Raw genomic sequence first — 55,132 nt, forward strand, 5'->3', positions numbered from 1 at the left:
CAGGTCGGCGAGGACTATGTGCGCGATGTCATCCACGCTTTCAACGAGCGGGGGTTCGATGCGCTGAACCCAAAATGGAGCGGGGGCCGTCCACCGGCGATCAGCCTGAGGTGCGTGAGCACATCTGCCTGATCGCCAAGACGGTCCCCGCCGAATGGGGCATCACCGGTCACTCCACCTGGAGTCTGCGTACCCTGGCCGAACATCTGGTCCAGCGTGGCGTGGTGGCCGCGATCAGCCGCCAGCACCTGTCGCGGATCCTGCGGGCCGGGAAGGTGACCTGGCAGACGACCACCACCTGGAAGACCTCCAACGACCCGCAGTTCATCGCCAAGATGCAGCGCGTGCTGGAGTTATACGACCAGCGGCCCGCCGATGGGCGGGTGATCTGCGCCGATGAGTTCGGGCCGCTGAATCTGATGCCCCGCAAAGGCAAACGCCGGCGGCCGGCCGGAAGCCCGGCCCGGCTGCGAGCGACCTACCACCGCTATCAAGGGGTCATGCACATGATCTCCGCGCTGGATCTGGCCACCGGCAAGCTCTACTACCGCATCCGTAAGCGCAAGCGTTGGCGGGAGTTTCTGTCCTTCCTGAAGACCCTTCGCACCCGCTGGCCCGGCGAGAAGCTGTATGTGATCATGGACAACTATTCGCCGCACAAGCATCCCCAGGTCCGCTCCTGGGCCGCTGAGCACGACGTCGAGCTGGTGTTCCTGCCCACATACGGCTCGTGGCCGAACTGGATCGAGTCCGAGTTCGCCGCCCTGCGCTACTACGCCCTCAACGGCACCGACCACCGCACCCATGACGAGCAGAACACGGCGATCGGCGGCTACGTCCGCTGGCTCAACACTCGCGCCCAGCCGAAGACCAGCTTCGCCGCCAGCTCACCCATCCGAAGCTGGACCAGTTACCCGGCCAAGGTTGCGTGACGGACCACTAGCCCCGTTTCGGCGGCGCTTGCTTCTGGTTGCGCTTCCCATCGTCCGCGCGCTCGCGCCGGTAGCTCCGCAGCGCGATCCGCGCGGCCTTTGTCAGGGGGCCCTTGTGCCCGGCGTCCGATACGGCCTTACCGTGTGCCGTTCCTGTCGCGCAGCCAGCGCTCGAATTCGACGGCCACGATGCGCTCGTCATGCACGCCGGCCGCGGCGTCGGACGCCAGCCAGACGATGGGCGGGCCCATCACCGCAGGCTCCAAGAACCCTTGTCCTTCGCGCGCGGCGTCGAGGGGCACCATCCCCGTGACGGTCGCGCCGCCGGGCAGCAGCAGGTTGACGGTGACGCCCGTGTCCCGCAGGTCGGCGGCCATGATCCGAGACAGCGCCTCGCTGCCGGCACGCGACGGCCCGTAGGGGACGAACCCGGCTCGGTGCATGGTCGAATGGTTCACCGAGATGTTGACGATGCGGCCGCCGCCGGCGGCCAGCATCCGTGGCGTGACCTCGCGCGCCACCAGGAAGTAGCCGGTCAGATTGGTCTCGATCACCGCACGGAAGCCGCCGACTGGCACCTCCCAGAAGCTCTGCGGGTGCGTCATGAAGCGCGGGTTGACCGTGCGCATGCCGATCCCGGCGTTGTTCACCAGCATGTCGATGCCGTCGAGTTGCGACCATGCCTGGTCGACCGCCCTGGCCACCGACGACTCGTCTCGCACGTCCAGCTCGATGCCGACCGCTCCTGGCAGTTCGGCGGCGACCGAGCTCGCCCGCCGACCGGATCGACCGGTCAGCGCGACCGTCGCTCCCGCCGTGGCCAGGGCGAAGGCCATGGCGAGTCCTAGTCCGCTCGTCCCGCCGGTCACCAGCACCTTCATCGGGATACCCCCATCTCTTGAACGGCCCGCCCGCGCATGCCGGCGGTGGTCTTTGTCAGCTTTGGAGCACTCATGACTGTGACGTTAGGATTTAGAGCATGCTCGAAGTCAATCGGCGCCCCGAATCCGGGCCCGCTCACTCCGATCCCCAGATGGGCCTGAGCATCGCCGAGGCCGCCCGCCGTACCGGGGTCAGCGCGCACACCCTGCGCTACTACGAACGCGCCGGCCTGGTCGTCACCACCGTCGACCGCACCGTCGGCGGCTGGCGGCGCTACCACCAGTTCGACCTCGACTGGATCGTCGTCTGCACCAAGTTGCGGGCCACCGGCATGCCGATCAAGACCATCCGACGCTATGCCCAGCTCGTATCCGCCGGGTACGGCAACGAGCAGGAACGGCTTGCCCTCATGGAGGCCCACCGCGCCGACGTGACCGCCAAGCTCGCTGAGATACAGGAAAACCTCAAGCTCATCGACCACAAGATCAACGTCTATCGAGGCCGGCTCGCCGCCGGCGACGCCGACCAGCTATGGGCACCCAACCGCCGAGCGGGTGCCCGCTGAGCAATCTCCAAGGTAGGGACGGGACCTGGTCGTGGCGACTTATCGGCAAGGCGATGGGCGTGACCGGTCAGGCGATCGGCAAGTGGGCGCGCCGACACAGCTGCCGGTCGAGGGGATCTAACTCGCCGAGGCCGAGGCCGAGGCCGTCCATCGGCAATCAGTGAGCAGGCGCGTGCGCGCATCTGCCTGATCTCCCGGACGGTCCCTGCCGAGTGGGGCATCACCGGCCACTCCACTTGGAGCCTGCGCACTCTGGCCGAGCACCTCATCGCCCGGGGCGTGGTCACCTCGATCAGCCGCCGGCACCTGTCGCGGATCCTGCGCGCAGGCAAGGTGACCTGGCAGAGCACCACCACCTCGAAGGCCTCCAACGACCCGCAGTTCATTCGCCAAGATGCAGCAGAACGCGGCAATCGGTGCCTACATCCGGTGGCGCAACGCCCGCGCGCAACCGAAGACCAGCTTCGCCGCCAGCTCAACCATCCGAAGCTGGACCAACCAATTACCCGGCCAAGGTTGCGTGACAGGCCACTCGCCCGCCAGATCGCCCTCGACGCCGACGCCTGGACCTCTGAGCCGGCCGCCGTGATGACGACCCTGTTCGATCAGCTGGCACCGACCTGGGATGCCGAGCACGCCACCAACCGCCTGGACGCCCTGACTGATGCACTGGAGCGCGGCGGTACCCTGCCCACCGGGATCTGTCTGGAGGTCGGGTCCGGCACCGGCCGGCACACTGCTGCCCTGGCCGGTGCGTTCGAGAAGGTGATCGCCATTGATCTGGCCTGGCAAATGGCGTCGAAGCAAGCCGTCATGAGCTCCGTGTCCCTGCGGAACGTTCCGCGTATCGTCGCAGGGCGAGGTGGGTCGACTGTCGTCGGCGTGGTCGTCGGGCGGGTCGGCAACCGCGCTCCCGGCGGAACCTTCTGACGGTTCGCTCTGAGGCGAGCTTCGCGCCGGCGGTGCAGGGCGGCCCCCACGACCGCCAGGGAGTCACCGGGCAACGGAGTTGAGCAGATGGCGGCGTTGCTGCTCGGTCAACTCGCCGATGCGGCGGCCGGCGTCGATCCCGCCCGCCGCCAGCAGGTTGGCGATCTCAGCGGCGCCGTGGCCGGGCAGGGCGCGCAGCAGCCACCCGATTCGGGCGTTTTTCGTGGTGGCGTCGGTGCGGGCCAACACCTCGGCCACGCTCATCCGGCCGGCGGCCACCGCCGCGCGCAGCTGGGCCCGGGTCAGTGGGGCCTGCACCGAGGCCTGCGCTGAGATCCGCGCCTGCGGGGCCGCCGGCCGGAGAAGGGGTACGGCGGCGGGCGCGGCAGGTACCGCCCGGTCGGCGGCATGGTGCGTCCGTTCGGTTCGCGGGTGCTCTTCACCCAGCGCGCCGTGCGTGGTGACCAGGAGAACTCCCGCGACGGCGGCAACGCATGCGGCGACGGTCAGCTGGCGTTTGGACAGCCGACCACCGGGTTGACTGGCGGCGGCGAGCCTGAGACCGACGACCGCGGTGCGCAGCAGCACACCGGTGACCAGGCCGAGCAGGATCGGCACGATCTGATCAGGCAACGGAGCGATGGTGGCGATCAGAACGCCGGCGGCCGGACTCACGCAGGAGACCACCAGCCACGGAGCCAGACGTTGCTTGGCCATGTCCAGCAGCGCGGCCAGGGCCAGCCCTTCGCCGGCCGAGTGGACCATGAGGGCGATGACGACCACGACGGAGGCGGTCAGCGCCAGGGTCGCGCCCTCGATCGCCCGGTGCAGGGTGAGGGCGGCCGCGGTGCCCATGCCGCCGAACAGAGCGGCATCGACGACTTCCCTGACGCGGCGGTGCAGGCCGGGCGCATGCCGGCCGCCGGCCGGCTTGGATCCCTCCTGTCCATGTCCATGCCCGCAGCCTTTGCGGGTGAAGTAAGTGATCACAAGGAAGCCGAATGCGATGGCCAGCCCGACACCCCACAGGGGCACCCCTGTTTCGGCCGCGTCTCGCCAGGCGTCGGGCAGCAGGTCGGCCAGGGCGGTGATCAGCATCATCGCCGAGGCGATCGCCAGCCACATCGTCACCCTGGTGGAGTTGCGCCGGGCCAGCCACGCCCCGGCGAGCGTGGACAGCGACACCAGGAGCACCGCGACCCAGGCGCCGGCGCCTGGGGAGGCTCCCTCCAATGCCGGCCCCAGCATCTGCGTTCCAGTGGCTGGCAGCATGTTTCACCACCTTTTGTCGGGGTTCATCGCAGAAGAGTTTTGAAACGGCCCTCGGAGCGTTCAGTCGTCTTCGAGGTCGGGGCCGTCCGCAGGTGCGCACGCCTGCGGTCCGGCCGGTTGCTGGGTCGGTGGTGTCGGCGCCGGATGTCGGCCGGTGGCCGAGTGCGCGCCCGCCGGGTGGCCGGTGGCCATCGGCCGTGGTGGTGACGGCGGCCTCGGCACCGCGTCACCGAAGGCAACGGGTTCGCCGAGGGTGGTGAATTCATCGAGCAGTTTCTGCAGCTGGCTGACTTGTGCCTGCAGGCTGTGCTGGAGCCGGTGGTTGTGGTCGGCGATGAAGGCGTTGAACTCCTCAACTTGGCGTTCCAGCTCTTCTCGGCAGGCAGCGTGGCTGACCTGCGGCGAAACGGCGGCACGGTCGTGGGCTTGCGCCAGGATCGCCTGGGCTTGCTGATCGGCGGCGGCGAGCACTCGCTCGGCGCTGTCTTGGGCCATCGCCATGATCCGGGCCGCGCTTTCCTGTGCCGGCTGTGCATGTTCGCCGGCGATCGCCTGGGCGCGCAGCTCCGCGTTTTCCTGCATGAGCAGGGTGAAGGCGGCTTCGACCTGGTCCAGGAAGGTGTCCACTTCGGCCAGGTCGTAGCCTTCGCGCAGGCGGACCACGGTGAACACCTGGTTACGTATGGCGGCGGGACTCAACCGGCTTACGCCGGCGGAAAATCCTGCGCCGAGCGGGAGGGCGAGAGGGATGTCGATCGCATCGGCGCGGACGCCGTGTCCGTCGTGCATGACCTTTCACTGAACCTTTCACCATGATTTCCCGGGGCATGGCCGAGACTCGCAAAAACAGAAATCGGCGTCGCCTGACCGTCGCGTCCGGTGTGCTGAACGAAGGGAAAACACGGTCTTCGTGATTTTGGATTCGAATGTCGGCCGCTGCTTCCGAGTTCGTCACACCTGCGAAGCAGCGGCCTTTATCCTTTGTCGGACGCACGCTTTCCGTTGCCTGCTCGCTCGCCTTCCGCACTCGTTGATCAGGGGGCCGGCGATGCTTGAAAGCGTGGCGGGGGCGGTGGTTCTAGGCGGCGGTGGGCGGGTCTTCCTCGCTGGTCTCGCGGGTACTGTCCGGCTGGGTCTCCTCGTGCGCGTGATCTGCGCAGTGGTCGTCGGCAGGGGTGCTTTCCTCACGCGGAGAACGCTGGTGGCCGATGTGTTCCATGACAACCTCCGATTGATTCATATCCGGTGGTGGTACGGTTTTTGCATCCTGGTTGCCGGTCGGGAAACATGGCGACCCTCAAAGGGCGGTTAATCCGGCGGCTTATGCGAGGCCGATGGTTTTCACGTGGGATTTTTCAGCACAATTGACAGCTGGATGGACCTTCTCCGGGTGGATGGAAGTTTTGTTGAGCTGCCAGGCCATGCGGCACGCCATGCGACCGGCTCAGCGCAGGTGGTCCAGCCGTGCGATGTCAGGTGGATGCGGGATGGTGCGGGTGGTACGGGCGCCGTCACGACCGGCAGGTTCCTTGGGCTCCGCCCAGGTGGGTGGAGGTTCGGCCGGCGCGGACGACGGTCGGGTCCGGCGTGGCGTCGCGCATCGGCGCCGAACACCGTGCCACTGCCGCGACGGCGGGCAGGCGGATGATCTCGGCCAGTGTGAGAACCGTCAGCAACACGATCATCAGCGCCTCTCCTCGCAGGATGCGGGGCGCACCGTGCGTCCGGGACGTGCCGTCCCCAGCTGATGGGCGTCGCCGGGGGCGAAGGATGGAAGTCATGGCGTCTGCACCTGCTTCCGCTACTTGGTGATCTTGCGCAGGTAGTGCGCCGAGGCCCAGTCGTGTTTGTCGTCGGCGGCCTTGACCTTGATCCAGCCTTTAATCGGCGCGCGGGCGCGGGGGAGTCGGCCGTCGGCCACCCGCAGCCTGCCGATCTGGCGAAAACGCAGCCCGGCGCCGGATCGGACGTTGAGGAAGCCGGCGCGCCTCGCGTGAGTGAGCCGGTAGGCGCAGGTCGGTGCCGGCCGGCCGTCCAGGGTGACAGGACGAGTGGTCGCGTGGGCGGGCAGGGCGGTCAGGATGGGCCCGCTCGCGATGACACACGCGGTGACAGGGGTGGTGGTCTGCTTCGCGATCATCGCGATGTCTCCCTTCTGTCGGCATCGGGTTACCGGCGCGGGTCGGCGGCTCGGTCAAGCCAGGACGCCTGACCTGCGATGCTCACCAGCGGTAATGTCCTCATTACTGAATGATTAAACATCTGAACAACTGAACAGATATCCTTTGATGCGAGCAGCCCGTACCCCGCCGAGGAGAAGAGGTAGGCACCGTGACCCCCCGAGCCACGGAGTGTGCACCCGCACCCCTGAACGGTCACTTACCTACGGGGGTGGCTGCCCGTCCCGATGACTGCTTCCCCTCGGCCATGGACGCCGAACGGGTGCAGAGCGTCCGCCGGGCACTACCGACCAAACAAACGGTGCACGAGCTCGCGCAGGTCTTCGCGCTGCTGGCCGATCCCGGAAGGCTGCGGCTGACGGCCGCCCTGCTGCACGCGGAGGAGATGTGTGTACGCGACCTGGCCGCGGCCACCGGCCAAAGCACCTCGGCCACCTCACACGCGCTGCGACTGCTGCGCCTGCACCACGTGGTCCAGGTCCGCCGGACCGGGCGACTGGCGCACTACCGGCTGGCCGACTCCCACATGCGGATGCTGTTCGACCTGGCGATCACTCACATCGGGCATGTCACCGACCCTCGTCGAGGAGAGCGAAACGATGGCTGAGCACGGACACGGGCACGGGCACGGGGTGAGCGCCGAGGCCGACCGCCGCTACCTCACCGGAGCACTGGCGCTGATCGTCGGATTCATGGCCGTCGAGGTCGTCATCGGTTTCCTCGCCCAGTCTCTGGCGCTGATCTCCGACGCCGGGCACATGCTCACCGACGCCATCGCCATCGTCTTCGCGTTGATCGCCATGCGCATCGCCGCCCGGCCGCCACAGGGCGGTTTCACCTACGGGCTCAAACGTGCTGAGATCATCTCCGCGCAGATCAACGGCATCACCCTGCTGCTGCTCAGTGCTTACTTCATCGTCGAGGGCATCCGCCGCCTGATCGTGCCTTCCGAGGTGGAAGGCCTGTATGTGGTGGTGACCGGCCTGGCCGGAATCGTCGTCAACCTGGCCGCCACCTGGCTGCTGTCTCGGGCCAATCGCTCCAGCCTCAACGTCGAAGGCGCCTACCAGCACATCCTCAACGACCTGTTCGCCTTCATCGCCACCACGATCGCCGGAGCCGTCATCTGGCTCACCGGCTGGGGCAGGGCCGACGCGATCGCCGCCCTCGTCGTCGCCGCGTTGATGCTCAAGGCCGGCTGGGGACTGGTCCGCGACGCGGGCCGGGTCTTCATGGAGGCCGCTCCCGTGGGCATGAACCCCGCCGAGATCGGCGCCAGGACCGCCGCTCTGGAGCACGTCGTCGAGGTGCACGACCTGCACATCTGGGAGGTCACCTCCGGCTACGCCGCGCTGTCGGCGCACGTCCTGGTCACCCCCGGCGCCGACTGCCACGCGATACGCCTGGCCGCCGAGCGGATGTTCCACGACACCTACGGCATCGGGCACACCACCTTGCAGGTCGACCACACCTCCTCGGAGGCGCTCACCATCGACGGCGCGGACGCCCATTGCCGCGACCCGCACGGCCCCACCCACCACGGCGGCGCCACCACTTCCGCCGGCCCGTTGGCCGGCCACGCCGATCATGAGGAGCCGGGTGATACGGCCCATCCGCCACAAGATCCGGCGTAGGGCGGAGCGCGACCAGGGAGCCGTCCTAACGGCGATCATCGAGCTCGGGGTCCATCGCCTCACGACACAAGGAATCGTCGCGGCCGATCACCTTCGGGGCGGACCGGCACCGGCCGAGCGGTCGGTGCCGGTCCGGTGAGGTTCGCCGGTAGACCTGTGATCCGGCTCGAAAACCAAGGGCACTCCCTCGCAGGAAGAGAAAGCCGATTGCCGGAGCCGCGATCGTCACCCGGTGTTTGCGGTGACGCAGACCCGGACCCTGCGAGCGGAGAAGAGGGTCCAGGCTCGCGCTGCGGGATGCCTCGTTGAGCCGGCTCCCGCTCGTACGCAGCCGCGTCGAGGCGGCCGCAGTGCTGATCGGCCTCAGGGGCGGATGGCGCCGAGGAGGCGTCCCCACCAGTAGTCGTCGAGGTCGACCACCTTGATGATGTCGCCGGTCCGCGGGGCGTGCACCATCTTGCCGTTGCCCGCGTACATGCCCATGTGGCCCAGACCCTTGCTGAAAAGCAGATCACCGGGTTGCAACTGGTTCAGGTCCAGCGGCACTCGCCTGCCGGCCCCCCAGCTCCACTGTTCGTAGGTGGTGCGGGGGAGGCCGACTCCGGCTTTGGCCCAGGAGCTTTGGGTCAGTCCTGAGCAGTCGTACGATCCCGGTCCCTCACCGCCCCACTGGTACGGCTTGCCGATCTGCGCGTAGGCGAACTGCAGGGCGAGCCTCGCGTTGCCGGAGGCGGAGCCGGTGTAGACGACGCCGGGGCTGTTGGGGTCGCCGGCGCGGAAGGTCCCCAGCCGGCGCAGCAGTTTCGTCTGCTCGGCGACCAGGCGCCTGGCCTTGTCCCTTTCCGGAGCCAGGGTGTCGCGGGCCCGGTCGGCGTCGGCCAGGGCATCCTTGGCCTTGCCGTGCTGCAGCTTGAGAGCCCGGGTCGCGGCGTCGAAGCTACGTAGCGCCTGCGCGTGTCCGGCCGATATCTGGTTGCTCGCGGCCATGCCCCTCAGGAGGGATTGAGGATCACCGTTGGCCACGAACCCCTCCCCGAGGGACGAGCCGCCGTACTGGTAGGTGCTGACCGCCATCGTGACGAGGTCGCGGCGCAAGCCGTCGACCGTTTTGCGCTGCCGGTTGTAGACCTCGTTCAGCTCCTCATAGTTTTTCTTGGCTTTCTTCCACCGCTCGTTGGCCAGGTTGTAGCGGTCGACGACCTTGCCTGCCTGGTCGTTGAGCTTTTCCAGCTTCGCCCTGGCCTGAGCGATGGTGGGCTGCGGTTCGGCGATCGCTCCGTCGAGAGGTAACAGCAGGGCGGCGATCACGAGTCCCGCCGCCACAGGTATCCGTCCGACTCTCACCGGCATGCCTGCCACGGCCACTGTGTAACGCCTTCCCGTTGCCCGAATCTCGGGCGAAATGCTACAGAAGCGGCGAGGGCTATTCACACTTTGATCCGTATTGCCATGATCATACCGGGTGATCATGTAGCGGTGCTCTGCCAAGGCAGGAGGGACGCCCGCAGCGATCTCCATAAGAAAATGGCTGGTCAGAGTAACTTTTAAGCCACCTCAAGGCTTCCGTCGCGCTCCCGGGCGCGCGATGTCCTCGGTGGAACGGAATAACTATCGGTCATAGTAGAAAAACACCTCTCGCTGCCTCGGCTCCCCGGGAGGTTCGAGGCGAGAGCTCTTCGTGCCCCGGCATCTCAGGAGAGGTTCGGTGCGCGGAGGAGACGTCCTCGATACCTCGACGACTAGAAGATCGAAATGTTATGGCAGTGGTGAGCCAGGAACGAGCTCAGGCCCGGAATCGCAACCACGGCCACCGGGCCCGCGAGAAGGAAGACGACGGCGGCAAGCCCCGCAAGGCGTTCCCGGCGCCGCAGAGGGGCCGCCGGGCTGAGCATGCGCCTGACACGGGTGAGGGCGGTCGCGCCGCCCGCGCCCAACGTGAACGCGGGCGCTCGCCCTGTGGCGAGCCGTACCAGCGCGGCGGCGATGTGGATGCGGGGATGGCGGCGGGCCGCGACGTCGTCGGCGAGGAGCTCGATCAGGCGGACGACTTCGCCCCTGGTCCGGGCGAACAGCGGCAGATGAGGAAAGGCACGACAGAGGGCTTCGGCGGTGGCCAGGACGAGGTGGTGGCGTCCGCGCAGATGGGCCCGCTCGTGAGCGAGAACGGCGGCCACCTGTTCGGGAGCAAGGGATCGCAGAGCCGCGGTGGTGATGACCGCCCTGCCTTTGCGTCCCGGCAGGCAGTAGGCGGCGGCCTCGTCGTGGTCGAGCACGACCGCGTCCAACTCGCTGTCGTGGCGGCCGAGCAGGTTGAGCATGTCGGCATGCCGCCGGCGTTCCCCTCGTGCTCCGACCACGATGACCGCCCCGCAGTAGGTGATCCTGGCCGCGATCAGAGCGGCCCCGACCAGGGCGGCGCGGACGACGGGGGAGGTGAGGATCGCACCGTCAAAGAGCATGGTTGCGCATGCCTGGAAGACCTCGGCCAGCCCGTGGCCGATCACGTTGGCGGGGATCGCGACGGCGAGCACCGAAAAGACCGCAGAAGCGATCACCGAGACGCAGGCGGCCAGCCAGACGCAGATCGCCAGGCGGGGTGCGCGCTCCGTCCATTCGCCACGGTTCAGCAGCCCAGGCACCGCGACCACCGCGACCACGGCGTACAGAGCCAGGACGGCGGCCGTCATGCGCGGCCGCCGGGCGGATACACCTTGAGCGCGGCCTCCAGCGCGACCGACTCCTCCGGGGTCAGCCGCTCCAGGAAGTGCACCAGCGTGGCCGCCTGATTGCCGCTGGAGGCGAGACTGCTGCGCATCAGGTCGGCGGTGTAGGCCTCCCGGGTGGCCACCGTCTCATAGACGTAGGCCCGGCCGACCGCCTTCCTGCGCAGCAGGCCCTTCTTGTGCAGCTTGTCCATCACCGTCATCACGGTCGTGTAGGCGATCTCCCGCTCGCGGCGAAGATCTTCGAGCACGTCCCTGACCGAGGCGGGCCGGTGATACGACCACAGGCGCTCCATGACCGTGGACTCCAAATCTCCCAGGCCACGCATCACGTGAAACTCCCATCTACCAGCGAATCATCAATGCTATCGACCGTCGTAGATCACCGGCCATGGGTCACTTCGTCATCGGCCGAGAGATGCCGGGTTCGCAGCGCCCGGCATGGCGGCGGCCTCGCCCGCCAGGGGCACGGCCGGCGCGAGGGGGACGAAGGCCGGTCCCATCAGGGCCGGCCCCGGCCGATCGCCTCGGGCGGGTGCCACGTGCAGCGACCGACCGGCCGAAAGCCGGTAGCCTTCGGGAAGGACAGCCACGAAAGAGGGGGAGGGGCTGACGGGTGCGGCTCGGCAACCTGGAACGTTCGATCATGGAAGCGTTGTGGAACCACCCCGAGGGCATGCTCGCCCAGGACCTGGCCGATGTTCTGCCCTCGACGCCCGCGGTCACAACCGTGCTGACCGTGCTGGTGCGGCTGTCGCGTAAGGGTTTGGTCACGCGTGAACGCACCGGTCGCGCCCATCTGTATCGCGCCAATGACGGCAAGGACGTCTTCGTCGCCGAGGCCATGCGTGAGGTGCTCGACGGCGCCGGCGATGTGGAGGCCGCGGTCAGCCGTTTCGTCGGCAGCGTGTCGCCGCAGGTGGCCGCCGCGCTGCGAGACGCACTCAACAGCCGTGACCTGGGCTGAGGCGCCGTGATCGTCTGGCTGGTCGCGGCGGCTGCGGCGTTGGTGCCCCTGCTGCTCGGAGGCCAGGCCGCCGAACGGCTGGCGGGCGCCGACTGGACGCGCAGGTGTCCCCGCGCCGCGCTGGTCATGTGGCAGGCGATCGGCCTGGCCGGCGGAACCGGGGCGATCGGCGTCGGCCTGGTGGCCGCGGTGGCGCCGCTCGCGGCGGTCTTTCCGCACGGCGCGCACACCCTCATTCGCCAGATCCTCGACGGCCGGGGGCTGGACGGCCTGGGACCGGCGCACATCGCCGCGCTGGTATGGAGTGTCAGCTTGATCGGCTGGTTGTCGCTGCATACCGTACGGATCGCGGTGCGCACGGTTCGAGCGCAGAGCAGGCAGCGGCTGTTAGTGGACGTCACGGCCGACCTTGGCGTGATCCACGGCGCCTATGTGTTGCCCGGCGCCCGTCCGATGGCCTACTGCATCCCCGGCCGTCGCGCCCGCATCGTGCTCAGCGCCGGCACGCTGGAGCTTCTCGGCGCCGAGGAGCTTGAGGCGGTGCTCAGCCACGAGCGGGCACACGCCACGGGGCGTCACGACCTGCTGCTGCTTCCCTTCCTGGCGCTCGCGCACGCCTTCCCCTGGCTTCCCGCCGCGACCACGGCCCGTCAGGTCGTTCCCGTGCTGCTGGAGATGCTGGCCGATGACCAGGCCCGTCGCGCCCACGGAGATCTGCCGTTGGCCCGGGCGCTGGTGCGGATGGCCGCCCCGGTGACAGGTCCCACCGCGGTGGGGAGTCTGGCCCTGGCCGATACGGCGGTCGTGGATCGCGTGGAGCGGCTTTTGGGGCGACGGCAGCGGCCAGGCTGGGTGCCGGCCGTTGCCTACTGCGCCGCCGGCCTGCTCCTGAGCGGGCCGTTGGCCGTGCTGATCGCGCCTGTGCTGTGCATCACCGTCTGGCCGACCTGAGACACGGGACCATCGCGCACTGCGGCGAGGCGTGAAGAGCCCGTCGACGGCAGACGTCCCGGCATCGAAAAGAAGCGGGCCACGCCGGCGGCGTGGGCGCCCGGCACCACTGAGGCGGCGAGATGCATGTTCCTTATGTCTGCCATATTCGACGTGAAGTAGAACTTCTACGTAGTGTAGAAACAAGGAGTCCGATGGGTGACGACGCGCGTGCGACGATCAAGCAACGACTTCCGTGATGCAGGTCCGGCAGCGCGGGGCCGAGCGTGTGCGCACGGTCGCCGTCATCGGTGCCGCGGTGGTGGCGCGCGGCGGCCTGGTCGCGCCGGCGACCGTGCCGACCCTCAAGGAACGGAGCCGCTCGTCGCTGGACGCGGTGCGGACCGTCGCCGTCACCCGGCGCGAGCGCGGGCCCGGCGCTCGGCCGCCTCCATCGTGGCCGCCCGGAACCGCGAACTCGATCTGATGAAGCGTACGCTCACTACCCGAGGGGCTGCCGATGTACTCCCGGCTGGCTGAACGGGCGCTCGTCGGTGGCGCCTTGCGACGAAGGATGCAGGCCCTTCACACCTCTGCGGCGTTGATCAGGTTGCACGACACCGTTCGCGGCGGACACGGGCTGGCGGTCGGCTATGGCCGAGATCACGGGATCACCGTTTGCTTGGAGCACGCCGGGATGGCGACGGTCGACGTCATCGACCTGGGCGCCGAAAGTCGGCACGATCGCCTGGCCTCGCTGCGGGCCGGCTACGACATCGTGGGCGACTTCGCCGTCATCCAGTTTCTCAGCCACTGGCGTGCCGCCGTGTCACAGGTGGCGAGAATTCTCCGCCCCGGTGGTCTTTTTCATTTCGAGGTGTTCACTGCCCGAGCACTGGATCGGCCGGCGGTGGGTCTTCTCTTCGATCGCCGCGGGGTCGGGCGGTTCACCGCCGAAGACTTCCTGACCGAACTTGACGCCAACGGGTTGCCCATCGTGTGGCGCACGACGCGCGAGCACGGCCAGATTCTTCTGGGCGTCGCACAAAAGCCTCGAGACGGCTAAGGGCGGCGGCATGTCCCTCGCTGTCGCCGTGGCGTCGCGGGTGCCGCCATCACGGGTTCGGCGTCCGGTGGGATCCCCCGATGGTCGTGGCCGTCGCCGTGCGATGAGGGCTCGGTGATCACCACAAGGCCGGGCGTGAGGATCGTCGTGCCGATCAGTACGGTGAGGCCGCCTGGCCGCCTCCGATGGCCACCAGGCCCGGTTGGGCGAAACCGCCGACGATCGGTGGCGCGATCACGCAAGAGACGCCGTCCGCACCGATGCCCTGGTAAGGGCAACGATCTCTAAAGCATCGCCCAACACTCCCACCCCGCCGTTGGCACCCTCCTATCTTCTACATCTGGTAGAAGATAGGAGGGCTCCGTGCCTTGCAAACCACCCTTTAGGAGCGGAATATGACGACGAACTTGAAGATAACCTTCGGCATCGCCGCGGTTGTGGCGGCGATCGTCGCGATGATCGCTGTCTTCGGTGATTTCGGAGCGCGACCCATCGAGTCCGCCGCCGATACGACCGCAGGACGGAGCGCTCCCACTGATGTGCTGGTACGCCCCGACAGTCACACGCTGTCCACCGCGGCCGACGGCAAGGTCACCCTGGTGGAGTTCCTCGACTTCGAATGTGAGGCCTGTGGCGCGGTCTTCCCCCACATGGAGCGCATCCGCGCCGAGTACGACGGGCGGATCACCCTCGTGGTGCGCTACTTCCCGCTGCCGGGCCACCGCAACGGCGAGCTGGCCGCACGCGTCGCCGAGGCCGCCGGCAAGCAGGACAGGTTCGAGGCCATGTACGCCAAGCTGTTCGAGACCCAGAGGCAGTGGGGCGAGGCCTCCGAATCCAAGGAGGCGTTCTTCGTCGACCTGGCCAAGCAGGTGGGTCTGGACATGACCGCCTTCCAGGCCGATCTCGCCGCCCCGGCGACCGCGCAGCGGGTGAAGAAGGATCAGGACGACGGGCAGTCACTCGGCATCCAGGGCACACCCACGATCTTCTTCAACGGCGCCCAGCTGACCGAGGAGCCCAGCTACGACAACCTGAAGGCCAAGATCGACGCAGCCCTCGCCTCGTGACCACCGTGAAGACCGGCCACCCCGCAACCGCCGTCGAGATCTCGCCGTCGTCGTCGATCGTCACCCGATCGCTGCCGTTCGTGCTGACGATCGGCGGCGGCCTCGGCCTCCTGGCGGCGTTCCTGCTGACGATCGAGCGCCTGCGCCTGGCCGCCGACCCCGCCTACGTCCCCACCTGCAGCATCAACCCGATCCTCAGCTGCGGATCGGTCATGAAGACCGCGCAGGCCTCCGTCTTCGGCTTTCCCAACCCGTTGCTGGGCATCGCGGCGTTCTCCGTCGTGACGACGGTGGGTATGGCCCTGCTGGCGGGAGCCCGCTTCCGGACCTGGTTCTGGTACGGCCTGCAGGCGGGCGCCCTGGCCGGTGTCGTCTTCGTCCACTGGCTGATCTTCCAGAGCCTGTACACGATCGGCGCCCTGTGCCCGTACTGCATGCTCGTGTGGATCGCGACGATCCCCGTCTTCTGGTACGTCACGCTCGCCAACCTGCACACCGGCCGCATCCGGCTGCCGCGCGGCGCGCACCGGGCCGCCGCGGCGGCGACCCGGTATCACACGAGCGTGCTCATGGTGTGGATGCTCGCCATCGTCGGCCTCATCCTGCAGCGCTTCTGGTCCTACTGGATCACGCTGCTCTGAGGTCCGGTCATGCGCCCGAACGGCGACGCCGGCTGATGACGGCGCTGAACACCGCCATGACGGCGATAAGGCCGACGACCACCCAGAGGAACACCGAGGAGCCCCCGCCTGCCGACCCGCCGGTCTCGTTCGCCTGAGGGATCAGGGTCGGCTCGACGGGCTCGGCGCTCGGCACGGGAGAACCGGCCGTGGGCGTGCCGGACGCCTCCGAGACAGCCGCACTCGGGGTAGGCGTGGGGGACGCCGAGGCGATCACGGTGAAAGGGATCTCGCCGGTGCGGGGATGTCCGTCGGAGGAGATCACCCGAAAACCGATCGTGTACTTGCCCGCGGGAAGCATCCCGGACAACTTTTGGACGACCTTCTTGCCCCGCAGTTCAGCCTCACCGGCCTGAAACCGCTCGCCCGAGGTGTTCAGCACGGCCACCTTCGGGAACTTCACCGCCCGTTCGAACTCCAGCGTCACTTCGCTGACGTCGGTGACCTTGGCCCCCTTGGCCGGGTTGCTCGATTTCAACACGTCATGCGCTTGGGCCGCCGTCACCGGCCACAACGCCGCGGTGAGAACGACAAGCAAGATCGCTGACCTGTGCAAGAGCATGAAATGGACTCTCTTCCCGTACGTTGTGGCGCCTGCACCGCATCGGACGCAGGCATGAATCGATTTACTCGGGCGGCGAGCCGTCACCCGAGGACTTCCGTTCGGCATGCTCGGCAGCCTTGGCGCGCGCCTCACTGCGCACCAGCCAGACAATTCCGGCGACGAAAGCACCACCGACCACCAGCGGCGGAACAAGCGCGGACACGACCTCGAACATGAAGCGACCCCACTGTCATCCAGACTGACCGCATTGAACTTCTACATTATGTCGAAGATGGTTGTCTCACTGATACGTCCCACAGTGCGGTACGCGCCCGCGCTCCAACACGCTGCTCGATCTCTGAATCTTTGCGGCTTTTCGCGCCTGTCAACGTTGGGAGCGGATGCGGTCGGCGATCCCGGCCACCAGGGTCTCGTCGTCGCCGAGCCTGTCGCGGATGAACGCCTCGTACGGGTCGGCGCGCCGTGACCGCCACTCTCCGGCGGCGGTGGCGCAGGCGGGAGTGGTCCGGTCCCGTTCGGGATCACGGGTCTGCACCAGACGGTACGGCTCGCGGGCGTGCGCCTGCTCTTCGGCTGTTCGCCGTGCGCCTTGCTCTGAAGTACGACCGTGAACGTGCCGCGCGTGATTGACAGTATATATGCCTGTTTGGCTATATTGCTGAGACGGAAAATACGAGGATCGCATGTCCCGTCGGCACGGAACATCGGCGGCACCGCTCGACCGGACTGTGATCTTTCCGCGCCCACACGACGAAGGGATGGCACCATGCTCGGCACGTTGAAGCCAACCGATGACGGCCGGTTCGCCCTGAGATTCGAGCGCAGGTTCCGCCACCCGCAGGCAAAGGTCTGGCGCGCGATCACCGAGACCGATCAGCTACGCGCGTGGTTCGTGCAGATCCTCGATTACGACAGGCTCCGGTTCGATCTTGGGCCAGGCGCCCGGCTCGTCTTCGTCCCGAAGGCGGAGCACGAGGCGATGGGCATCGGCTACGGCCAGGTCACCCGGTTCGATCCGCCGAACCTCCTGGAGTACACCTGGGACTCCGAGAAGCTTCGATGGGAGCTGGAACCCGATGGCGACGCCGCCTGTCGCATGGTGTTCACGAACATCTTCGACGATCGCGATTCGGGGGTCTCACTGGGCGCCGGCTGGCATGCCGGGCTGGATCTCCTGGAGGCGTCGCTGGACGGCCGAGAAACGAACCAACCGGCATGGGAGTCTCCGCAGGCCGACTACGAGCGCACCCTCGGCTGATTTTGATGGAAACCGCGTTCGAGGTGCTGGCGGAGCCCAAGCGCCGCGAGATCCTCAACCTGCTCCGAGACGGTGAGCGCCTGGCCGGCGACCTGGTCGGCAGGCTCGCCCTGACGCAGCCGACGGTCTCGAAACATCTGAAGGTGCTCCGCGAAGCCGGCTTGGTCGAGGTACGCGTAGACGCACAGCGCCGGTGGTATCGGCTTCGACCCGAACCGTTGCTGGAAATCGACAATTGGCTCGCGCCGTACCGGCACCTCTGGAGCGACCGGCTCGACGCCCTCGAACATCACCTCGACGCGATGCCGGACGACGAGCCGGAGACTCCGGAGGGTTCGCCCTGACGATCCCGGAACCCTCGATTTGATGCCCGGCGCCATGCGCGGACGCGGCGTGAAGCTCCGGTACCTGCCGACGCCGACGCCGCGATCGAGGGCTTCCGTGTGTTCGGCGGGCGCCATCCAGCCGGGCACGCCTTCGCCGTCGGGCCCCGTCGTCCGCGTCCGCGCCCAGGGCATCTTCGGCGGGTCGAGGTCAGCCGCGCGTGACCGGCTCAGCGGGTCGGCGGTGTTCAGCGGCTGTGTTCCGGAGCCGGTCAGTGCCCGGGTCGCCGGTGGCCGGTCTCCCAGGCCCACGCGGCGATGCCGACCCGGTTGCGCGCGCCGAGCTTGCGCTGGATGTGGGCCAGATGGGTCTTGACGGTCCCGGCGGTGATGTACAGCTCGGCGCCGATCTCCGCGTTGGTCCGACCGTCGGCGACCAGGGAGACGATGTCCAGCTCCCGGTCGGTCAGCGGCTGCGCCCGGCCCGGCTCCTCGTGTCGGCCGGACAGCTCACGCAGCAGCCGTACGGTCACCGACGGGCTGATCAGGGCGTCGCCGGCCATCGCGGCACGCACCGCCTCGATCAGCAGCCCGGAACCCGAGTGCTTGAGCAGGAAGCCGCAGGCGCCGTGGCGCAGCGCGGTGTGCACGTAGGCGTCCAGGTCGTAGGTGGTGACCACGACGACGCGCGCGCTGACCGGCGCGCCGGGGGAGCAGAGGATCCGGGTCAGTTCCAGCCCGTCCATCCGCGGCATCCGGATGTCGGCGATCACCACGTCGGGCCGGAGCCGCCTGGTCGAATCCAGGGCTTCGACGCCGTCGGCGGCCTGGCCGACCACCTCGATGTCCGGCGCGGCGCCGAGAATGGTGCGGAACGCGAACCTGATCTGCTCCTGATCGTCGGCGATGAGTACCCGGATGGTCACGGCGCCGGTTCCACGAGAGCGCCGGGAAGCTCGGCGCGGACTCGCCAGCCCGCCGGAGGCATGGGCTGGGCGGTGAAGACTCCGCCGAGCGCCTCGATCCGCTCGGCCAGGCCGGCCAGTCCCACTCCGCCGCGACGCCGGCCCGCGAGGTCGCGCGGCGCCTGGCCGGCGTCGCCTGCCTGGTCGGTGACCGTGAGCACGACGCCGCCTCCCACGGAGCCGGCCAGCTCGACGGTGACCGCGGAGCCGGGGCGAGCGTGCCGGCGCACGTTCGTGAGCGCCTCGACCACCACGCGGTACACGGTCGTGCTCGCCTCCTGACGCAGCGCCCGGTCCAGTCCCGGGGCCATGTCCAGCTCGATCGGGCCCGCGCCTTCGCCCGCGTAGCGCGCGATCAGCTCGGGCAGCTCGCTCACGCCGGGCGACGTCGTGGGGCCGGCTTCCGCGCCGTACTCCAGCTCGCGGAGCATCCGGATCGTCCGGTCCATCGAGGCGAGCGCGCGGGTGCCGTCCGACTCGATCCGCCGCAGCACCCTCGCGGTCTCGTCGGGATCGCCGCGGAGCAGCACCTGGGCGGCCTGGGCCTGGACGACCATGGCGCTGACGTCATGGGCCACGAAGTCGTGCAGGTCGGTGGCGAGCTGGACGCGCTGCGTCCGGCGGGCCTGCCGTACCGCCTGGACCCTGCGGACGTCCAGCCAGCGCAGGTAACAGCCGGCCGCGGCGCCCACGAGCGCCGGCAGTGACCAGAACGCGCAGACCGCGAAGGGCTCCCACCAGATTTCCCGTGGCGGGCCGGTGACCGGGAGGCCGAGGGCCGCCGAGGCGAGCACGGTCAGCGTGCCCGCGGCGGCGGCCTGCCGGATCGGTGACCACCGGCACGCCAGCGTGACCATGGCCATCAGCGCCGCGGTGTGCAGCAGCGACCACGAGCCGCCGGGGCCCAGCGGCGGGCGGGTGAACCACACGGTGACGCAGACGAGCGAGATGAGGCAGACGGCGCCGACGGCCATGCCGAGGACCCGGCGGGTGCGGGGCCACCCCGCGACCAGTACTCCCAGCGTGCCGAGTGTCAGCGCGGCGGGCACCGCCAGGAGCGGGCTCGTGCCGGGGTGCAGCGCTCCGGCCAGGGCGAGGGCGGCGACCAGTGGGGCGGCGGTCAGGAGCACCCGTGCGGCGAGGCGTTCGACGCCCCCTCGCTCCGGATCGGCGGTGACCGCATCGCTCAGCACGAACCCACCATAGAGCGGGCCGGGCGCGTTCGGCGTCTGCCGATCGGCAGATACCGGGGCTGCCGGGGCGGCTGCGAGTCTCCAGACTGCGTGCCGCTCATCAGGGCGGCGCCAGACTCCAGGAGGAGAGATGACCCATTCGAATCCGCCCGCACCACGGAACGGGGCGTACCGTCCCGGCACTCGGTTCGGGGGACGTCGATGACCGCGACCGAGGCGGTGACCGCGCGGCACGACGCCGGCGTGGTGGAGCGGCTGTGGGGGCTGGTCCCCTACGCGGCCGCCCTGTGGTGCCTGGGCTACGGTGCCCTCGCCGTGTACTGGGCGTCCGGCGGTGCCGGGTTCCCCTTCGGCGCAGGCGACCCCAGGGGCGTGGAGACGGGGAACTGGCTGGCCACCGCCGAGCCGGGAACGGTCGGCGTGGTCATCGCCTGCGGCTGCGCGGCCGGTCTGGTCGCCGCGCTGGCCGGGCGGTCGCCGTGGGCGCGGTGGAGCTCGCCCCGGGTGGCGGCCGTGGTGCTCCTCGTGGTGGCGGTACCGCTGCTGCTGGTGATCCCCGACGTCCGGGTGCTCCAGAACATGGCCTACGGGCTGCACGGACACGCCCTGGTGGACTGGCCGTTGATGAACCAGCTGCTGTGCGCCTTCGGCGGCATGCTGCTCGCCGGTACGGCGGCGTCGTTGCTGCGCGGCCCGCGCTGCCCGCGGTGCGACCGGACACACGCCGCGCCGGGTTCGGCGGCGCGCTGGGCCCGAATCGGCCGCTGGGCGACCGCGGTGGCGGTGGTGGCGCCGCTGCCGTACGCGGTGCAGCGGGCGGTGTGGAACCTCGGCGTCCCGCTGGGCGTGGACCGGCGATTCGTCCAGGGCCTGGCGGCCGACATGGTCGCGAAGGGGATCGGGCCGCTGGTCGAGTACAGCCTGCCGCTGTCGGCCGTGGGCGGTGCGCTGCTCACGCTCGGGCTGTCCATGCGCTGGGGCACGGTGCTGCCGGGATGGGTGCCCTACCTGGGCGGCCGGCGAGTGCCCGTGGCGCTGGCCGTGGTCCCCGCCACGGTCGTGACCGTCGCCGTCGTCGCGGCCGGGCTGATGATGTACCGGTTGTTCATTCTTGACGGCCTGCCCGTCACGGGCAGCGGCGTGGTCGGCCTGCTGTGGCTACCGTGGGGGATCGGGCTGGGCCTGGCCACGCTGGCCTACCATCGGCGCAGGCGGGCGACCTGCTCCGGCTGCTGACCCCGCATCCCGCAGGACCGCGCCGAGGCCCGCCGCCGCCATGCCTTACCACGGTTCGACCAGGCCGGACCGTCTTCTCTCCGGGTTCGCGGTCCCGCGCGCCCACCGCACTTCAGTCCATGGAGTCCGAGGAAACCCTCTCACGTCGAGTGGCGGTGAGGTGAACGACGCGTCCGACAGGACGGTCAGCGGTTGAGTGGATTCTCAGCGTCCCTCAGCGAGGTCACAGGTCTGACGGAGCAGGCTTCACCGAGTCGTCGTGTCACGGGACCGAGGAGTCCGGATGAGAGCCGAGGCGTTGAGCGGGTGGCGCGGGTGGTCGGGGCCGGGCTGATCGTTTATTCGTACATGCTCGCCATCAGTCTTGCCACCATGCTGTTCGGCCAGGTCGACCACTGGGGGAGCCTGTTGACCCGCGCTGCCGGAGCGACGGCGGGCGCGCTGACGCTGGCGTGTGCCGTCGCCGAGCAGCGCAGGGTCCGGCGGGCCTGCTCCCACTGCGCCCGAGTCCACGGCCGTTCGCCGGAGCGGCGCACCGATCCCACACCACGGTGGGCCTACCTTGCCGCCTACGTCGCGATCGCTGGTTGCGCGGCTCGTGTGACCGTGCTGGTACTCGACTCCGTCACGGCGCACAAGCCGCTGCCGTTCGCGCTCGGTCCGCTCTTCGGGATCTTCGTCGTCCTGCTGATCCTGGCCGGCACCCTTCTGCCGCTGGCCTTGGTTCACCGGTTCGGCAGGATCTGGCCGCGCTGGGTGGCCCCGCTGGCAGGACGGAATGTGCCGCGATGGCTTGTGCTCGGACCCGCCTTGTTCGTCGGCGCGAGCTTGGCCGGCTACTTCGGCGTGGCCGGGATGACGGCGTGGCTCCTCGGCAAGGGCAACCTGGCCCAAGCCCCGCTCTGGAAGGTGTCGATGGAGATGTTCGGCTACACGTCGTGGGGCCTGGGCCTGCTCGCCGCCGCTATGTCCTACTCCGGTCTGACCAGGCCGGACTGTCCTTTCCCTGGGCTCGCCGTCCCGCGCACCCCACGAACGTCGTCATGATCGAAGCAATGGTTGATCACCAACACGGCACGGTCCCGGACCCTCGTCGAAGTCCGGCTTCCCTCCGGACCGGCGGCGTAGCCGTTCATGAAGAGCGTCGACCCCGAGTCGGCGCGTGTGCGCTGAGGCGGCGCAGGACTTGTCAGCGTGGGTGCGCACCCGCATGATCGGATGTCCGCTGCCTGAGGCGGCCTGGCGGCACGAAGGCGGTTGCGGGAAGTGGAGGCACGACGGTGAGTCAGACAGAAATGATCATGTCGTCTCGTTCCTTCGTTGAGTACCGGGCGATGTTCGCGATCGACGACCGCGACTTGGACGGCGTCATTCTCGACTGCGGCGGTGGGGCGTCCGGTTTCGTCGCGGAGGCCAGGGCGATGGGAGCCCGGGCCCTGGCGGCGGACCCGCTCTACGCGCATGGCGCCGCCGTGCTCGCCGACCGCCTGTCGGCCGGCCTGGACCAGGGCAATGCGATGATCAACGCGAACGCGGACCGGTTCGTGTGGGAGTGGTACGGCTCGCCGGAACGGCGTCAGAAGATGCGCCGCGACGCCAGGAGCGAGTTCCTGGCCGATATCCGCCGGCATCCGGATTCGTATCTCGCAGCCGGCCTGCCACATCTTCCGCTGGCTGACGAAAGTGTCGACCTGGTGCTGTGTTCACACCTGCTGTTCACCTGGGCCGGGCGCTTGGATCGGGAGTGGCACCGGACGGCGATCACGGAAATGAGCCGGGTCAGCCGGGGTGAGGTCAGAATCTTTCCCCTGGTCCGCCTGGGCGACGGTGAATCGGTCGACTTTTTTGACGCACTTCAGGCGGATCTGCGAGCTGAAGGGCTGGTGTGCGCGGTGCGCGAAGTCCCCTATGAGTTCCAGCGCGGCGCCGACCACATGCTGACCGTGGGTAAGGCGAAGGGCGGGCTCTTGTGAAGATCCCGGAGGATCCTGTCGATGAGGTATCGCGCCGCGGTGGCGAGTACCTCGAACAGTCGAGCCGCTTTCACGACCTCGTGCGACCGGTCGCATCCAGCGTGACCGGTCGCTTCTACGTCGTCTGCTGCGCCGTCCGGCCGTGAGTGCCGGCCGGACGGCTGGGGGAGGGCTTTCACGGTGCTGATGTCCGCGGGTGCTGGAGGAGTGCGCCAGGCCGTCACCGTGCTTGCCTTCCAGCGGGTACGGCTGATGACCGGGGCAGGGGAGTGGAAGGTGACCTGACGACGGGGGAGTCTTCGGTGAGGATGCACGTGACCGAGTCGGCGTCGCCTGCGATCCGCAGGCTCTTGTCTCGGAACGGGAGGGCGCCGTCGGGTTTCCTGTGGGTGCGGTGAACAAGACTCACTTATTGATCTACATTGTAAAGGCATCCGGTTGATTTCAAGATCATTTACAATGGACTAAAGACTCAAAACCGGCCTGCTTGGCCGTCCGTTGTCACGGTGGGTTTCACGGCCGGTCCCGGCCGTCGCGACGTGCCGGTCGGAGATCACCCTGTTTGCCCGGCGATCCATTCGATGAGCGGTGGTCTGACCGCGGCGCACAGTGGCTGTCCCTTGGCGTCGGTGAGGCGAAGTCGGGCGAGGAGCAGCCCGGAGCGTGTGGCGGCTTCGGCGGTGGCCGGGTCGATGGCGTCGATCATCAGCTTGGCTCGCCGGAACGGGGTGAAGGCGCCGGCCTCGTCCATGGTGCCCCATGAGAGGTAGATGAATCGGTCTTCGGGGCGGCCCTGAATGTAGGGGCCCTTGAGGTCGACGCCCGACGGGGTGGTGGTCGCGGCGCACTCCAGTGTCCAGGTCGCCGACGTGGCGCCGCCGGGCTGCGGGTCGAGTAGGTCCTTCGTGCGGTCTCGGTGTTGGACCGCGACGTGGATGCCGGTGTAGCCGGGGAAACCAGGGGCGGTGGCGCAGCTGTGCCCCGGCAGGTCGAAGGCCTCGATCTGGATCTGCATGGGGCCATCTTCCTCCCAAGGGGGCCTTTGGTCGTATCCGAGTCCCGGAGGCGACCCCTGAGGCGTGGAACTGTCGGATGGCCTCGGCGACGGTGTGCGCGGGGGCCGCCGGGCCGAGCACGGGAGGCCCGATCTTCGCGCCAGGTCCGGGGCGGTCGCGTCCGAGCGTCACGCCGGCCGGGCGAGTTTGGCGGCCACGGCGTCGAGGACCCAGTCCAGGCCGGTCGCGAAGGACGTCTCGGCGTCCACCTCCGTGCCGTCGTGCACGACCTTGGCCAGCATCGGGAAGCGGCCCGTGGCCAGGATCCTGCTCACATGCGGGCCGTGGGCGCGCTGCCAGTCGCGCTCGGACAGGCCCGTGGCACGCTCGGCCCGCAGGTTCGCGATCTCGCGCCTGATCGCGCCGATGAAGTAGGCGCTGACGGTCTCCACGGCGCGCAGGACGGTGTCGAGGTCGGCGAGGCCGTCGAGGGCGGCCAGCGTGGTCTCGGTCACGGCGAGGGCGTTCGGGCCCAGGGCCGGACGGCCGCCGAGCAGGTCGGCCAGCCATTCGTGGCGGAGGGTGGCCTGCCTGGTGCGGTGGGCGTGGATACGCAGTGCCTCCCGCCAGTCGCCGGGCCGCTCCTCGGGGAGGATCTCGGCGTGGACCTCGTCCACCATGAGGTCGAACAGTTCCTCCTTGGTGGAGATGTATCCGTACAGCCGCATAGGGCCGGCGTCCAGCCGGGCGGCGACTTTGCGCAACGACACCGCCTCCAGCCCGCCCTCGTCGGCCAGCGCGATGGCGGCGGCGACGATTCGCTCCCGGTCGAGCGGCACGGGGCGAGTCGGCGGCTCGGGCCGGTCCCACACAGTCATGGTTGCATCGTACTGTTGCGATACATCGTCATAGTAAAATACAGTGTATCGACATGAGACATCGTATCGCCGTAATCGGAGGCGGCCCCGCCGGCCTCACCTTCGCCCGCGTCCTGCACCGCCACGGTCACCCCGTCACCGTCCTCGAACGCGATCCCTCCCCCGACGCCCGTCCCCCGGGCGGCACGCTCGATCTGCACGAAGGGATGGGCCAGCTCGCGCTGGACAAGGCGGGGCTGCTGGCGGAGTTCCAGGCGCTGTCCCGCCCCGAGGGGCAGGCCATGCGCATCCTGGGCACGGACGGGACCGTCCTCCGCGACTGGCGACCCCGTCCGGGTGAACCGGCCCATCCCGAAGTCGACCGCGGGCAACTCCGTGACCTGCTGCTCGGCCCCCTCGACGTTCAGTGGGGGCGGGACGTGACGGAGGTGGTGCCGGGGACCCGGGACGGCGTGCTGGTCCGCTTCGCGGACGGGCGGCAGGAGACGTTCGACCTCGTGATCGGCGCGGACGGCGCCTGGTCCCGGGTCCGTCCGGCAGTCTCGTCGGTGACGCCGCATTACACCGGCGTCACCTCGGTCGAGACCTCCCTGGACGACGTCGACATCCGCCACCCCGACCTCGCCCGGCTGATCGGCGACGGTTCCATGGCCGTGTACGGCGTGAACCGCTCCCTCGTCGCCCAGCGCAACAGCGGCGGCCACGTCAAGGTGTACGCCAAGTTCCGCGCGCCGCTGGACTGGCACACGAACCTGGACCGGCATATGGACCTGAACCGGCGCGCGGGCCTGGACGCAGGCCTGGACGCGGGCCTGGACCTGGCCGACGTCGAGGCCGTGCGATCAAGCCTGCTGGCCCTGTTCGACGGCTGGGCCGCTCCCGTCCTCAACCTCCTCCGCCACGGCACCGCTTTCGTCCACCGCCCCTTCTACGTCCTGCCCGTGTCCCACACCTGGGCCCACGTCCCCGGGGTGACGCTCCTGGGCGACGCCGCCCACCTGATGCCCCCGTTGGGGGCGGGCGCGAACCTCGCGATGCTGGAGGGCGCCGAACTCGCCGAGTCCGTCGCCGCCGGCCCTGGCGATCTGGACGAGGTCGTCCGCGCCTTCGAGGAACGGATGTGGGCACGGGCCGGCAAGTGGGCGAAGATCACGACGGCCGGTCTGGAACGCCTCGTGAGCCCGGACCCCACCGAAGCCCTCGCCCTCTTCGACGAAGTTCAGCCATGACGAGGACGTCGCTCCCGTCTCTCCGCTCAAGCACGCCAACCTCAACCGCCTGGGCCGCTACAGCTTCACGGTGGGTGGGCGTCGTTGAGTTACTCGCGTACCTGGGCGTTCACCGGGGGATGCGCGTCATCGCTGTCCGCGCCCAGGCCTGCGAGCAGGCGCAGCCCGTCCTCGGCGGGGCTTCCGGGGGCCGCGGACAGAACCAGCAGCTCCATGCCTGTTTCATTCGGTAGTGCGAAGTTCTCCTGGTGCAGTTCCAGCAGTCCGACCAGCGGGTGCCGGTACGCCTTGCGTCCGTGTGCGCGGGCGCGCACGTCCGCGCGGGCCCAGAGGCGGCGGAAGCGCTCGCTGCCCATTGCCAGCTCACCGATGAGCGAGGCCAGACGGGGGTCCTCGGGGTATTTGCCGGCGGCCAGGCGCAGGTGCCCGACCACGTCGAGGGTGCATTTTTCCCAGTCCGCGTAAAGGCCGCGCTCGGCCTCCTCAAGGAAGATGTGCCGGGCGGTGTTCAGGCCCGGCATCGGCCGGCCGAAGAGGAGCCCGGCGAGGCGGTTCCCTGCGAGCACGTCCAGGCGGTGGTCCATGATCAGCGCGGGTGCGTCGGCGACCAGGTCGAGGACGCGCAGCAGCTCCGGCCGGACCCGCCCGCCCGGCGCCTTCGCGCGGCGGCGGCGCTGCCGGGCGAGCCGGTAGAGGTGCCCGCGTTCGGTCTCGTCGAGGCCGAGGACGCGGGCGAGCGCGTCGAGGACCTGCTCGGAGGGCTGGGTCGCGCGGCCTTGCTCCAGGCGTACGTAGTAGTCGACGCTGACTCCGGACAGGTGCGCGACCTCTTCGCGGCGCAGCCCTTCGACCCGGCGGCGGCTGTCGACGGGGATGCCGGCGGCCGCCGGGTCGACCCTGGAACGCCGGGTCCGCAGAAAGCCCGCAAGATCGTCCATGTTCCCAGTATGGCATCGGTGGTGCAGGTGAAGGTGGCCCTGCCATTACCAGGAAGTCCCGTCCGATGGAAGAGGCGTCCCTGAACGCCGGGCGCCGCGGCTCCCAGAATCGAAGGCATCCGATCCGAAGGAGTTCCCATGAAAACGCTGATCGTCTACGCCCACCCGGAGCCGAAGTCGCTCAACGGCTCACTGAAGGACCTCGCGGTGTCAACATTGGAGACCGCCGGGCACGAGGTACGGGTGAGCGATCTGTACGCGATGAACTGGAAGGCGGTCGTGGACGCCGCGGACTACGGCCCCGACGCCTCAAGTCCGCTGAAGGTCGCCCTGGACTCGGGCCGGGCCTTCGACGCCGGGACGCTCACCCCGGACGTCCTCGCCGAGCAGGAGAAGCTGCTGTGGGCCGACACGATCATCTTCCAGTTCCCGCTGTGGTGGTACACGATGCCCGCGATCCTCAAAGGCTGGGTTGACCGGGTGTTCACCTACCATTTCGCGTACGGCGTCGGCGAGCACAGCGACACCAGGTACGGCGAGCGCTTCGGCGAAGGCACCCTCGCGGGCAGGAAGGCTCTGCTGTCGGTGACCGCCGGCGGCCCGGAGTCGCATTACGCCGCTCGCGGGATCAACGGCCCCATCGACGATCTGCTGTTCCCGATCCACCACGGCATCCTCTATTACCCGGGCATCGAGGTGCTGCCGCCGTTCGTGCTGTACGGCACCGACCGGATGACCGGCGAGGACTACACGGACGTCGCCAAGGCCTGGGAGCAGCGCCTGCTCACTCTGGAGTCGACCGAGCCGATCGCGTTCCGGCGGCAGAACTTCGGTGACTACGAGATCCCCTCACTGCACCTGAAGGAGGGACTGGAGCCCGCGGGCCGTACGGGGTTCGGGCTGCACGTGCGCGGCTGACCGCCGGCGATGGACAGGACGCGGATGCCGGAGTGGGAGATCACCGGGGTCCACCCGGGCGACGCCGCCGCGGGAATCACCGCTGCGGCGTCGGCCGGCACCAATATGCTGACCGACGTGCACCGACGTGCACCGACGTGCTTCGAGCAGGCGTCACCCGTCTTCGGCCCGGCGGATCCGAGCCCCCGGACGAAGAGGATTTCAAGGCGGACCTGGAGGACCGATTCCGGGGGATCCTCGAGAAACGCCGCCGGCGGCACCGACCGGCCCGGCGAGCACCCGGGCTTTTGACCGATCCCGATGGCGGTGACCAATCCACACGCCGCACCGCTCCGAAAGAACGGTGGAACGCGTTTTGCGCGCACGGCAGGGAGAACGCATGGAGCCTCAACAGGTGCTGGGATTCGCGGAGGGCCACAATTTCGCCCACAGCGGGCTGGAAGACCTGCTTGAACACGTGGCGCGAGGAGATCGCGCCGCCTTCGCACGGGCCTACGACCTGATCGCCGGCCCCGTCTACGGGCTGGTCTTGCGTGTGTTGCGCGACCCCGCGCAGAGTGAAGAGGTCGCCCAAGAGGTCCTCCTCGAGGTGTGGCACAAAGCCTCCCGCTACGAACGCGTCCGCGGCTCGGCGATGGCCTGGGTCATGACGATCGCCCACCGCCGTGCCGTCGACCGCGTCCGCGCCGCCCAAACCGCCGTCGACCGCGAGGACCGCGTGGCCAGGCTGGAAGTACACCACCCTTTCGACGAGGTCGCCGAGTCGGTGCAGGGCCGCCTGGAACGCGAACGGCTGCGCCGCTGCCTCGACGGGCTCACCGAACTGCAGCGCCAATCCGTCACCTTCGCCTATTACGGCGGATACTCCTACCGTGAGGTCGCCGAACTGCTGAAGGTACCGCTGGGGACAGTGAAGACCCGAATGCGTGACGGGCTGATCCGCATGCGTGACTGCCTGGGGGTGGAACGATGAACGACGCAAAGAACGACCGCGACCCGCACACGCTGGCCGGCGCCTACGTCTTGGACGCCATCGACGTCCCCGCCGACCAGCTGCGCTTCGAAGAGCACCTGGGCCGCTGCGCCGAATGCGCCCAGGAGGTGCGCGGCTTGTCCGAGACCGCCGCCAGGCTCGGCCAGGCCACGGCCGCCGAGGCGCCGCCGGGACTGCGCGAGCGGGTGATGGCCCAGATCGGTCACGTCCGTCAGCTGCCGCCCGTCTTCGCGCATGCGCCCGGCGCGAAGAGCAGAGCCCGGTGGTGGCCCCGCCTGGCGGCGGGCCTGGCCGTCGCCGGCCTGGCCGCCGCCGTGCTGCTGGGCCTGGTCACCGTCCGCGCCCAGGACCAGCTGGAGCAGATCCAGCGACGCGACCGGCAGATCTCCGCCGTCCTGGCCGCACCCGACGCCCGCATCCTCACCGCGACCGCGCACCAGGGTGGCGCCGCCACCGTGGTGGTCTCCCGCGCCGAAGGCGAGCTGGTGTTCCTGTCCAGGGGGCTGGCCGCGCTGCCCGACAACAGCACCTACCAGCTGTGGCAGATCGGACCTGCGGGCATCCGCTCGGCCGCTCTGATGCGCCCCGACGACTTCGGACACACCCCGCCCATCGTCACCACCCGGGCCGGCGCTTCCACCCAGCTCGGCGTCACCGTCGAACCCGAAGGCGGCTCGACGCAGCCCACCACTCAGCCGCTGCTCCTGATTGATCTGCCCGCCGCCTGAACCACGACGGCAACACGACGCGGCCCACCCCGACAGGTTTTCCGGCGGGGCGGGCCGCGTGCTGTCAGCTGGGGCCGCCGCTCGTGCTCATGTCCGCGCCCACGCCGCCTTGCGCCAGGGCGAACATGAGATCGCCCGATACCGCGACCCCACGGGAAAAAATTTCCGCTGACCGCGACCAGTCCGATCGGTGAATCGCTCCGAAGACCCTGTGTGAGCATCACCAGACCAACCTCGGCCACGATCGTCGCCGCAGCCTGCGGGCTGCTGGCCGGCGCGGCCTCGCTGGGGTCGGCCGAGCTGGCCGCGGCGCTGTGGCGACCGCAGTCCGGGCCGCTACCGGCCGTGGGATCGGCGTTCATCGACCTGACCCCCGGCTGGTTGAAGGACTTCGCCATCCGTACCTTCGGGGAGAACGACAAACCGGTCTTGCTGCTGGGCCTGATGGCGGCCGTCGCCGCTCTGGCCGCCGTCGCGGGGATCTCCGCACCTCGCCATCCCCGCCCCGCCGTCGCGACCCTGGTCGGCCTGGGAGTGGTCGCCGCCCTGGCCGCCCGGGGGCGGCCGGGCGCCGGCGCGCTGGACGCGGCGCCGTCCCTGCTGGCCGCCGCCGTCGGTGCGCTGACCCTGCTGCTCCTGCGCCGCGCGTGGCTGCGAGCCTTCACCGCACCCCGCCCGGCACACCGGCCGGCCGGCGGCCCTACCCCGGCTACCGGAGCCCGCACCCAGCCGGCCCTTCCTCCGGAAACGGACCGAGCGGAAACAGACCGCGCGGGGACGGGGACAGACCGCGTGGAGACGGGGCCGGCCACTCAGGCTCAGACGCCCCGCGCCGCCGATCGCCGCACGTTGCTGCTGACCGGGGCCGCGACCTTGGGCCTGGCCACCTTCAGCGGCGGTGCCGGGCGGGTGATCACCGGTGCCCGAGACAGCGCCGCCGGCGGTGCCGGCCTGGTGCTGCCCCGCCCGGCCGACCCCGCCGCGCCGCTGCCCTCCGGCAGCGACCTGCGCATCGCCGGGCTCAGCCCCTACACCACGCCCACCGCCGACTTCTACCGCGTCGACACCGCTCTGATCATCCCTCGCGTGCCGCACCGCGACTGGCGGCTGCGCATCCATGGCCTGGTCGACCGGCCCGTCGAGCTCACCTTCGACGACCTGCTCGCCCGCCCGCTGGCTGAGCGCGACATCACCTTGACGTGCGTGTCCAACGAGGTCGGCGGCCCCTACGCCGGCCACGCCCGCTGGCTGGGCGTCGACCTGGCCGCGCTGCTGCGCCAGGCCGGAGTGCGATCGGGAGCCGATCAGATCCTGTCGCGCTCGGCCGACGGCTGGACCTGCGCCACTCCCGTCGAAACCGTCCTGGACGGCCGCGACGCGCTCCTGGCCGTCGGCATGAACGGCCAGGTACTGCCTCCCGTGCATGGCTTTCCCGCCCGCATGATCGTGCCCGGCCTGTATGGGTACGTCTCGGCCACCAAGTGGGTCACCGACCTCAAACTCACCCGCTTCGCCGACGAGCCGGCCTACTGGACGGTGCGCGGCTGGGCCGAGCGGGCCCCCATCAAGACCGCCTCGCGCATCGACGTGCCCAAGGCGTTCGCCCGGCTGCCCGCCGGACGCCTGACCGTCGCCGGTGTGGCCTGGGCCCAGCACCGCGGCGTCGACGCCGTGGAGGTCCGCATCGACGGCGGACCCTGGCACCAGGCCCGCCTGGCGCCCTCGGCCAACGCCGACACCTGGCGCCAATGGCACCTCGACTGGCAGGTCGCCCCCGGTGAGCACCGCCTGGAGGTGCGCGCCACCGACGCCACCGGCCACACCCAGCCCTCCCAGCGCGTGACGCCCTTCCCCGACGGCGCCACCGGCTGGCACTCCGTCGTGGTGACGGTCCGATGACCACCACGACGAACGTTCCTCAACAGCTCACCACCCATCGAACACCAGCGAAGGAAACGATCATGAACATGCGCCTCATCACACTGCCGGCCCTGGCGGCCGCACTGGCCATGACCGCCGCGTGCAGCGGCACCGGCGGCGACACCGCCGCCGACGTCGCCGCCCCGGCCACCTCCCAACCCCCCGCCTCGACCGGTACCGAGCCCAGCGAGCCGACGGCCTCGCCCATGCCGTTCGGCGCGGCCTGCTCGGCCGTACCCGTCTCCGGAGAGGGCAGCTTCACCGGCATGGCCGACGACCCGGTGGCCACCGCGGCCTCCAACAACCCGGTCCTGTCGACGCTGGTCGCCGCGGTCACAAAGGCCGGCCTGGTCGACACGCTCAACTCCGCCGAAGACATCACCGTGTTCGCCCCCACCGACGACGCCTTCGCCAAGATTCCCAAGGAGACGCTGGACAAGGTGCTGGCCGACAAGAAGATGCTCACCTCCATCCTCACCTACCACGTCGTCTCGGGCCGTAAGACGCCCACCGACCTGGAAAACGGCAGCTTCACCACCCTGCAGGGCGGCAAGGTGACCACCAGCGGCTCCGGAGAGGACTACAAGGCAGACGACGCCACCGTCGTCTGCGGCAATGTGTCCACCCGCAACGCCACCGTCTACCTCGTCGACACCGTGCTGATGCCCAAGAGCTGATCCGCAGGGCCGATCACGATGCCCGCCGTACCGCCGACGCATACAGGCGGTACGGCGGGTGCCGTGTTCGTTGACGGCGCCCGGATCACCGCGCCGGCGTGGCGCTGCGATGCTCCTGCGGGCTGATGCCGTACACCCGCTTGAACGCCGAGCTGAGGGCGAACCCGCTGCCGTAGCCGACCTGCCGGGCGACGGCGTTCAGCGTGGTGTCGGATTGGCGCAGCAGGTCGGCGGCCAGGGCCAGGCGCCACTCGGTCAGGTAGGTCATCGGCGGCGTGCCGACGGCGTTGCGGAAGCACTCGGCCAGCGTCGCCCGTGACACGCCGATCTCGGCGGCGACCCGCGCCAGAGTCCAGTCGTTCGCCGGGTCCTCGTGGAACAGGCGCAGTGCCTCGCCGGCCACCGGGTGGGTGTGGGCTCGGTACCAGGCCGGGGACTCGGCCTCGGGCCGGTCGAACCACACCCGCAGCACCGAGATGAGCAGCAGGTCGAGCAGGCGGTCGAGCACGACGCCCTGGGCCGGCCCCTGTTCGGTGACCTCCCGGGCCAGCACCGGGAGGAGCGTCGAGTCCCAGGTGTCTTCGGACACGACCAGCAGCGGCGGCAGCACGTCGAGCAGGCGCTGGCCGACGGCGCCGACCTCCTCGTACACGCCGAGCAGCAGCTGCACCGACCCGTCGGGGTTGCTGCCCCACGTGCGCACCCCCAGCGCCATCCGCTCGCGCAGATCGACGCCCTCGGGCGTGACGCATCGCTGGCCGGGGTGCACGATGACCTGCGGCGGGGTCGCGGTGTCGTCGCTCATCACGTAGGGGGCCGGCCCACGGATGATGGCGACGTCGCCCGGGCGCAGCCGTACCGGCTCGCCGTGGTCGGGCTCGACGCACGCTTCGCCGCCGAGCATGACGGCGAGGCACAGCGGCGACCCGTCCTGGACCCGGATCGACCATGGGGGATCCAGCACGATGCGGAGGAGGAAGGCGCCGCTGGCTCGCGGTCCCTCAAGTAACCCTGCGAGTGCGTCCACCTCTCAAGAGTAGACGATTGAATATGCATTCCGGCATTTCAGCCATGGAACATCCAGATGGTGTCGTTCAGGCTGGAGACATGACACCAAACGAGCACACGACGTTGGTCCTCGGTGGTACCGGCCGGGTCGGCCGCCGGGTGACCCGGAGGCTGATCGAGCGAGGCGTCAACGTGCGGGTCGGCTCCCGCACCGGCGAGCCCCCGTTCGACTGGGAGGACCCCTCAACCTGGGCCGGCGCCGTCGCCGGCGTCAAGTCGGCCTACCTGATGTACTACCCCGAGGTCGAGTGGCCCGGCGCCGGTGACGCCATCGCCGCCGTGGCCCGGCTGGCGGTCGACGCCGGCGTCGACCGCCTGGTCCTGCTGTCGGCCCGCAACCAGGACGAGGCCGTCCGGTGCGAGGACGCCGTGACGAGCCTCCCGGTCGAGTGGACCATCGTCGCCCCGGCCTCGTTCAACCAGAACTTCGACGAGGGCGTGTTCCTGGAGCCGCTGCGCCACGGCGTGCTGGCCCTGCCCGCCGGCGACAACGCCGACCCGTTCATCGACGCCGGCGACATCGCCGACGTCGTGGTGGCGGCCCTCACCGAGGACGGCCACGTGGGCGAGCGCTACGAGCTGACGGGCCCCCGCCTGTGGACCTTCGCCGAAGGCGTCGCCGAGATCGCCCGGGCGACGGGCCGCGAGCTCCGCTACGTGCCGATCACCCGGGACCGGTTCGCCGACGCGATCGTCGACGACGGCGCCCCGCGCGAGTTCGCCGAGCCGCTGGCCACGCTCATCTCCGAGTTCTTCGACGGCCGGAACAGCTCGCTGGCCGACGGCGTCGAGCGTGCCCTGAACCGCAAGCCCCGCGACTTCGCGGACTGGGTGGCCGAGATCGCCCCCACCGGCGTGTGGGACGCCGCCTAGATGAGTGATTCCAAGGGGTGCCTGGTCTGAGCCTGCGCGGTGGACGCGGCGGCCGTCCACCTCAAGCTGGGGGGTTCGGGCCCGACCTCCCATGCGCGGGTCTTCCCGTCCACCGGGTTCAGGCTGCCGGCGACGGTACGGATCAGCACCTCATCGGCTCCCGGAGCGGGCTGGGGAACCTCCCGGACGGATGGGACTTCGGGCCCGCCGTGGCCGGCCGTGCACGGCGACCTCCTTGGCGGGGCGAACGGACGGGGAATCAGGCGGCGGCGGAGGTGGAGACCTCGGGTCCGGCGTCCTGCGCCGACGTCCGTGTCCGGGGCAGGACGAGATAGGTGAGGGCCAGTCCGATCAGGCTCAGCACCGCGCCCGCCAGGCCGGTCCAGCGCAGAGCGCCGACGGCGACGATCGCGCCGCCGATGACCGAGCCGGCTGCGGCGCCCAGGTTGAAGGCGCCCACATTGACAGAGACGGCCAGGGTCGGAGCGGCGCCCGCGTGGTGCAGGATCAGTCCCTGCAGCGGGGCGATGGTCGCGGTGGCGAGCAGGCCGAGCACCAGGACCGCGGCCACGGCGGTGGGTTGCCACACCGCGGCGAACGGAATGAGCAGGAGCGTCCCCGTCAGCCCGCCGAAGACCCCGCGTACGGTCGCGCTCATCGATTTGTCGGTCAGCTTTCCGGCGGTGAGGTTGCCGAGGAAACTGCCCGCGCCGTAGGCGAGCAGCAGACCGGAGACCGCCGCGGCGGAGAAGCCGGAGACGCGGGTCAGCAGCGGGGCGATGTAGGTGAACACCGTGGCGACCCCGGAGAAGCCCACCGCGGTGGTGGCGATGGCGAGCATGACCGGCCGACGCGTCACCACGCGTATCTCGTCACGCAGTCGCGTGGCCGGCGCCTCCTGCCGGGGCAGCACCGCGGCCAGGAGAACGGTGCCCGCCACGGCAAGAGCGGTCAGCACAGCGAACGGTGCCCGCCATCCGGCACTCTGCCCGAGCAGCGCCCCCAGGGGCACCCCGAGGAGCGTGGCCACGGTGAAGCCGGAGGCGACGGTGGCAATGGCCGAGCCCGCCTTCTCGGCCGGGACCACCCGGGTCGCCGTCACCAGCGCCAGGGCCAGGAAAGCGGCGTGGCTGAGCGAGGACACCACACGGCCCACCAGGAGCAGGCCGAACGAAGGCGCCACGGCGCTGATCGCGCTGCCTGCCGCGAACAGCGCCATCAGGCCGACGGCGAGCCCCTTGCGCGGCAGACGCGCGGTCAGCGGGGCCATGACGGGCCCTCCGACCACCACTCCGAGCGCGTACGCGGTCACCGCTTGTCCAGCGGTTCCCACGGAGACGTCCAGATCAGCTCCGACCTGGGGCAGCAGCCCGGCGATCAGGTACTCCGAGGTACCCACGACGAAGACGCTCGCGCACAATGCCGCGAGCGTCGCGAAACCCTTGTTCACGTTCATGCCGCAGACGCTAAAGTCTCATATCAATATGAGAGTCAAGTCGAGCGGGCAAGGCCCGCGCGGCCGTCAGGAGGTTCTTGTGCGTATCGGTGAGCTGTCCCGGCGGACCGGCGTGGCCGTGTACCTTCTGCGCTACTACGAGGAACAGGGCCTGCTCCACCCGCAGCGGCGCCCCAGCGGTTACCGGGAATACGTCGAAGAGGACGTTGCCGTCGTCCGCCGCATCCGCAGCCTCCTGGCCGCCGGCCTGAACACCTCGACGATCACCACGGTCCTGCCGTGCCTGCGGGACGCCGGCGACCGTCTCGTCCCCACCTGCTCAGACCTGCTCGCCGACCTCCACCGGGAGCGCGACCGCATCGCTCAGATCATCACCGACCTTCAGACCTCCATGAACGCGCTCGATGACGTCATCGCCGCGGCCCCGGCCGACGTCACTCGCCGGGCACCGGCCTCACTCGGCGCATGAACGAAGCGGTTCTCACACGGGCTCGGGGAAGGGCTGGTCGAAGTAGCGGTACTGGCCACCGCCGAACCGGTAACGCCCCATGTCGACCGTGGAGCGGAACCGATCGGTCTCGTCATACAGTCCGGCCAGGCCGGCGCATTCGGCGGGCGTGAGCAGCCCCGGCGGCAGGGCACACCCGTACTCGTCCGGTCACGCCGGACCGGGCTGCCACGTCCCCTGCGCCACCCGCGGCACGAACGCGTCCAGGCCGGTCACCGGGAAGCGCACCGTCTCACCCGTCTCGGCGGACAGGTAAGCGGCCATCATCAGCTCGCTGACCTCGACGCCGTGCCTCAGGTTCTCTCGCGGCTGCCGCCGGGCGAGGAAGTCCGTGGCCACCGCCCGGTTCTCCGTCGTGTACCCGTAGGTCAATGCCTCGTCGGACACAATCGGCAGCAGGCCCTGCTCCGCGCCCTGCTTCTCGACCAGGTCCTCGCCCTCGGGGGAGCGGATCTCACGGCTGAGGAACAGCTGCGCCTCGGTGTTCAGCGTGCTGGCGCTCATCGAGTACTCCGGCCCGAGCAGCTCGAACGTCAGCCGCAGCCCGGGCCCGACGTAGTTCCACGACGTGGTCGCCTCGACGACCGCCACGTCGCCGTCGCCGTTGCGGAACGTGACGGTCGCATGGGCGTAGTCCTCGGCCGGCTGCCGAGTGTAGTCGACGGCACCGCCGAACCGCTCGGCCAGCTGCGCGGCGTGCCGTTTGCGCGACCACTTCAGTGAGGCGATCTGCGCACTCACCGACACCGGAGTGAGCCAGGTCGACTGGTCCACGCCGGGCGGTGTCAGCAGGTACCGGCCGGCCTCGATCGAGTGGCACATCATGTCGCTGAGCACGCCGCCGCCCTGCCGCGTCCCGTCCCAGAACCAGGCGGCGTGCGGGCCGCTGTGCTCCTCGGCGCACCGGGCGAGGTACGGCGTCCCGGCCAGCGCGGCGCCCCGGGCCCAGAGCAGCTCGTGGCCCCGGGTGACGGCGGGCGCGTACACCTGGTTCTCCAGGTACGCGTGCAGCAGCCCGGCGCCCTCGACCAGCTCCAGCACCCGGCGGGCCTCGGCGAGGTTACGGCCGAGCGGCTTCTCGACGGCGACGCCGATGAGGGACGCGCGCCCGGACGTGACCTCGTCGGCGATGGTCTCGATGACGGCCGGCCGGGCGTGGTTCGGCGCCACCACCCAGACGGCGTCGACCCGCGGGTCGCGGACCAGCTCGCGCAGGTCGGTGTAGGCACGCGCGTCTCCGACCCGCAGTTCGCGGCAGCGGTCGGCCAGCGCCTGCGCGCTCTCGGCCCGCGGACTCTGGACGGCGACGATGTCGGCGTCGCGGACGCCGGTCCACGAGGTGACGTGGAAGTTCGCCATGAATCCGGCGCCGACGATGCCGACTCCGAGCCGTTCGCTGTTCTCCATCGTGGAAGGATCCCTAACTCCGAAGGCGTCGCTGCCGCCCGTAGAGCGACAGCAGGACGAGCAGGACGACGCCGTTGACGACGGTGCGCCCGGCGCCGCCGATGTCCAGCGTGGTGAGCAGACTTTGCAGGACGGTCAGCACGACGGCGCCGACCGCGGTGCCGGCGTAGCCGCCGATGCCGCCGGCCAGCAGCGTCCCGCCGATGACGACGGCCGCCACCGACGGCAGCATGTACTGGTCGGCGAGGTCGAGGAAGACCGACTCGGTGTACCCGAGCAGCAGGATGCCGGCCAGCCCGGCGAACGTCGCGGACAGCACGTACGCCAGGATCAGCGTGCGGTCGACCCGGACGCCGGTCAGCTTCGCGGCGATCCGGTTGGACCCGACGGCGAACAGGTTCCAGCCGAACGTGGTGCGGCGCAGCAGCCAGACGGCGAGCAGGCCGAGCAGCAGCCACAGGAACAGCAGCCCGGGCAGGTCGAGGATCACGCGGCCGTTGACCAGCGACGTGAGCGCCGGCGCCGCCCGGCCGCTGGCCTGCCCGCCGGTGTAGGCGAGGATCAGCCCCTGCACCACGCCGATCATGCCCAGCGTCATGACGAACGGCGGGATCCGCAGCAGCGTGATGCCCAGCCCGTTGACCAGCCCGATCGCCGCGGCGACCAGCAGCGCCAGGGCCACGGCCGGCACGATGTCGCCGTCGTCGCCGTCCATCACCCGCGACCCGATGATGGCCGCGAACGTCGCCACCTTGCCGACGGACAGGTCGACGCCGCCGCCACCGGCGATGATCACGATGGTCTGGCCGATCGCGATGACGCCGAGGAACGCCGCCACCCGCATGAGGTTGACCAGCTGGCCGTACTCGGCGAACCCGGGCGAGACGATCTCGCCGACGATCACCAGGACGACGGCGACCGCGCCGGCCAGCGCCACCGGCCCGGGACGCCAGGCGAGGACCCGCCGAGGCGCCTCCACGGTCGGCGCGCTCATGCCGTCGGCCTCCTCTTCTGCAACGCCGGGATGCCGGCCAGGGCCAATGCGAGGATGATCACGGCGCCGTTGACCAGCTGCCGGTACGTCGTCGGTACGTCGGCGAAGAACACGATGTTCGTGACCAGCGCGAGGACGATGGCGCCGAGGATCGACCCGCCCGCCCCACCGCGCCCGCCCGCCAGCGCCGTCCCGCCGATCACCACCGCGGCCACCGACGCGAGCGTCAGCTCGTTGCCGACGAACGGGTCGCCGGAGCCGGTGTTGGCCAGGATCGCCAGCGCCGACAGCGCCGCGAACAGCCCGCCCAGCACGTACGCCCAGACCCGCGTCCGGGTGACCGGTACCAGCGAGGCGTACGCGGCGTCGGCGTCGCCGCCGACGGCGTAGATGTGCCGCAGTAAGCGGTGCCGGCGCAGCACCCACCAGAGCAGCGCGAGCACGAGGATCGCCAGCAGCGCGATCGGCACCCCGAGCACAGCGTCGCGGTACGCCGTCGTGACCTCGAGCGGCACCGAGCCGCCGGGAGTCGGCAGCACCACCAGCGCCAGCCCGGAGAACACGAAGCTGGTCGCGAACGTCGCGACGATCGGCTGCAGCCGCAACAGCGCGACCACCAGCCCGTTCAGTGCGCCGCAGGCCAGCCCGACGCCCAGCGCGGCGGCCGCGGCCAGCGGGAACCGGTCCAGTTGCCCGTCGACGATCTGGACGGCGACGACGCTGGCCAGCGTGACCTGTGCGCCGAGTGAGAGGTCGAGGCCGCCGCTCAGCACCACGACGGTCTGCCCGACGGCGATCGCCACCAGCGGTACGAACGTCGCGAAATTCGAGGTCAGCGCGTAGCTGTTCCAGAAGTTCGGCTGCAGCGCCGAGTTGACGACGACGGCCGCCACCAGCATCGCGACCGTCGCGGCGCCGGACAGCTGGACGCCGGGCAGCCGGATCTCGCGCAGCCGGGCCGGGGTGTTCACAGCGACTCTCCCGGGGCGAGCCGCAGCGCGCTGGACACCAGCCGGGTCTCGGTGATCGCCTCCGCGCTCAGCTCCTCGGCGATGGCGCCCTCGAACAGCACCAGCACGCGGTCGCTCAGCTCGGTCAGCTCGCGGTTGTCGCTGGAGTTGAGGATGACGACGGCACCGTCGTCGGCCAGGCCGCGCACGATCGCGTAGATCTCCTCCTTCGCGGCGACGTCGACGCCCTTGGTGGGGTCGTCGAGCAGCACGACCCGCGGCCGGTCGAGCAGCCACTTGCCGATGACGACCTTCTGCTGGTTGCCGCCGGACAGGGTGGAAACCGGGTCGGCCAGCGAGCCGATCTTGATCTGCAGCCGCTCGACCATCGACCGGGCGGCGCGACGCTCGGCCGCGGCGCCGAGCGCGAGCCTCACCCGGGCCCGGCGGTGCATGCTGGCCAGCGAGAGGTTCTCCTGGATCGGCCGGTGCGCGAACATGCCCTGACGGCCGCGGTCGCCGGGCACCAGGGCGATGCCCGCGCGGGCGGCCCTGGCCGGCGAGGTCAGCGGCAGCGGCCGGCCGTCCAGCAGAGCCTCGCCCGCGGTGACCCGGGCGGCGCCGAACAGCGCGAGCAGCAGCTCGGACTGGCCTTGCCCCTGCAGCCCGCCGAGCCCCAGCACCTCGCCGGCGCGGACGGTGAAGCCGACGTCGCGCAGCTGGTCGGTGGTGAGTCCGCGCACCTCGAGAGTCGCCGCGGCCGACGCCGCCGTGCGGCCCGCGATCGCGTCGGCCGGCGCATCCGCCGTCGCGACGGCCGGCGCTCCCGCGGGGCGGGGCGTCCGGTGCGGCGTGTCGCCGACCATGAGCCGGACCAGTTCGTCCTCGCTGGTGGCCGCCAGGTCGACGGTGCCGACGGTGCGGCCGTTACGGAGCACCGTGGCGCGGTCGCAGAGCGCGAACACCTCGTCCAGCCGGTGCGACGTGAACACCACCAGCACGCCGGCCGCGCGCAGCTCGCGGACCACGTCGAACAGCACCTCGACCTGCTCCTTGTGCAGGGACGCGGTGGCCTCGTCGAGCACGAGGATCCGGGGCTTGCGGGCCAGCGCCTTCGAGACCTCGACGATCTGCTGCTCGCCGGGGCCGAGCGAGCCGGCCGGCCGGTCCAGTGGCAGCCGGCCGGAGAACGCGGCGGAGAACCGTTCCAGCGCGGCGACGGCGCGGTCGCGGGCGGCGCGGTGGTCGAGGAACCCCCACAGGCGAGCCGGCTCCAGCCCGAGCACCACGTTCTGTGTCACCGTCAGGTCGCCGACGATGCTCAGCTGCTGGTAGACGGCGGCGACGCCGAGTGCGTGCGCGTCGCGCGGGCCGCCGATGCGCGCCTTCGCACCGTCGATCCGGATCTCGCCGGAGTCCGGGACGACGGTGCCGGCCAGTGACTTGTCCAGCGTGCTCTTTCCAGAGCCGTTCGGGCCGAGCAGGGCGTGCACCTCACCGCGCACCGCGGTGAGGCTCGCCCCGTCGAGCGCCTGGACGCCGCCGTACCGCTTGCGGACGCCGGTCATCTCCAGCAGTGTGCTCACTGGAAGTATTCCGCTGCCTCGTCGCGGGTCAGCGAACCGTCCAGGCTGTACGCGTTGCCCTCGCCGCCGGCCTCGCCCCAGTACCGGTCGAAGTTGGTCTCGTCGACGGTGTAGGGGATCGGGATGGTGGCGGTGTTGCCGTTGATCTTGCCGGGGGCGAACTTCTTGCCCTCAAGCACGTTGACGGCCACGTGCAACGCGGAGACGGCGCCGCCGGGCGGGTTCACGACGCCGATGCTCTCGAAGTCGTCGGCCCGGGCCTCGTTCCACAGCCGCATGAAGCCGACCCGGGCCTCGCCGGAGATCTTGATCTGGTTCACGCGGCCGGCCGCCTGGACGGCGCGGAACACGCCCTCGGCCATGCCGTCCTGTGACCAGACGCCGTCGAGGTCGGGGTAGGTGGCCAGCAGGTTCGTCATCACCTGTTGCCCGGTGGCCTGGTCCCAGTTGCCGTCGGCGACGGTGAGCACCTTGACGCCGGCCTTGGCGAAGACGTCCTTGGCGGCGTTCCAGCGCATCTCGTTGGCCGGGTGGCCGGCGACGCCGTTGACGACGGCGATGTTGCCGCCCTTGCCGACCTGCTTGGCCAGCCAGTCAGCGGAGATGCGGGCCCACTCGGCCTGGTCGATGACGACGTTCGTGACGTCCTTTGAGGTGACCGCCTGATCGATGGCGAACACCTTGACGCCCTGCTGGGTCGCCTCGCGGAAGACCGCGTCCAGGGCGGTCTCGGAGTTCGGGTTGACGATGATCGCGTCGACGTCGCGGTTGATGAGATTGCGGATCTGCTGGATCTGGCCGTTGACGTCGGTGTCGGCGCTCTCGACGACCAGCTCGTCGACGACGCCCTCCTTCTTGTACTCGGCGAACGCCGCCTCCACCCCCTTGACCATCTGGGTGCGCCACTCGCTGCCGACGAAGCCGTTGCTCAGCCCGATGGTGTAGGGCTTGCCATCGGCCGCGCCGCTGCTGCCGCCGCTGCCGCCGCCGTCGTTCGAGCTGCAGGCCGCCAGGAGCACGGCCACGACGCCGGCCGCGGCGCCGGCGCGCCATCCTCGACTCGGTCTCGGCATCAGGACCACACTCCTTCTCGACGACTTTTCATCCACCGCGAGTAATAAGTGGCCCAATGGTGCCCCACGGCCGGGGGTGCCGTCTACCGTTCGCGGCGACCTTTCCGGCGCGAACGGATCGCTGTCAGCGGGTGGCCTGGACGTAGGCGGAGTCGCTCACCAGACGCGCGGCCAGCTCGGCGGCGCCGACGATCACGGCGTCGTCGCCCAGCGCGGACGCGGCCAGCCGCGGCACGTGCGGGATCCGGCCGACGAGCCGGTCGCGCAGGCCGGGTGTGATGAGATCGGCCGCGCCGCCCATCTCGCCGCCGACGATGACCAGCTCCGGGTCCAGCACCGTGCACAGGTTGGCGACGGCCAGCGCGACGTAGTCGAGCGTCTCCTCCAGCAGCGCCCCCGCCTCGACGCTGCCGCCCCTGACCAGGTTGAACACGTCGGCGGCGGTGAGCGGCCGGTCCGCAGGGGCGGCGATGCCGCGCTCGCGGGCCTGCCGGGTCAGCCCGGCCGACCCGACCCGGCTCTCCAGGTCGCCGAAGCCGGGGAAGAACCGGGCCAGCGAGGAACGTTCCAGCAGCATGTAGCCGATCTCGCCGGCCGCCGCACGTGAGCCGCGGTGCAGCCGGCCCCCGGTGATGATGCCGACGCCGATGCCGGTGCCCAGCACGACGGCGACGAGGTCCTGGACGCCCTGGCCGGCGCCGCGGTGGTGCTCACCGACGGCCAGCAGGTTGGCGTCGTTCTCGACCACGATGGGGAGTCTGGTGCGGTCGTGCAGCAGCGAGCCGACCGGCACCTCGCGCCAGTCGAGTGCGGGCGCCCAGGTCACGCGCCCGTCGGCGCCGTCGACGACGCCCGGGACGGCGACCCCCACGGCCTGGCTGGGCTGGCCCCGCTCGCCGGCGGCGGTGCCCAGTTCGGTGACGACGGAGAGCGCCTCCTCCAGGCGGATGATCGCCCGGTCGGTGGCGTGCAGCACGTCGGGGACCACGGGGCGCTGTACCCGGTGGACGATGGTTCCGTCGAAGTCGACCAGCGCGCCCTCGGTGCGGGTGGCGCCCACGTGGACCACCGACACGAGGTGCGCCCGGCCGCTGTAGCGCAGCAGGATCGACGGCCGCCCGCCGGTGGACGGCTGGTGCCCGTCGACGATGACCAGGCCCTTGTGCAGCAACTGTCCGGCCAGCCGGTTCACGGTGGCGGCGCTGAGGCCGGTGCGGGCGCCGATCTCCTGCCGCGACAGCGGCCCGTGCTGCCGCAGCACGTCGAGGATCGCGGTCTGGTTCACCCGCGAGACGGTGCCGGCGTTGGCCGTCGAGGAGGTCGGACCGGACATGGCTGCTCCCTCTGGGGTTTTCTATCAGGCTGATACTGTATCCATCCCCAACGCGTTCGAGACTGGAGACGCCGCCCGTGGTGATGCCCGGAACCGACCGTACCGGCCTGGCCGGCCCGCTGCGCCGGGCGCTCGCCGAGGCCGGCTGGCTGCCGTCGAGTGGTGCCGAGCCGGCCCTGCCCGATCAGGTGTTCCGGGGAGACGCGGCCGAGCCGGTGGTGGGCGTCGACCTGGGCGGCACCAAGCTGCACGCGGTGCTCTACGACCCCGCCCGGCACCGGCTGCTGGATCGCGTCGAGCGCACCGATCCGCGTGGCGGAACGGCCGTGACCAGCCAGATCGCCCAGTTGGTGGCGTCGCTGACGGCGGCCGCGGGCAGCGCGGGACGGCCGCGGGTGGCCGTCGGCTGTCCCGGCGCCCCGGATCCGGTCACCGGCGCCGTCGGGCACGCGCCCAACATCCCGGGCTGGGACCGGATGAACGTTCCCGCCGACCTCGAGGCCCGCCTGGGTACTCGGCCCCTGGTGCACAACGACGCGAACCTGGCAGCCTGGGGCGAGCACGTCTGGCAGCCGGGCGGCGGCGGTGAGCTCGCGTTCGTCGCGGTCGGGACCGGGGTCGGGCTCGGCCTGGTGCTGGGTGGCCGGATGCACGCGGGCAGCCGCGGGCTGGCGGGCGAGGTGGCCGACCTGCCGTTCGGCGCGGACCCGTTCGACCGGGCCAACCTGGTGCACGGACCACTGGAGCAGCAGGTCAGCGGCGGTGGCATCGAGCGTCGCTACCATGAGCTGGCCGGCCTGCGGCGTCCGGCGCCGGAGGTGTTCGCGGCCGCGGCAGGCGGTGACGGCGCGGCCGCGCAGGTGCTGGACGAACTGGGCCGGCTGCTGGCGCTGGCGATCCGGGCGATCCGGGCGATCGTCGATCCCGCGACGTTCGTGCTGGGCGGCGGGATCGGCTCGCGGCCGGAGACACTGGCCGCCACCCGGCGCTGGCTGACCGTCACCGAGGGCGAGTCACTGCAGGTCAGGGCCAGCACGTTCGGGACCCGCGCGGCGGTCGCCGGAGCGCTGGCCGCCGCACTCGAGTCTAACCGGTCGAAAGTTTAGGATCACCGCGACAAGAAAGTTTCTCCCTTTCTGCCCGTGAGGGGTTCCGATGATGATCCGTCGAAGGTACCTTCACAGAAATCAGCGGTCTGCTCGGCGTTTCGATTCGTGCTGAGCAGATCTCTCGATTGGCACACCCTCGACCCCCCGAAGGAGTGGCCATGGCCAGGACTGTGACAGGACGATTGGCGACGGCGGGAGCGCTGGCGGTGGTGATCGCCGGCTCACTGATGGGGACGGCGATGGCCGCGCCCCGCGCGGACCCGTCAGACGGATCACCCGGAGCGGCGGCGGCCGACGCCTGCCCGGCCGGCTGGTCCACCGAGACCACGATCCGGTTCGGCCCGAAGCGCGTCGACACCGGCATCCCCAACCCCGGACGCGACGACGGCTGCACCCTGCTCGACGTCATCTGGCAAGAGGAGCCGTTCGCCACCCACGGCCGATTCGTCGCCACCGTCGTGCGTGCCACCCGCGAGTTCCGCGGTCTCGGCCTGCTCGACGCGAGAGAGGCGGCCACCATCCGCTCGGCCGCCGCCCGCTCGGCCGTCGGTGGCCCGGCCGACGACTCGGTTCCGAACACCTGCACCGATCGCGTGGCGCTGACGTTCGACGACGGCCCCTCGTTCTACCGCGCCCAGACGCTGGCGATCCTGCGCGAGAAGCAGGTCACCGCGACATTCTTCGACGTGGGCATGCGCATCGACGCCAACCCGCGGCTTCCGGCGTTCGAGCGGCGCGAGGGTCACCTCGTGCTCAACCACACCTACGAGCACCCCAACCTCAATCAGGTCACCGTGCCGAGGCTCCAGACCGAGATGCGGACCACCGAGGAGGCGCTGGACCGGGCCGGCGTCAAGCGGCCGTTCGTCGGCATGCGTCCGCCGTTCCTCGCGGCGAACGCGCCGGTCCGGGCCGAGCTTGAGCGGCTGGGCTTCACGGTCATCAGCGGCGACATCGACGCGGCGGACTGGCTGCCGGACCGGCCGGCCGAACAGTTGCGGGCCGACATCGCCGATGGCATCGCCGAGGGACGGCGGAACATCTTCCTGCACGACGGCCCCATCGACACCGTCGCCGGGCCGGAGCTGATGAAGGCGCTACCGCTGATCATCGACGACATCCGGGCGGCCGGGCTGTGTTTCGGCACGTTCGACAGCACCGGCGCGATCGTCGCCGACCGGTACGTCTCAAGCGGTGAGCCGATCCCGTCCGTCGTCAACGCGGTGCCGTACCTGCCGCTGGCGTTCGGCGGCGGGCTGCCGCCGGAGCCGTATGAGATCATCACGCCGACGCCGGTCACCCCGGCCGCGACGACGGCCGTAGCCTCGGTCGCGACGAAAGCCTCGGTCGCGACGAAAGCCTCGGCTGCGAGCGCCGCGAGCGCCGCGAGCGCCGCGGCCGACGAGTGCCCGAACGGCTGGTCATCAGAGGAGACGGTCTGGTTCGGCCCGCCGCGCGTCGACACCGGCATCGCCAACCCCGGGGGCCCCGACGGCTGCACCCTGCTGGACCGCGTCTGGGAGCGGGAGCCGTTCACCACCCACGGCGCCTTCGTGTCCGCCGCTCGCGCGGCCGCCGACGAGTTCGTCGCCGCCGGCCTGCTCAGTAGCCGGGACCGGGCCCGCGTCGTCTCGGCCGCCGCCCGCACCCGCGTCGGCGGCCCGCGCGACACGTCCGTCCCGAACACCTGCGACCGCCGGCTGGCCATCCAGTTCGACGACGGCCCGTCCCACTACCGGACCGAGACGCTGCGGATCCTCCGCGAGAAGCAGGTGACCGGCGTGTTCATGGACACCGGCACCCGGGTCGAGGCGAACCCGCACTTCGCCCGGTTCCAGCTGGCCGAGGGGCACGAGCTGCTCAACCACACCTACAGTCACGCGAACCTCAATCAGGTGCTGGCCGGCGAGGGTCCCGACGGCGTCCGCCGCGAGATCCAGGCCGCGGAGGCCGCGTTCGCCGCGGTCGGTGCCCCGATCTCGTTCCGGGGCATCCGCCCGCCGTTCGGCGCCGCGAACGCGCAGGTACGGCAGATCATCGCGGACATGGGCTACACGGACTACATGACCCGCATCGGCACCGACGACTGGCTGCCTGAGCGCACGCCGCAGGAGATCAGCGACGCGATCGTCGAGCAGCTGTACCCGGGCGCGATCATCTCGCTGCACGACGGCCCGTACGACACCACTGCCGGCCCGGGCACGAACGGGGGACTGGCGCTGCTCATCGACGCGGCCCGCGAGCGAGGCTACTGCTTCGGCACCGTCGACCGCCACGGCGGCGTGGTGGCGGACCGGTTGATCCCGACGGGCAAGCCGATCCCGGTGGTCGAGAACCCGGTGCCGTATGCGCCGCTGGTCTCCTCGGGTGAACCACCGAAGCCGTACGTGATCCTCGACTGACTCAGGAGGTGGGCCCCCCGGTCGGCTCGGCTGAGGCATCGGGGATTCAGCGAAACGATTCCGTCGACATTTCTTTCATCGAGCGACCGGACCGTCATCGCCTCCCTGCCGTCGCCGCGGCATGGGTGGCGGTCCGGCCACCCATTTTGACGCCCTCCGACCAAGGAGAAGCATCACATGAACGGTAGCGCAAAGAGGACCCTGCTGGCGGGGGCGGCAGCCGCCGCCGTCCTGGCGGGGCTCCTGACGGCACCATCGATCGCGGTCGCGCAGGACGATTCGGCGCCGCCCGACTCCGCCTTCCAGAAGGTGACGCTCAACGACACGCCCGGCGAACCCGTCGACCTCGCGGTCCTGCCGGACAGCCGGGTTCTGCACACCACGCGCGACGGAACGGTGTGGATGCACGACCCGGCCACCGGCCTCAACACGAAGGCCGCCGAACTCGACGTGTACGAGCACGACGAGGAAGGCCTGCAGAGCATCGCGCTCGACCCGGACTTCGGCAAGAAGAACACCTGGGTCTACCTGTACTACTCCCCGCCGATGGACACCCCCGTCGACGACCCGTCGACGCCCGACGTGAACGAGGGCGACGCCCCCAACACGGGCACGGCGGCGGACTGGGAGCGCTTCGAGGGCGTGATCCGGCTCTCCCGCTTCCAGTTCACGAAGAACAAGATCGACCTGGGGAGCGAGCAGCAGATCCTCGACGTCCCGGTCGACCGGGGCATCTGCTGCCACGTCGGCGGCGACATCGTCTTCGACGCCGCGGGCAACCTCTACCTGTCGACCGGTGACGACACCAACCCGTTCTCCTCCGACGGCTACACCCCGATCGACGAGCGGCCGGACCGTAACCCGTCCTACGACGCCCAGCGCAGCTCCGGCAACACCAACGACCTGCGCGGCAAGGTCCTGCGGATCCATCCGAAGAACGGCGGTGGCTACACCGTCCCCAAGGGCAACCTGTTCGCGCCCGGCACCGCGAAGACCCGGCCCGAGATCTACGCGATGGGACTGCGCAACCCCTTCCGCATCGAGATCAACCGCAAGAACGGCGACCTGTACGTCGCGGATTACTCGCCCGACGCCGACGAGGCCAGCCCCGCCCGGGGGCCCGCCGGATACGGTAAGTGGGCGATCGTCCGCAAGCCGGCCAACTACGGATGGCCGTACTGCGCGACCGCGGAACTGCCCTACGTGGACTACGACTTCGGCACCGGCGCGTCCGGAGCCCCCTTCGACTGCGCGGCACCGGTGAACGAGTCCCCGCACAACACCGGCCTGCGCAAACTGCCGCCGGTCCAGCAGCCGGACGTGTGGTACCCCTACAGCAGCTCCGCGGAGTTCCCCGAGCTCGGCACGGGCGGCATCGGCCCGATGGCGGGCCCCGTGTACCACTTCGACAAGAAGGCGACGCACGGCCGCACCCCGAGGGCCTGGCCGAAGTACTTCGACGGGGCGCCCCTGTTCTACGAGTGGACGCGCGACTACACGAAGGCCTTCCGCCTGAACAGGGACGGCAAGCTCTCGAAGATCGAGTCGGTCCTGCCGTCGATCACGTTCGACAACGGCATGGACATGGAGTTCGGCCCTGACGGCGCCCTCTACGTCCTTGAGTACGGCGACGGTTACTTCGCCGAGAACCCCGACGCGCAGTTGGCCCGCATCGACTACATCGGCCAGGGCGGCAACCACTCGCCGACCCCGAAGGCGTCGGCCGACAAGATCAACGGCGTCGCCCCGCTCACCGTGACGTTCTCGAGCGAGGGCACCGTGGACGCCGACGGAGACCGGCTCCGTTACGAGTGGGATTTCGACGCCGACGGCAGGGTGGACTCGCGGCAGGCCAACCCCACGTTCACGTACAAGGAGAACGGCCTCTACCGGGCGACCCTGAAGGTGACCGACGTGGGCGGTCCTCAGCGCGGCCGCTCGGCGGCGACCTCCGTCGAGATCGTGGTCGGGAACGCGGCGCCGGTCGTGGAACTCGTCCAGCCGGTCGAGGGGCAGACGTTCCACTTCGGCGACGTCGTGCACTACGAGGTGCGGGTGACCGATGACCAGGCGGTCGACTGCTCCCGCGTCCAGGTGACCTACATCCTCGGCCACGACCAGCACGGGCACCCGCAGACGACCGCGAACGGATGCACCGGCTCCATCACGACCACCGTGCCGTCGGGGCACGACCCGGAGACCGACGATCTCAGCGGTGTCTTCGCCGCCACGTACACCGACGCGGGCGCCGACGGCCTGCCGGCCCTGACCGGTACCGATGAAGTGGTGCTGCAGCCGGCCGACTGAGGCACCGGGAACGGCGGCCGGGACGGACACGTCGCGCTGGTGCGAGCACCCGCGGCCTGTCCGTCCCGGCGGCCCTCTCCGCCTCGCGGTGCCGTCGGAACCGCGAGGCGGACGCAACCCGCCAGAGGCCGTCGTGGCCCGGACCTGTTCAACTGAAGGGGGAATCCTGTCATGCGTAGAAGTAAGAAGTCGGCGGCCTTCACCGGCGGCCTGCTCGCCGCCGCCGTCGCGGGAAGCCTCGTGGCACCCCCGGCGATCGCGGCGGAGGCGTCGTGCGCCGCTCCCGACGCCAGGCCGACAGTCCGGTTCCTGGACGCCGACAGCGGTGTGGCGAACAGGGTCGCCAAGGGTGGCTGCACGATCAACGACCTGATCGACGACGAGAGCGCGTGGAACAACCACGGCAGGTTCGTCAGCCATGTGGGACAGGTCACGCGCACCCTCGCCGGCTCCGGGGTGATCAGCGCCCGGGAGCGCTCGACGCTCGTCAAGACCGCTGCCCGGTCCGGCATCGGGCGCTCCAACGGCCCTCGGCCATACAAGGTGATCTTCGACGGGTCACAGGCGTCCTTCGACGCCTGGGGATACGTCGGCGGCCGCGGCTTCACCCGCCGCGACGACGGCTCCATGGTGACGGTGAACTCACCCACGGGCGGTGGCCTGGGGCTGCTCTGGTACAAGGCGGAGCAGTTCGGAGACTTCTCGCTGCGCCTCCAGTTCCGCGACGAGCGAGCCGGGAGCGCGCGGTCGAACAGCGGCGTGTTCGTGCGGTTCCCCGGTGTCGACCCCGCCGCCAACCCCGAGTGCGAGACGAACGACCCGGCATGGGTCTCGGTCAACTGCGGCCATGAGATCCAGATCAACGACTCCCCGGAGAGCGGCGGCAACGACCCCCGCAAGACAGGGTCCGTGTACGGCTTCGCCGACCTCACCCTCGCCCAGGCCCGGCCTACCGACAAGAACGTCTGGAACGACCTCGAGATTCGCGTGGCCGGCCAACGCTACACGGTGATCCGTAACGGCGAGATCGTCAACGAGTTCGAGAACGTCCCCGGCATCCCGTTCCCGGGGCGTCCGACAGACCCCGGCACGAGCGGGCGGCAGTTCGAGCGGGGCCACATCGGGCTGCAGAACCATGACGGCGGCTCGGTCTTCGCGTTCCGCAACGTCCGGGTGCGGGACCTGTCGAACGTGGAATGCGGTCGCTAGGAATCCGGAGACGGGCGGCGCTTCGTGTTTTCTTACGGCGTCGCGCCGCCCGCGAACCGGCTTCGGACGGCCGCCGCGCCGACCACGCTCGTGGGCTGGGGCCTGGCCCTCCGGCGACTTCTCGGCCCCATCTCGCCGGTGAGACGCTCGGGTCGTCCGGGGCGGCGGGGTTCGGGTGGTGCCGAAGACCGCGGGCGCGCCGTCCCGGCCGTCCGGACGGCTATCCCGGCTGGAGGGCTTCGGCGAGGCTCAGGAGCTGGTTCGGGTGCTCCTGCTGAGTCAGCCGGACGGTCGTCTCGTAGCGGTCGGTGTCGAGCAGCTGCCATTTGACGCCCTCGTACAGCCAGTCCTCCAGGATCTGGATGTACACCTCGACGTCCGGCCTTCCGGCGATCTCGTGGTCGCACAGGCCGTCGCCGGAGCGGAACTGGGACTGGAGGTCGGTGAATTCTCCGGCCACCCGCTGGAAGTCCTTCGCCGCACGCTCGACGTTCGTCTGCAGATCGCCGCCGTACTCCTCTTGCAGCGACAGGACGAGGTTGTCCCGGATGCCGCGCAAGAGGTCCGCCTTCAGGCCGATGATGTCGTTGGCATAGGCGATGGCGATCGTGCTCGCCCTGCTGATCCGCCTCAGGAACGGATGCCGGATCAGCTCGCGCGGCAGTTCGATGCCGTACGCGAATTCCGACATGGTGAAGACGGCCTGCGCCGCCGTGGCGAGCGGTCGCAGCTCGCTGGCCTTGCCGAAGGGATTCACGCGGCCGCTGCGAACCAGCTCGGCCTCTTCCACGGCGGTCCGGAGATAGACGCCGAGTTCCTCGCGGAGCCGGTGCCGCCAGTCGAGCGAGGTGTCCTGCTGGATCCGCGTCCAGAGCTCCCGCATGCTGCGGGCCGCGGCGAGGTCCAGGCGCCGGCACTCCCGCTCGGATTCGGCGAACCAGGTGAGGACGATGTCGGTCACGCCGGCCACGTCTTCGCGGAGGAGGAACCTCCCCAGCTGCTCGGCCTAGTCATCGTAGATGAAGAACCACGTCTGGAGTTTGCCGTAGGTTTCGCGGCGATCTTTCGAGACGGCACCCGGAACCACGTAGGCGCACATCGTCCCGATGTTCTGTGAGGCGTAGTAGCGGTCGGCCGTTTCGGTCGTCAGGAGTCCCGTCCCGCGGGCGAACGCGGCCACCACTCCGTCGAGGTCCGATCCCCAGGACGCCTTCCGGTCACCGGGAATCAGCTGTAACTCCGGGAGGTCGAACAGCCTCGTCGGGTCAATGACCGGCATCGGGATTCCAGCCTTTCGTAGCATCATTGCGCGGGCCCTCGGCTCGGACTTCGGCACGCATGCGCAGATTCCGCGGATACAGGGCGGCGCTCTTCGCCGGCGTCACCGGCGGTCCGGCGACGTGACGCAGAGTCCACCGGGAGGCGATGGTGGCCAGGGCCAGCGTGGCTTCGGTGACAGCGAAGGTGTCGCCTATGCATTTGCGGCTTCCGCCGCCGAAAGGAACCAGGGTGTGGCGTCCCGGCTGGACCCGGTCGGGCAGCCACCGGTCGGGGTCGAACCGGTCGGGCGCGTCGAAGAGGTCCGCACGACGGTGGAGGAGGTACGGGCTGTAGATGACGGTCGTGTTCTCGGGGATCCGGTGGCCGCCGAGCAGGGCGTCGGCGGTGGTGGTCCGGGTGAAGATCCAGCCCGGCGGATACAGCCGCAGGGTCTCGGTGACGATACGGCCGGTCAGCTTCAGGTGCGGCAGGTCGGTGTGGGTGGCCGGCCTGCCGTCCAGGACGGCGTCGACCTCGCCGTGCAGGGCGCGCTCGACCTCCGGATGCCCGGCGACCAGGTGCAACGCCCACGCGAGGGCCGAGGCGGTGGTCTCGGTGCCGGCCAGGATGAACATCATCGTGTTATCGGTGATCTCCGTGTCGGACAGGTCCCGGCCCGCCGTCTCGGAGCCGTCGTCGCGTGCGGCCAGGAGGGCCGACAGGAGGTCGCCGTGATCGGTGCCGTCGGCGCGGCGATCGGCGAGCACGGCGTGGATGTTCCGGTGCATCCGTGCGACGGCCTGCCTGTAGCGGCGGTTACCCCGGGTCGGCAGCCGGTTGAGCGATCGCGGTGTCAGCATCCGCCGGTACGCGCTGTCGAAGATCGTGACGATGTCCTCGTGCAGCCGGTCATGACCGGCCTGAGCCGGCAGGGAACTGGAGAACATGGTCGCCAGGAGGATCTTGGAGGTGATCCCCATCATCTCGGCGTAGATGTCAAGGACCCTTCCGGGCCGCTATGACCGGGTGGCGTCGGTGATGTGCTCGATCATGATGCCGGCGTAGCCCGGCATGCGTGCCTGGTGGAACGCGGGCTGTGCCAGGCGCCGCTGACGCCGGTGCAGGCTGTGCGGACAGGTGCCCAGGCTGTCGCCGACGAACTCCCGGGCCTTCTCGATGAGCACCCCGCCCTTGTCGAAGGTCCGGTCCTCCATCAGGAGCCGATGGTTCAGTTCCGGATCGCACACCACGACCGCCTTGGTCGGGCCGACGCGCACCTCGACCAGGTCCCCGCGGCCGGGCAGCGACGACAGGAACGCCAGCGGATCGCGGATCAGCGGAAGCAGATGGCCGAGGAGCGGCAGGCGTCCGGGAGCCACCGGCACAGCGGCTGGTTCTGACGTGCTGTGCAATGCCCGATATCCCTTCACGTCCCCTGGCCGCTTCGGAGCGCCCGTCCACAAGCATCCGCCAAGCCACCCGCCCTGATCAAGACATTGGCCCTTGCAGGCCGTCTCGAACAGCGCCCATGCGTGCGTCTTCGGGCCGGCGGGGCCGGGCCGGCGCCGTTCAGGACGGCTGCGAGCTTCCAGCCGAGGTTGTAGGCGTCGCCGGCTCCGCCGAACTCGGGGTGATTCACCCGTGCCCCGGCTGGGCTCGGAAGTCTATGATGAGCTTTTCGGTAAGCGCTTTCCGGCATGGTTGGTCCATCGAAGCGGCTCAGCGGAGGAAAGGCATCTTGATGAGGTTGGCGTTCAGCACACTCGGCATGCCGGGGCAAGTCCTGGACGAGGCCGTCGCGACGGCCGTGGAGTACGGGTGTGCCGGGCTTGAACTCCGTCTTCACCCCGACACAGGAGTACACGCCGGGCTCTCCGCTCAGCGGCGAACGGCGATCCGCGCGACCGTCGGCGGACTGGAGATCGCGGCTCTCGCCGGGTACGTCCGGATCGCCGCGGCCGGTCCGGACGAGCCCGTCGTGCGGGCGCTGGGGGAGGACCTGCGGCTCGCGGCCGACCTGGGCGCTCCCACCGTGCGGGTGTTCCCCGGCGGGGAGGACGTCGAGGCGGGGGCGCGGCGGTTGCGCGCGGTGGCGGGCCTGTGCGCGGAGTCCGGGGTCCGGGTGCTGGTGGAGACCCATGACGCGATGCCGACCGGTGCGGCGGTCGGGCGGCTGCTGGACGCGGCGGGTGTGCCCGAGGCGGCGGGTGCGCTGTGGGACGTGCTGCACCCGTGGCGTCACGGCGAGGAGCCCGCCCAGACCCTGGAGACGCTCGGTGAGCACCTGGCGTACGTGCAGGTCAAGGACGCGGTCTCGGCCGTCGACACGACTCCGGTGCCGATGGGGGAGGGCGGGGTTCCCCTCGACGAGTGCGGCGATCTGCTGCGCGGCTTCGGGGGATGGGTCTCCCTGGAGTGGGAGCGCACCTGGTATCCGCGGGTGGCGCCGGTGGAGGAGATCCTTCCCGGAGCCCGAGAGTGGGTCACCCGCTTCTCGTCGTGACCTCCGTCGAGGTGAGCACCTGGGCACGCACGACGAGGTACGGTCGCCAGGAGTCTCGCGCGGCCAGTGAGCCTTTCCGCGCGACAGTGTGATTGCCGACCGCTGTTGAGCAGTGTGGTTGTGGCCGACGGTACGGTGGCGGGTGACTCAGATCCTCTGCGGTCTTATCTGGTCATATGACATCTGTATCTGTCGAGCTGAGCGTGTTGGCGTAGCGATGCTCGTCCTGAACGGCGGACGTTGCAGGGGATTGTCGGCTTCGCGGACAGCACAGGGCTGACACCGCGGCGGTCGCCCACCGTGGTCAGTGCGGGAGTTCCGCGTCTCGGTGGGCCTGTTTCGGCAGGAGGAATCCGGCCAGGAAGGTCAGCGCGATCATCCCGGCGACGATCCAGAAGGTGTTGCGGGCGGCGGCGGTGGGGTCGGTGTCCAGCGTGCTGAAGAACACGGTGCCGAGTACGGCCGTTCCGAGC

General features: G+C 70.1%; 60 protein-coding genes (2 of these 60 running past the window's edge). 30 read left to right on the top strand and 30 right to left on the bottom strand.

All coding sequences use genetic code 11. The annotated features are described in order from the left end of the window. Together J2853_RS11095 and J2853_RS11100 are read left to right on the top strand one after the other, a co-directional pair. Positions 1–132: the 3' portion of a helix-turn-helix domain-containing protein gene (locus J2853_RS11095; protein ID WP_307557006.1), read on the top strand. 171 nt of this gene lie to the left of the window's left edge; only the last 132 of its 303 coding nucleotides appear in the window; its start codon lies off the left edge, out of view; it ends in the stop codon at positions 130–132. Beyond that, positions 75–932 carry an IS630 family transposase gene (locus tag J2853_RS11100; RefSeq protein WP_307557007.1) on the top strand — a complete coding sequence of 286 codons (858 nt, stop codon included), beginning with the start codon at positions 75–77 and terminating at the stop codon, positions 930–932. Before J2853_RS11095 ends, J2853_RS11100 begins: the two co-directional genes overlap by 58 nt. A 137-nt stretch (positions 933–1,069) precedes the next feature. Here J2853_RS11100 and J2853_RS11105 read toward each other — a convergent pair whose 3' ends face one another. Beyond that, a complete protein-coding gene (locus J2853_RS11105) occupies positions 1,070–1,813 on the bottom strand; it encodes an SDR family NAD(P)-dependent oxidoreductase (protein ID WP_307557009.1) in 744 nt (247 codons plus the stop codon). A 98-nt stretch (positions 1,814–1,911) separates the two neighbouring features. Here J2853_RS11105 and J2853_RS11110 point away from each other — a divergent pair, with 98 nt between their 5' ends. Together J2853_RS11110 and J2853_RS11115 are read left to right on the top strand one after the other, a co-directional pair. Next, complete coding sequence (locus J2853_RS11110; RefSeq protein ID WP_307557011.1) at positions 1,912–2,379, top strand: MerR family transcriptional regulator; 468 nt, start codon at positions 1,912–1,914, stop codon at positions 2,377–2,379. Between the two features lie 279 nt (positions 2,380–2,658). After that, positions 2,659–3,309: a class I SAM-dependent methyltransferase gene (locus J2853_RS11115; RefSeq protein ID WP_307557013.1), complete on the top strand. Its 651-nt coding sequence runs from the start codon at positions 2,659–2,661 to the stop codon at positions 3,307–3,309. A gap of 63 nt (positions 3,310–3,372) precedes the next feature. On the opposite strand, the gene J2853_RS11120 is transcribed toward J2853_RS11115, so the two are convergent. The 5 genes from J2853_RS11120 to J2853_RS11140 form a co-directional block, all read right to left on the bottom strand. Further along, positions 3,373–4,581 carry a hypothetical protein gene (locus J2853_RS11120; protein ID WP_307557015.1) on the bottom strand — a complete coding sequence of 403 codons (1,209 nt, stop codon included), beginning with the start codon at positions 4,579–4,581 and terminating at the stop codon, positions 3,373–3,375. A 60-nt stretch (positions 4,582–4,641) separates the two neighbouring features. Further along, positions 4,642–5,370, bottom strand: a complete 729-nt coding sequence (locus tag J2853_RS11125) for a DivIVA domain-containing protein (RefSeq protein WP_307557017.1) — start codon at positions 5,368–5,370, stop codon at positions 4,642–4,644. Between the two features lie 289 nt (positions 5,371–5,659). Further along, positions 5,660–5,800: a hypothetical protein gene (locus tag J2853_RS11130; protein ID WP_307557019.1), complete on the bottom strand. Its 141-nt coding sequence runs from the start codon at positions 5,798–5,800 to the stop codon at positions 5,660–5,662. A 292-nt stretch (positions 5,801–6,092) separates the two neighbouring features. Then, positions 6,093–6,266, bottom strand: coding sequence for a hypothetical protein (locus J2853_RS11135; RefSeq protein WP_307557021.1), 174 nt, complete (start codon positions 6,264–6,266; stop codon positions 6,093–6,095). Positions 6,267–6,382: 116 nt separating this feature from the next. Next, positions 6,383–6,721, bottom strand: a complete 339-nt coding sequence (locus J2853_RS11140) for an SH3 domain-containing protein (protein WP_307557023.1) — start codon at positions 6,719–6,721, stop codon at positions 6,383–6,385. Between the two features lie 251 nt (positions 6,722–6,972). On the opposite strand from J2853_RS11140, the gene J2853_RS11145 reads away from it, so the two are divergent. Next, positions 6,973–7,368: an ArsR/SmtB family transcription factor gene (locus J2853_RS11145; protein ID WP_307557025.1), complete on the top strand. Its 396-nt coding sequence runs from the start codon at positions 6,973–6,975 to the stop codon at positions 7,366–7,368. Beyond that, positions 7,361–8,395 carry a cation diffusion facilitator family transporter gene (locus J2853_RS11150; protein WP_307557027.1) on the top strand — a complete coding sequence of 345 codons (1,035 nt, stop codon included), beginning with the start codon at positions 7,361–7,363 and terminating at the stop codon, positions 8,393–8,395. Before J2853_RS11145 ends, J2853_RS11150 begins: the two co-directional genes overlap by 8 nt. Positions 8,396–8,758: 363 nt before the next feature. On the opposite strand, the gene J2853_RS11155 is transcribed toward J2853_RS11150, so the two are convergent. The 3 genes from J2853_RS11155 to J2853_RS11165 all read right to left on the bottom strand — a co-directional run bounded on the left by J2853_RS11155 (position 8,759) and on the right by J2853_RS11165 (position 11,447). After that, a complete protein-coding gene (locus J2853_RS11155) occupies positions 8,759–9,745 on the bottom strand; it encodes a C40 family peptidase (RefSeq protein ID WP_307557030.1) in 987 nt (328 codons plus the stop codon). Between the two features lie 389 nt (positions 9,746–10,134). Next, complete coding sequence (locus J2853_RS11160; RefSeq protein ID WP_307557032.1) at positions 10,135–11,082, bottom strand: M56 family metallopeptidase; 948 nt, start codon at positions 11,080–11,082, stop codon at positions 10,135–10,137. Further along, a complete protein-coding gene (locus J2853_RS11165) occupies positions 11,079–11,447 on the bottom strand; it encodes a BlaI/MecI/CopY family transcriptional regulator (RefSeq protein WP_307568654.1) in 369 nt (122 codons plus the stop codon). The genes J2853_RS11160 and J2853_RS11165 overlap by 4 nt, the downstream gene beginning before the upstream one ends. A gap of 287 nt (positions 11,448–11,734) precedes the next feature. Here J2853_RS11165 and J2853_RS11170 point away from each other — a divergent pair, with 287 nt between their 5' ends. The 6 genes from J2853_RS11170 to J2853_RS11195 all read left to right on the top strand — a co-directional run bounded on the left by J2853_RS11170 (position 11,735) and on the right by J2853_RS11195 (position 15,792). After that, on the top strand, positions 11,735–12,085 hold the full coding sequence (locus J2853_RS11170; protein WP_307557033.1) for a BlaI/MecI/CopY family transcriptional regulator: 351 nt from the start codon (positions 11,735–11,737) through the stop codon (positions 12,083–12,085). 6 nt (positions 12,086–12,091) lie between these two features. Next, positions 12,092–13,036 carry a M56 family metallopeptidase gene (locus J2853_RS11175; RefSeq protein ID WP_307557035.1) on the top strand — a complete coding sequence of 315 codons (945 nt, stop codon included), beginning with the start codon at positions 12,092–12,094 and terminating at the stop codon, positions 13,034–13,036. 238 nt (positions 13,037–13,274) lie between these two features. Further along, positions 13,275–13,502 (top strand): hypothetical protein, encoded by a 228-nt coding sequence (locus J2853_RS11180; RefSeq protein ID WP_307557037.1) that lies wholly within the window; start codon positions 13,275–13,277, stop codon positions 13,500–13,502. Positions 13,503–13,535: 33 nt separating this feature from the next. Continuing rightward, positions 13,536–14,081, top strand: a complete 546-nt coding sequence (locus J2853_RS11185; RefSeq protein WP_307557039.1) for a class I SAM-dependent methyltransferase — start codon at positions 13,536–13,538, stop codon at positions 14,079–14,081. A gap of 395 nt (positions 14,082–14,476) precedes the next feature. Next, positions 14,477–15,151, top strand: a complete 675-nt coding sequence (locus tag J2853_RS11190; protein WP_307557042.1) for a DsbA family protein — start codon at positions 14,477–14,479, stop codon at positions 15,149–15,151. Beyond that, positions 15,148–15,792 carry a vitamin K epoxide reductase family protein gene (locus tag J2853_RS11195; RefSeq protein WP_307557044.1) on the top strand — a complete coding sequence of 215 codons (645 nt, stop codon included), beginning with the start codon at positions 15,148–15,150 and terminating at the stop codon, positions 15,790–15,792. The genes J2853_RS11190 and J2853_RS11195 overlap by 4 nt, the downstream gene beginning before the upstream one ends. A gap of 7 nt (positions 15,793–15,799) precedes the next feature. Here J2853_RS11195 and J2853_RS11200 read toward each other — a convergent pair whose 3' ends face one another. From J2853_RS11200 to J2853_RS11210, 3 genes are all read right to left on the bottom strand, one after another. Beyond that, positions 15,800–16,369 (bottom strand): copper resistance CopC family protein, encoded by a 570-nt coding sequence (locus J2853_RS11200; protein WP_307557046.1) that lies wholly within the window; start codon positions 16,367–16,369, stop codon positions 15,800–15,802. An 88-nt stretch (positions 16,370–16,457) separates the two neighbouring features. Continuing rightward, on the bottom strand, positions 16,458–16,610 hold the full coding sequence (locus J2853_RS11205) for a hypothetical protein (RefSeq protein WP_307557047.1): 153 nt from the start codon (positions 16,608–16,610) through the stop codon (positions 16,458–16,460). A 150-nt stretch (positions 16,611–16,760) separates the two neighbouring features. Continuing rightward, positions 16,761–16,931, bottom strand: coding sequence for an SAM-dependent methyltransferase (locus J2853_RS11210; protein ID WP_307557049.1), 171 nt, complete (start codon positions 16,929–16,931; stop codon positions 16,761–16,763). A gap of 231 nt (positions 16,932–17,162) precedes the next feature. Between J2853_RS11210 and J2853_RS11215 the strand changes: the two genes are divergently transcribed. Together J2853_RS11215 and J2853_RS11220 are read left to right on the top strand one after the other, a co-directional pair. Further along, a complete protein-coding gene (locus J2853_RS11215; protein WP_307557051.1) occupies positions 17,163–17,654 on the top strand; it encodes an SRPBCC family protein in 492 nt (163 codons plus the stop codon). A gap of 5 nt (positions 17,655–17,659) precedes the next feature. Beyond that, positions 17,660–17,998: an ArsR/SmtB family transcription factor gene (locus tag J2853_RS11220; RefSeq protein WP_307557053.1), complete on the top strand. Its 339-nt coding sequence runs from the start codon at positions 17,660–17,662 to the stop codon at positions 17,996–17,998. A gap of 251 nt (positions 17,999–18,249) precedes the next feature. On the opposite strand, the gene J2853_RS11225 is transcribed toward J2853_RS11220, so the two are convergent. Both J2853_RS11225 and J2853_RS11230 read right to left on the bottom strand, forming a co-directional pair. Continuing rightward, positions 18,250–18,903, bottom strand: coding sequence for a response regulator (locus J2853_RS11225; protein ID WP_307557055.1), 654 nt, complete (start codon positions 18,901–18,903; stop codon positions 18,250–18,252). Next, a complete protein-coding gene (locus tag J2853_RS11230; protein WP_307557057.1) occupies positions 18,900–20,135 on the bottom strand; it encodes a sensor histidine kinase in 1,236 nt (411 codons plus the stop codon). The genes J2853_RS11225 and J2853_RS11230 overlap by 4 nt, the downstream gene beginning before the upstream one ends. 201 nt (positions 20,136–20,336) lie before the next feature. Here J2853_RS11230 and J2853_RS11235 point away from each other — a divergent pair, with 201 nt between their 5' ends. The 3 genes from J2853_RS11235 (at position 20,337) to J2853_RS11245 (ending at position 23,344) form a co-directional block, all read left to right on the top strand. Next, entirely contained in the window at positions 20,337–21,371 is a 1,035-nt protein-coding gene (locus J2853_RS11235) for a hypothetical protein (protein ID WP_307557059.1), read from the top strand. A 306-nt stretch (positions 21,372–21,677) separates the two neighbouring features. Next, the gene (locus J2853_RS11240; RefSeq protein WP_307557061.1) at positions 21,678–22,418 is read left to right on the top strand and encodes a hypothetical protein; all 741 of its coding nucleotides are present in this window, start codon (positions 21,678–21,680) and stop codon (positions 22,416–22,418) included. Positions 22,419–22,705: 287 nt separating this feature from the next. Continuing rightward, complete coding sequence (locus tag J2853_RS11245; protein WP_307557062.1) at positions 22,706–23,344, top strand: methyltransferase domain-containing protein; 639 nt, start codon at positions 22,706–22,708, stop codon at positions 23,342–23,344. A 553-nt stretch (positions 23,345–23,897) separates the two neighbouring features. On the opposite strand, the gene J2853_RS11250 is transcribed toward J2853_RS11245, so the two are convergent. Both J2853_RS11250 and J2853_RS11255 read right to left on the bottom strand, forming a co-directional pair. Then, positions 23,898–24,359, bottom strand: a complete 462-nt coding sequence (locus J2853_RS11250; protein ID WP_307557064.1) for a DUF5990 family protein — start codon at positions 24,357–24,359, stop codon at positions 23,898–23,900. A 168-nt stretch (positions 24,360–24,527) separates the two neighbouring features. Beyond that, on the bottom strand, positions 24,528–25,217 hold the full coding sequence (locus J2853_RS11255) for a TetR/AcrR family transcriptional regulator (RefSeq protein WP_307557066.1): 690 nt from the start codon (positions 25,215–25,217) through the stop codon (positions 24,528–24,530). A 53-nt stretch (positions 25,218–25,270) separates the two neighbouring features. Between J2853_RS11255 and J2853_RS11260 the strand changes: the two genes are divergently transcribed. After that, positions 25,271–26,446, top strand: coding sequence for an FAD-dependent oxidoreductase (locus J2853_RS11260; RefSeq protein ID WP_307557068.1), 1,176 nt, complete (start codon positions 25,271–25,273; stop codon positions 26,444–26,446). Positions 26,447–26,535: 89 nt separating this feature from the next. Here J2853_RS11260 and J2853_RS11265 read toward each other — a convergent pair whose 3' ends face one another. Further along, entirely contained in the window at positions 26,536–27,384 is an 849-nt protein-coding gene (locus J2853_RS11265) for a helix-turn-helix transcriptional regulator (protein WP_307557070.1), read from the bottom strand. Between the two features lie 138 nt (positions 27,385–27,522). On the opposite strand from J2853_RS11265, the gene J2853_RS11270 reads away from it, so the two are divergent. The 5 genes from J2853_RS11270 (at position 27,523) to J2853_RS11290 (ending at position 32,621) form a co-directional block, all read left to right on the top strand. Continuing rightward, positions 27,523–28,302, top strand: a complete 780-nt coding sequence (locus J2853_RS11270) for an NAD(P)H-dependent oxidoreductase (RefSeq protein WP_307557072.1) — start codon at positions 27,523–27,525, stop codon at positions 28,300–28,302. A gap of 379 nt (positions 28,303–28,681) precedes the next feature. After that, positions 28,682–29,275 (top strand): ECF RNA polymerase sigma factor SigK, encoded by a 594-nt coding sequence (gene sigK, locus J2853_RS11275; RefSeq protein ID WP_307557074.1) that lies wholly within the window; start codon positions 28,682–28,684, stop codon positions 29,273–29,275. Continuing rightward, positions 29,272–30,024 carry an anti-sigma factor gene (locus J2853_RS11280; RefSeq protein WP_307557076.1) on the top strand — a complete coding sequence of 251 codons (753 nt, stop codon included), beginning with the start codon at positions 29,272–29,274 and terminating at the stop codon, positions 30,022–30,024. Before sigK ends, J2853_RS11280 begins: the two co-directional genes overlap by 4 nt. A 213-nt stretch (positions 30,025–30,237) precedes the next feature. Beyond that, a complete protein-coding gene (locus tag J2853_RS11285) occupies positions 30,238–31,923 on the top strand; it encodes a molybdopterin-dependent oxidoreductase (protein WP_307557078.1) in 1,686 nt (561 codons plus the stop codon). 62 nt (positions 31,924–31,985) lie between these two features. After that, positions 31,986–32,621: a fasciclin domain-containing protein gene (locus J2853_RS11290; RefSeq protein WP_307557080.1), complete on the top strand. Its 636-nt coding sequence runs from the start codon at positions 31,986–31,988 to the stop codon at positions 32,619–32,621. A gap of 85 nt (positions 32,622–32,706) precedes the next feature. On the opposite strand, the gene J2853_RS11295 is transcribed toward J2853_RS11290, so the two are convergent. Beyond that, positions 32,707–33,648 (bottom strand): AraC family transcriptional regulator, encoded by a 942-nt coding sequence (locus J2853_RS11295; RefSeq protein ID WP_307557082.1) that lies wholly within the window; start codon positions 33,646–33,648, stop codon positions 32,707–32,709. Between the two features lie 80 nt (positions 33,649–33,728). Here J2853_RS11295 and J2853_RS11300 point away from each other — a divergent pair, with 80 nt between their 5' ends. Beyond that, positions 33,729–34,562, top strand: coding sequence for a Rossmann-fold NAD(P)-binding domain-containing protein (locus J2853_RS11300; protein WP_307557084.1), 834 nt, complete (start codon positions 33,729–33,731; stop codon positions 34,560–34,562). A 259-nt stretch (positions 34,563–34,821) separates the two neighbouring features. Here J2853_RS11300 and J2853_RS11305 read toward each other — a convergent pair whose 3' ends face one another. After that, on the bottom strand, positions 34,822–36,018 hold the full coding sequence (locus tag J2853_RS11305) for an MFS transporter (RefSeq protein WP_307557085.1): 1,197 nt from the start codon (positions 36,016–36,018) through the stop codon (positions 34,822–34,824). 79 nt (positions 36,019–36,097) lie between these two features. On the opposite strand from J2853_RS11305, the gene J2853_RS11310 reads away from it, so the two are divergent. Then, entirely contained in the window at positions 36,098–36,487 is a 390-nt protein-coding gene (locus J2853_RS11310) for a MerR family transcriptional regulator (RefSeq protein ID WP_307557087.1), read from the top strand. Between the two features lie 189 nt (positions 36,488–36,676). Here J2853_RS11310 and J2853_RS11315 read toward each other — a convergent pair whose 3' ends face one another. From J2853_RS11315 to J2853_RS11340, 6 genes are all read right to left on the bottom strand, one after another. Then, positions 36,677–37,933, bottom strand: a complete 1,257-nt coding sequence (locus J2853_RS11315) for a Gfo/Idh/MocA family protein (RefSeq protein WP_307557089.1) — start codon at positions 37,931–37,933, stop codon at positions 36,677–36,679. A gap of 13 nt (positions 37,934–37,946) precedes the next feature. Next, positions 37,947–38,927 carry an ABC transporter permease gene (locus tag J2853_RS11320; RefSeq protein WP_307557091.1) on the bottom strand — a complete coding sequence of 327 codons (981 nt, stop codon included), beginning with the start codon at positions 38,925–38,927 and terminating at the stop codon, positions 37,947–37,949. Continuing rightward, positions 38,924–39,898: an ABC transporter permease gene (locus J2853_RS11325; RefSeq protein ID WP_307557093.1), complete on the bottom strand. Its 975-nt coding sequence runs from the start codon at positions 39,896–39,898 to the stop codon at positions 38,924–38,926. The genes J2853_RS11320 and J2853_RS11325 overlap by 4 nt, the downstream gene beginning before the upstream one ends. Beyond that, positions 39,895–41,463, bottom strand: coding sequence for a sugar ABC transporter ATP-binding protein (locus tag J2853_RS11330; protein ID WP_307557095.1), 1,569 nt, complete (start codon positions 41,461–41,463; stop codon positions 39,895–39,897). Before J2853_RS11330 ends, J2853_RS11325 begins: the two co-directional genes overlap by 4 nt. Next, positions 41,460–42,536, bottom strand: coding sequence for an ABC transporter substrate-binding protein (locus J2853_RS11335; protein ID WP_307557097.1), 1,077 nt, complete (start codon positions 42,534–42,536; stop codon positions 41,460–41,462). The genes J2853_RS11330 and J2853_RS11335 overlap by 4 nt, the downstream gene beginning before the upstream one ends. Before the next feature lie 124 nt (positions 42,537–42,660). Beyond that, complete coding sequence (locus J2853_RS11340) at positions 42,661–43,869, bottom strand: ROK family transcriptional regulator (RefSeq protein ID WP_307557099.1); 1,209 nt, start codon at positions 43,867–43,869, stop codon at positions 42,661–42,663. Between the two features lie 83 nt (positions 43,870–43,952). Between J2853_RS11340 and J2853_RS11345 the strand changes: the two genes are divergently transcribed. From J2853_RS11345 to J2853_RS11360, 4 genes are all read left to right on the top strand, one after another. Continuing rightward, positions 43,953–44,975: an ROK family protein gene (locus J2853_RS11345; RefSeq protein ID WP_307568656.1), complete on the top strand. Its 1,023-nt coding sequence runs from the start codon at positions 43,953–43,955 to the stop codon at positions 44,973–44,975. Between the two features lie 161 nt (positions 44,976–45,136). Beyond that, positions 45,137–47,380, top strand: a complete 2,244-nt coding sequence (locus tag J2853_RS11350; protein ID WP_307557101.1) for a polysaccharide deacetylase family protein — start codon at positions 45,137–45,139, stop codon at positions 47,378–47,380. A gap of 177 nt (positions 47,381–47,557) precedes the next feature. Continuing rightward, on the top strand, positions 47,558–49,687 hold the full coding sequence (locus tag J2853_RS11355; RefSeq protein WP_307557103.1) for a PQQ-dependent sugar dehydrogenase: 2,130 nt from the start codon (positions 47,558–47,560) through the stop codon (positions 49,685–49,687). Between the two features lie 171 nt (positions 49,688–49,858). Then, positions 49,859–50,896 (top strand): 3-keto-disaccharide hydrolase, encoded by a 1,038-nt coding sequence (locus tag J2853_RS11360; protein ID WP_307557105.1) that lies wholly within the window; start codon positions 49,859–49,861, stop codon positions 50,894–50,896. A 220-nt stretch (positions 50,897–51,116) separates the two neighbouring features. Here J2853_RS11360 and J2853_RS11365 read toward each other — a convergent pair whose 3' ends face one another. Genes J2853_RS11365 through J2853_RS11380 form a run of 4 tightly spaced genes read right to left on the bottom strand, consistent with a single transcriptional unit; the run spans position 51,117 to position 53,535 of the window. After that, positions 51,117–51,866 carry a terpene synthase family protein gene (locus J2853_RS11365; protein ID WP_307557107.1) on the bottom strand — a complete coding sequence of 250 codons (750 nt, stop codon included), beginning with the start codon at positions 51,864–51,866 and terminating at the stop codon, positions 51,117–51,119. 36 nt (positions 51,867–51,902) lie between these two features. Then, positions 51,903–52,175, bottom strand: coding sequence for a hypothetical protein (locus J2853_RS11370; RefSeq protein ID WP_307557109.1), 273 nt, complete (start codon positions 52,173–52,175; stop codon positions 51,903–51,905). Next, positions 52,162–53,151, bottom strand: coding sequence for a cytochrome P450 (locus J2853_RS11375; RefSeq protein ID WP_307568658.1), 990 nt, complete (start codon positions 53,149–53,151; stop codon positions 52,162–52,164). Before J2853_RS11375 ends, J2853_RS11370 begins: the two co-directional genes overlap by 14 nt. A gap of 21 nt (positions 53,152–53,172) precedes the next feature. After that, on the bottom strand, positions 53,173–53,535 hold the full coding sequence (locus J2853_RS11380) for a cytochrome P450 family protein (protein ID WP_307557111.1): 363 nt from the start codon (positions 53,533–53,535) through the stop codon (positions 53,173–53,175). A gap of 362 nt (positions 53,536–53,897) precedes the next feature. Between J2853_RS11380 and J2853_RS11385 the strand changes: the two genes are divergently transcribed. Continuing rightward, the gene (locus J2853_RS11385; protein ID WP_307557113.1) at positions 53,898–54,659 is read left to right on the top strand and encodes a sugar phosphate isomerase/epimerase family protein; all 762 of its coding nucleotides are present in this window, start codon (positions 53,898–53,900) and stop codon (positions 54,657–54,659) included. Positions 54,660–54,963: 304 nt separating this feature from the next. Here J2853_RS11385 and J2853_RS11390 read toward each other — a convergent pair whose 3' ends face one another. Next, positions 54,964–55,132: the final stretch of an MFS transporter gene (locus tag J2853_RS11390; protein WP_307557115.1), read on the bottom strand. 1,268 nt of this gene lie beyond the right edge of the window; 169 of the gene's 1,437 nt are visible here — the last part of the coding sequence; its start codon lies beyond the right edge, outside the window; its stop codon occupies positions 54,964–54,966.

The sequence above is a fragment of the Streptosporangium lutulentum genome, from assembly GCF_030811455.1.
Taxonomy (GTDB): Bacteria; Actinomycetota; Actinomycetes; order Streptosporangiales; family Streptosporangiaceae; genus Streptosporangium; species Streptosporangium lutulentum.

Excerpts from the sequence above, each read along its gene's own strand:
- J2853_RS11125 (WP_307557017.1), bottom strand. The coding sequence starts at position 5,370 with ATGCACGACGGACACGGCGTCCGCGCCGATGCGATCGACATCCCTCTC.
- J2853_RS11205 (WP_307557047.1), bottom strand. The coding sequence starts at position 16,610 with ATGTTCGAGGTCGTGTCCGCGCTTGTTCCGCCGCTGGTGGTCGGTGGT.
- J2853_RS11245 (WP_307557062.1), top strand. The coding sequence starts at position 22,706 with ATGTTCGCGATCGACGACCGCGACTTGGACGGCGTCATTCTCGACTGC.
- J2853_RS11160 (WP_307557032.1), bottom strand. The coding sequence starts at position 11,082 with ATGACGGCCGCCGTCCTGGCTCTGTACGCCGTGGTCGCGGTGGTCGCG.
- sigK (WP_307557074.1), top strand. The coding sequence starts at position 28,682 with ATGGAGCCTCAACAGGTGCTGGGATTCGCGGAGGGCCACAATTTCGCC.
- J2853_RS11260 (WP_307557068.1), top strand. The coding sequence starts at position 25,271 with ATGAGACATCGTATCGCCGTAATCGGAGGCGGCCCCGCCGGCCTCACC.
- J2853_RS11250 (WP_307557064.1), bottom strand. The coding sequence starts at position 24,359 with ATGCAGATCCAGATCGAGGCCTTCGACCTGCCGGGGCACAGCTGCGCC.
- J2853_RS11110 (WP_307557011.1), top strand. The coding sequence starts at position 1,912 with ATGCTCGAAGTCAATCGGCGCCCCGAATCCGGGCCCGCTCACTCCGAT.
- J2853_RS11385 (WP_307557113.1), top strand. The coding sequence starts at position 53,898 with ATGAGGTTGGCGTTCAGCACACTCGGCATGCCGGGGCAAGTCCTGGAC.
- J2853_RS11320 (WP_307557091.1), bottom strand. The coding sequence starts at position 38,927 with ATGAGCGCGCCGACCGTGGAGGCGCCTCGGCGGGTCCTCGCCTGGCGT.
- J2853_RS11360 (WP_307557105.1), top strand. The coding sequence starts at position 49,859 with ATGCGTAGAAGTAAGAAGTCGGCGGCCTTCACCGGCGGCCTGCTCGCC.
- J2853_RS11155 (WP_307557030.1), bottom strand. The coding sequence starts at position 9,745 with ATGCCGGTGAGAGTCGGACGGATACCTGTGGCGGCGGGACTCGTGATC.
- J2853_RS11340 (WP_307557099.1), bottom strand. The coding sequence starts at position 43,869 with ATGTCCGGTCCGACCTCCTCGACGGCCAACGCCGGCACCGTCTCGCGG.
- J2853_RS11270 (WP_307557072.1), top strand. The coding sequence starts at position 27,523 with ATGAAAACGCTGATCGTCTACGCCCACCCGGAGCCGAAGTCGCTCAAC.
- J2853_RS11370 (WP_307557109.1), bottom strand. The coding sequence starts at position 52,175 with ATGCCGGTCATTGACCCGACGAGGCTGTTCGACCTCCCGGAGTTACAG.
- J2853_RS11265 (WP_307557070.1), bottom strand. The coding sequence starts at position 27,384 with ATGGACGATCTTGCGGGCTTTCTGCGGACCCGGCGTTCCAGGGTCGAC.
- J2853_RS11190 (WP_307557042.1), top strand. The coding sequence starts at position 14,477 with ATGACGACGAACTTGAAGATAACCTTCGGCATCGCCGCGGTTGTGGCG.
- J2853_RS11315 (WP_307557089.1), bottom strand. The coding sequence starts at position 37,933 with ATGGAGAACAGCGAACGGCTCGGAGTCGGCATCGTCGGCGCCGGATTC.
- J2853_RS11280 (WP_307557076.1), top strand. The coding sequence starts at position 29,272 with ATGAACGACGCAAAGAACGACCGCGACCCGCACACGCTGGCCGGCGCC.
- J2853_RS11255 (WP_307557066.1), bottom strand. The coding sequence starts at position 25,217 with ATGACTGTGTGGGACCGGCCCGAGCCGCCGACTCGCCCCGTGCCGCTC.
- J2853_RS11300 (WP_307557084.1), top strand. The coding sequence starts at position 33,729 with ATGACACCAAACGAGCACACGACGTTGGTCCTCGGTGGTACCGGCCGG.
- J2853_RS11180 (WP_307557037.1), top strand. The coding sequence starts at position 13,275 with ATGCAGGTCCGGCAGCGCGGGGCCGAGCGTGTGCGCACGGTCGCCGTC.
- J2853_RS11355 (WP_307557103.1), top strand. The coding sequence starts at position 47,558 with ATGAACGGTAGCGCAAAGAGGACCCTGCTGGCGGGGGCGGCAGCCGCC.
- J2853_RS11185 (WP_307557039.1), top strand. The coding sequence starts at position 13,536 with ATGTACTCCCGGCTGGCTGAACGGGCGCTCGTCGGTGGCGCCTTGCGA.
- J2853_RS11220 (WP_307557053.1), top strand. The coding sequence starts at position 17,660 with ATGGAAACCGCGTTCGAGGTGCTGGCGGAGCCCAAGCGCCGCGAGATC.
- J2853_RS11305 (WP_307557085.1), bottom strand. The coding sequence starts at position 36,018 with ATGAACGTGAACAAGGGTTTCGCGACGCTCGCGGCATTGTGCGCGAGC.
- J2853_RS11135 (WP_307557021.1), bottom strand. The coding sequence starts at position 6,266 with ATGATCGTGTTGCTGACGGTTCTCACACTGGCCGAGATCATCCGCCTG.
- J2853_RS11120 (WP_307557015.1), bottom strand. The coding sequence starts at position 4,581 with ATGCTGCCAGCCACTGGAACGCAGATGCTGGGGCCGGCATTGGAGGGA.
- J2853_RS11100 (WP_307557007.1), top strand. The coding sequence starts at position 75 with ATGGAGCGGGGGCCGTCCACCGGCGATCAGCCTGAGGTGCGTGAGCAC.
- J2853_RS11235 (WP_307557059.1), top strand. The coding sequence starts at position 20,337 with ATGACCGCGACCGAGGCGGTGACCGCGCGGCACGACGCCGGCGTGGTG.
- J2853_RS11345 (WP_307568656.1), top strand. The coding sequence starts at position 43,953 with ATGCCCGGAACCGACCGTACCGGCCTGGCCGGCCCGCTGCGCCGGGCG.
- J2853_RS11350 (WP_307557101.1), top strand. The coding sequence starts at position 45,137 with ATGGCCAGGACTGTGACAGGACGATTGGCGACGGCGGGAGCGCTGGCG.
- J2853_RS11335 (WP_307557097.1), bottom strand. The coding sequence starts at position 42,536 with ATGCCGAGACCGAGTCGAGGATGGCGCGCCGGCGCCGCGGCCGGCGTC.
- J2853_RS11140 (WP_307557023.1), bottom strand. The coding sequence starts at position 6,721 with ATGATCGCGAAGCAGACCACCACCCCTGTCACCGCGTGTGTCATCGCG.
- J2853_RS11290 (WP_307557080.1), top strand. The coding sequence starts at position 31,986 with ATGAACATGCGCCTCATCACACTGCCGGCCCTGGCGGCCGCACTGGCC.
- J2853_RS11130 (WP_307557019.1), bottom strand. The coding sequence starts at position 5,800 with ATGGAACACATCGGCCACCAGCGTTCTCCGCGTGAGGAAAGCACCCCT.
- J2853_RS11215 (WP_307557051.1), top strand. The coding sequence starts at position 17,163 with ATGCTCGGCACGTTGAAGCCAACCGATGACGGCCGGTTCGCCCTGAGA.
- J2853_RS11165 (WP_307568654.1), bottom strand. The coding sequence starts at position 11,447 with ATGCGTGGCCTGGGAGATTTGGAGTCCACGGTCATGGAGCGCCTGTGG.
- J2853_RS11150 (WP_307557027.1), top strand. The coding sequence starts at position 7,361 with ATGGCTGAGCACGGACACGGGCACGGGCACGGGGTGAGCGCCGAGGCC.
- J2853_RS11105 (WP_307557009.1), bottom strand. The coding sequence starts at position 1,813 with ATGAAGGTGCTGGTGACCGGCGGGACGAGCGGACTAGGACTCGCCATG.